Origin of the sequence: Acinetobacter tianfuensis (genome assembly GCF_003611465.1) — a bacterium.
GTDB classification, from domain to species: domain Bacteria; phylum Pseudomonadota; class Gammaproteobacteria; order Pseudomonadales; family Moraxellaceae; genus Acinetobacter; species Acinetobacter tianfuensis.
Map to the genome: position 1 here is coordinate 1 of NZ_RAXV01000018.1, position 57462 is coordinate 57462.

57 protein-coding genes and 1 pseudogene (1 of these 58 only partly in view) are annotated in these 57462 nt (G+C 42.4%); 39 read left to right on the forward strand and 19 right to left on the reverse strand.

The features are described from left to right. From D7V32_RS09165 to D7V32_RS09185, 5 genes and pseudogenes are all read left to right on the forward strand, one after another. On the forward strand, positions 1-516 hold a 516-nt coding region (locus D7V32_RS09165), incomplete at its 5' end, for a DUF2345 domain-containing protein (RefSeq protein ID WP_147394215.1). Beyond that, complete coding sequence (locus D7V32_RS09170) at positions 517-1431, forward strand: DUF4123 domain-containing protein (RefSeq protein ID WP_120402586.1); 915 nt, start codon at positions 517-519, stop codon at positions 1429-1431. Between the two features lie 55 nt (positions 1432-1486). Further along, on the forward strand, positions 1487-1942 hold the full coding sequence (locus D7V32_RS09175) for a hypothetical protein (protein ID WP_120402587.1): 456 nt from the start codon (positions 1487-1489) through the stop codon (positions 1940-1942). Further along, positions 1939-2355 (forward strand): annotated as a pseudogene (locus tag D7V32_RS09180) (hypothetical protein). The gene D7V32_RS09175 and the pseudogene D7V32_RS09180 overlap by 4 nt, the downstream one beginning before the upstream one ends. Positions 2356-2417: 62 nt before the next feature. Then, entirely contained in the window at positions 2418-4097 is a 1680-nt protein-coding gene (locus D7V32_RS09185) for a T6SS phospholipase effector Tle1-like catalytic domain-containing protein (protein ID WP_120402588.1), read from the forward strand. A gap of 195 nt (positions 4098-4292) precedes the next feature. Here D7V32_RS09185 and D7V32_RS09190 read toward each other — a convergent pair whose 3' ends face one another. Further along, positions 4293-5072, reverse strand: coding sequence for a ferredoxin--NADP reductase (locus D7V32_RS09190; protein ID WP_120402589.1), 780 nt, complete (start codon positions 5070-5072; stop codon positions 4293-4295). A gap of 106 nt (positions 5073-5178) precedes the next feature. On the opposite strand from D7V32_RS09190, the gene tsaA reads away from it, so the two are divergent. Then, positions 5179-5886 (forward strand): tRNA (N6-threonylcarbamoyladenosine(37)-N6)-methyltransferase TrmO, encoded by a 708-nt coding sequence (gene tsaA / locus D7V32_RS09195; protein ID WP_120402590.1) that lies wholly within the window; start codon positions 5179-5181, stop codon positions 5884-5886. Positions 5887-5924: 38 nt separating this feature from the next. On the opposite strand, the gene D7V32_RS09200 is transcribed toward tsaA, so the two are convergent. After that, a complete protein-coding gene (locus tag D7V32_RS09200) occupies positions 5925-6899 on the reverse strand; it encodes a hypothetical protein (protein ID WP_120402591.1) in 975 nt (324 codons plus the stop codon). A gap of 196 nt (positions 6900-7095) precedes the next feature. Here D7V32_RS09200 and D7V32_RS09205 point away from each other — a divergent pair, with 196 nt between their 5' ends. The 4 genes from D7V32_RS09205 to D7V32_RS09220 all read left to right on the forward strand — a co-directional run bounded on the left by D7V32_RS09205 (position 7096) and on the right by D7V32_RS09220 (position 11420). Next, positions 7096-8853 carry a GspE/PulE family protein gene (locus tag D7V32_RS09205; RefSeq protein ID WP_120402592.1) on the forward strand — a complete coding sequence of 586 codons (1758 nt, stop codon included), beginning with the start codon at positions 7096-7098 and terminating at the stop codon, positions 8851-8853. 91 nt (positions 8854-8944) lie between these two features. Then, entirely contained in the window at positions 8945-9325 is a 381-nt protein-coding gene (locus D7V32_RS09210; protein WP_120402652.1) for a NirD/YgiW/YdeI family stress tolerance protein, read from the forward strand. 101 nt (positions 9326-9426) lie between these two features. Then, a complete protein-coding gene (locus D7V32_RS09215; protein WP_120402593.1) occupies positions 9427-10089 on the forward strand; it encodes a response regulator transcription factor in 663 nt (220 codons plus the stop codon). Next, on the forward strand, positions 10086-11420 hold the full coding sequence (locus D7V32_RS09220) for a sensor histidine kinase (RefSeq protein WP_120402594.1): 1335 nt from the start codon (positions 10086-10088) through the stop codon (positions 11418-11420). The genes D7V32_RS09215 and D7V32_RS09220 overlap by 4 nt, the downstream gene beginning before the upstream one ends. A gap of 94 nt (positions 11421-11514) precedes the next feature. Here D7V32_RS09220 and hemP read toward each other — a convergent pair whose 3' ends face one another. Then, the gene (hemP, locus tag D7V32_RS09225) at positions 11515-11685 is read right to left on the reverse strand and encodes a hemin uptake protein HemP (protein WP_117007763.1); all 171 of its coding nucleotides are present in this window, start codon (positions 11683-11685) and stop codon (positions 11515-11517) included. Positions 11686-11829: 144 nt separating this feature from the next. Here hemP and D7V32_RS09230 point away from each other — a divergent pair, with 144 nt between their 5' ends. Further along, positions 11830-12729, forward strand: coding sequence for an NUDIX domain-containing protein (locus tag D7V32_RS09230; protein WP_120402595.1), 900 nt, complete (start codon positions 11830-11832; stop codon positions 12727-12729). A gap of 26 nt (positions 12730-12755) precedes the next feature. Here D7V32_RS09230 and D7V32_RS09235 read toward each other — a convergent pair whose 3' ends face one another. Together D7V32_RS09235 and mrcB are read right to left on the reverse strand one after the other, a co-directional pair. After that, positions 12756-13316 carry a tetratricopeptide repeat protein gene (locus D7V32_RS09235; protein WP_120402596.1) on the reverse strand — a complete coding sequence of 187 codons (561 nt, stop codon included), beginning with the start codon at positions 13314-13316 and terminating at the stop codon, positions 12756-12758. Positions 13317-13328: 12 nt separating this feature from the next. After that, positions 13329-15728, reverse strand: coding sequence for a penicillin-binding protein 1B (gene mrcB, locus D7V32_RS09240; RefSeq protein ID WP_120402597.1), 2400 nt, complete (start codon positions 15726-15728; stop codon positions 13329-13331). 151 nt (positions 15729-15879) lie between these two features. On the opposite strand from mrcB, the gene D7V32_RS09245 reads away from it, so the two are divergent. Together D7V32_RS09245 and D7V32_RS09250 are read left to right on the forward strand one after the other, a co-directional pair. Beyond that, on the forward strand, positions 15880-16818 hold the full coding sequence (locus D7V32_RS09245; RefSeq protein WP_120402598.1) for an NAD(+) kinase: 939 nt from the start codon (positions 15880-15882) through the stop codon (positions 16816-16818). A gap of 3 nt (positions 16819-16821) precedes the next feature. After that, on the forward strand, positions 16822-17091 hold the full coding sequence (locus D7V32_RS09250; RefSeq protein WP_120402599.1) for a YeaC family protein: 270 nt from the start codon (positions 16822-16824) through the stop codon (positions 17089-17091). 113 nt (positions 17092-17204) lie between these two features. On the opposite strand, the gene D7V32_RS09255 is transcribed toward D7V32_RS09250, so the two are convergent. Beyond that, the gene (locus tag D7V32_RS09255) at positions 17205-18194 is read right to left on the reverse strand and encodes a glycosyl transferase family protein (RefSeq protein WP_120402600.1); all 990 of its coding nucleotides are present in this window, start codon (positions 18192-18194) and stop codon (positions 17205-17207) included. A gap of 259 nt (positions 18195-18453) precedes the next feature. On the opposite strand from D7V32_RS09255, the gene D7V32_RS09260 reads away from it, so the two are divergent. After that, positions 18454-19596: an acyl-CoA dehydrogenase family protein gene (locus tag D7V32_RS09260; protein ID WP_120402601.1), complete on the forward strand. Its 1143-nt coding sequence runs from the start codon at positions 18454-18456 to the stop codon at positions 19594-19596. 62 nt (positions 19597-19658) lie between these two features. Here the strand turns inward: D7V32_RS09260 and D7V32_RS09265 are convergent, their stop codons facing one another. Next, positions 19659-20177 carry a DJ-1/PfpI/YhbO family deglycase/protease gene (locus D7V32_RS09265; protein WP_120402602.1) on the reverse strand — a complete coding sequence of 173 codons (519 nt, stop codon included), beginning with the start codon at positions 20175-20177 and terminating at the stop codon, positions 19659-19661. Positions 20178-20658: 481 nt separating this feature from the next. Between D7V32_RS09265 and pheA the strand changes: the two genes are divergently transcribed. The 6 genes from pheA (at position 20659) to D7V32_RS09295 (ending at position 27177) form a co-directional block, all read left to right on the forward strand. Then, positions 20659-21768 carry a prephenate dehydratase gene (gene pheA, locus D7V32_RS09270; RefSeq protein WP_120402603.1) on the forward strand — a complete coding sequence of 370 codons (1110 nt, stop codon included), beginning with the start codon at positions 20659-20661 and terminating at the stop codon, positions 21766-21768. Positions 21769-21837: 69 nt separating this feature from the next. Then, entirely contained in the window at positions 21838-22929 is a 1092-nt protein-coding gene (gene hisC / locus D7V32_RS09275) for a histidinol-phosphate transaminase (RefSeq protein ID WP_120402604.1), read from the forward strand. 3 nt (positions 22930-22932) lie between these two features. Beyond that, entirely contained in the window at positions 22933-25182 is a 2250-nt protein-coding gene (locus D7V32_RS09280) for a bifunctional prephenate dehydrogenase/3-phosphoshikimate 1-carboxyvinyltransferase (RefSeq protein ID WP_120402605.1), read from the forward strand. Between the two features lie 111 nt (positions 25183-25293). Next, positions 25294-25674, forward strand: coding sequence for a hypothetical protein (locus D7V32_RS09285; protein WP_120402606.1), 381 nt, complete (start codon positions 25294-25296; stop codon positions 25672-25674). A 27-nt stretch (positions 25675-25701) separates the two neighbouring features. Continuing rightward, complete coding sequence (locus D7V32_RS09290; RefSeq protein ID WP_120402607.1) at positions 25702-26229, forward strand: hypothetical protein; 528 nt, start codon at positions 25702-25704, stop codon at positions 26227-26229. 24 nt (positions 26230-26253) lie between these two features. Continuing rightward, the gene (locus D7V32_RS09295) at positions 26254-27177 is read left to right on the forward strand and encodes a hypothetical protein (protein WP_120402608.1); all 924 of its coding nucleotides are present in this window, start codon (positions 26254-26256) and stop codon (positions 27175-27177) included. Positions 27178-27411: 234 nt separating this feature from the next. Here the strand turns inward: D7V32_RS09295 and D7V32_RS09300 are convergent, their stop codons facing one another. Both D7V32_RS09300 and D7V32_RS09305 read right to left on the reverse strand, forming a co-directional pair. Beyond that, positions 27412-28623, reverse strand: coding sequence for a YeeE/YedE family protein (locus D7V32_RS09300; RefSeq protein WP_120402609.1), 1212 nt, complete (start codon positions 28621-28623; stop codon positions 27412-27414). 201 nt (positions 28624-28824) lie between these two features. Next, complete coding sequence (locus tag D7V32_RS09305; RefSeq protein WP_120402610.1) at positions 28825-29457, reverse strand: alpha/beta hydrolase; 633 nt, start codon at positions 29455-29457, stop codon at positions 28825-28827. A 124-nt stretch (positions 29458-29581) separates the two neighbouring features. Here D7V32_RS09305 and yaaA point away from each other — a divergent pair, with 124 nt between their 5' ends. The 5 genes from yaaA (at position 29582) to D7V32_RS09330 (ending at position 34052) form a co-directional block, all read left to right on the forward strand. Then, on the forward strand, positions 29582-30361 hold the full coding sequence (gene yaaA, locus D7V32_RS09310; RefSeq protein WP_120402653.1) for a peroxide stress protein YaaA: 780 nt from the start codon (positions 29582-29584) through the stop codon (positions 30359-30361). 289 nt (positions 30362-30650) lie between these two features. Further along, positions 30651-30851: a hypothetical protein gene (locus tag D7V32_RS09315; protein ID WP_120402611.1), complete on the forward strand. Its 201-nt coding sequence runs from the start codon at positions 30651-30653 to the stop codon at positions 30849-30851. A 399-nt stretch (positions 30852-31250) separates the two neighbouring features. Next, positions 31251-32573: an NCS2 family permease gene (locus tag D7V32_RS09320; protein WP_120402612.1), complete on the forward strand. Its 1323-nt coding sequence runs from the start codon at positions 31251-31253 to the stop codon at positions 32571-32573. Between the two features lie 68 nt (positions 32574-32641). Beyond that, a complete protein-coding gene (locus D7V32_RS09325) occupies positions 32642-33643 on the forward strand; it encodes an adenosine deaminase (protein WP_120402613.1) in 1002 nt (333 codons plus the stop codon). Between the two features lie 58 nt (positions 33644-33701). Then, positions 33702-34052, forward strand: coding sequence for a hypothetical protein (locus tag D7V32_RS09330; RefSeq protein WP_120402614.1), 351 nt, complete (start codon positions 33702-33704; stop codon positions 34050-34052). Between the two features lie 36 nt (positions 34053-34088). On the opposite strand, the gene D7V32_RS09335 is transcribed toward D7V32_RS09330, so the two are convergent. Then, positions 34089-34643: a cytochrome b gene (locus D7V32_RS09335; protein ID WP_120402615.1), complete on the reverse strand. Its 555-nt coding sequence runs from the start codon at positions 34641-34643 to the stop codon at positions 34089-34091. A gap of 206 nt (positions 34644-34849) precedes the next feature. Between D7V32_RS09335 and D7V32_RS09340 the strand changes: the two genes are divergently transcribed. Together D7V32_RS09340 and rnhB are read left to right on the forward strand one after the other, a co-directional pair. After that, positions 34850-35242 carry a hypothetical protein gene (locus D7V32_RS09340; RefSeq protein WP_120402616.1) on the forward strand — a complete coding sequence of 131 codons (393 nt, stop codon included), beginning with the start codon at positions 34850-34852 and terminating at the stop codon, positions 35240-35242. Between the two features lie 12 nt (positions 35243-35254). After that, complete coding sequence (rnhB, locus tag D7V32_RS09345) at positions 35255-35881, forward strand: ribonuclease HII (protein WP_228200193.1); 627 nt, start codon at positions 35255-35257, stop codon at positions 35879-35881. A 78-nt stretch (positions 35882-35959) separates the two neighbouring features. Here the strand turns inward: rnhB and csrA are convergent, their stop codons facing one another. From csrA to alaS, 3 genes are all read right to left on the reverse strand, one after another. Beyond that, positions 35960-36214, reverse strand: a complete 255-nt coding sequence (gene csrA, locus D7V32_RS09350; RefSeq protein ID WP_120402618.1) for a carbon storage regulator CsrA — start codon at positions 36212-36214, stop codon at positions 35960-35962. A 244-nt stretch (positions 36215-36458) separates the two neighbouring features. Then, positions 36459-37739, reverse strand: coding sequence for an aspartate kinase (locus D7V32_RS09355; RefSeq protein WP_120402619.1), 1281 nt, complete (start codon positions 37737-37739; stop codon positions 36459-36461). 67 nt (positions 37740-37806) lie between these two features. Beyond that, the gene (alaS, locus tag D7V32_RS09360; protein ID WP_171407629.1) at positions 37807-40500 is read right to left on the reverse strand and encodes an alanine--tRNA ligase; all 2694 of its coding nucleotides are present in this window, start codon (positions 40498-40500) and stop codon (positions 37807-37809) included. A gap of 443 nt (positions 40501-40943) precedes the next feature. Here alaS and D7V32_RS09365 point away from each other — a divergent pair, with 443 nt between their 5' ends. Beyond that, on the forward strand, positions 40944-41972 hold the full coding sequence (locus D7V32_RS09365) for a type I glyceraldehyde-3-phosphate dehydrogenase (RefSeq protein WP_120402621.1): 1029 nt from the start codon (positions 40944-40946) through the stop codon (positions 41970-41972). 222 nt (positions 41973-42194) lie between these two features. After that, positions 42195-42497, forward strand: a complete 303-nt coding sequence (locus tag D7V32_RS09370; RefSeq protein ID WP_120402622.1) for a hypothetical protein — start codon at positions 42195-42197, stop codon at positions 42495-42497. A 73-nt stretch (positions 42498-42570) separates the two neighbouring features. On the opposite strand, the gene D7V32_RS09375 is transcribed toward D7V32_RS09370, so the two are convergent. Further along, positions 42571-42870 carry an AzlD family protein gene (locus D7V32_RS09375; RefSeq protein ID WP_120402623.1) on the reverse strand — a complete coding sequence of 100 codons (300 nt, stop codon included), beginning with the start codon at positions 42868-42870 and terminating at the stop codon, positions 42571-42573. After that, positions 42867-43625, reverse strand: coding sequence for an AzlC family ABC transporter permease (locus D7V32_RS09380; protein ID WP_120402624.1), 759 nt, complete (start codon positions 43623-43625; stop codon positions 42867-42869). Before D7V32_RS09380 ends, D7V32_RS09375 begins: the two co-directional genes overlap by 4 nt. Positions 43626-43770: 145 nt before the next feature. On the opposite strand from D7V32_RS09380, the gene D7V32_RS09385 reads away from it, so the two are divergent. From D7V32_RS09385 to D7V32_RS09410, 6 genes are all read left to right on the forward strand, one after another. Further along, positions 43771-44226, forward strand: coding sequence for an Lrp/AsnC family transcriptional regulator (locus D7V32_RS09385; protein WP_120402625.1), 456 nt, complete (start codon positions 43771-43773; stop codon positions 44224-44226). 368 nt (positions 44227-44594) lie between these two features. Further along, positions 44595-45761 (forward strand): ATP phosphoribosyltransferase regulatory subunit, encoded by a 1167-nt coding sequence (locus D7V32_RS09390; protein ID WP_120402626.1) that lies wholly within the window; start codon positions 44595-44597, stop codon positions 45759-45761. Positions 45762-45831: 70 nt separating this feature from the next. Continuing rightward, positions 45832-47151 carry an adenylosuccinate synthase gene (locus D7V32_RS09395; RefSeq protein ID WP_120402627.1) on the forward strand — a complete coding sequence of 440 codons (1320 nt, stop codon included), beginning with the start codon at positions 45832-45834 and terminating at the stop codon, positions 47149-47151. Between the two features lie 183 nt (positions 47152-47334). Continuing rightward, positions 47335-48123, forward strand: coding sequence for a M48 family metallopeptidase (locus D7V32_RS09400; RefSeq protein WP_228200194.1), 789 nt, complete (start codon positions 47335-47337; stop codon positions 48121-48123). Between the two features lie 152 nt (positions 48124-48275). Next, a complete protein-coding gene (locus D7V32_RS09405; protein ID WP_120402629.1) occupies positions 48276-48584 on the forward strand; it encodes a hypothetical protein in 309 nt (102 codons plus the stop codon). Between the two features lie 118 nt (positions 48585-48702). Beyond that, complete coding sequence (locus D7V32_RS09410; protein ID WP_120402630.1) at positions 48703-49479, forward strand: M48 family metallopeptidase; 777 nt, start codon at positions 48703-48705, stop codon at positions 49477-49479. A gap of 124 nt (positions 49480-49603) precedes the next feature. Here D7V32_RS09410 and slyD read toward each other — a convergent pair whose 3' ends face one another. From slyD to D7V32_RS09425, 3 genes are all read right to left on the reverse strand, one after another. Beyond that, a complete protein-coding gene (slyD, locus tag D7V32_RS09415) occupies positions 49604-50086 on the reverse strand; it encodes a peptidylprolyl isomerase (RefSeq protein ID WP_120402631.1) in 483 nt (160 codons plus the stop codon). A gap of 136 nt (positions 50087-50222) precedes the next feature. After that, complete coding sequence (locus D7V32_RS09420; RefSeq protein WP_120402654.1) at positions 50223-51533, reverse strand: NAD(P)/FAD-dependent oxidoreductase; 1311 nt, start codon at positions 51531-51533, stop codon at positions 50223-50225. A 95-nt stretch (positions 51534-51628) separates the two neighbouring features. Next, positions 51629-52936 (reverse strand): D-alanyl-D-alanine carboxypeptidase family protein, encoded by a 1308-nt coding sequence (locus D7V32_RS09425; protein WP_120402632.1) that lies wholly within the window; start codon positions 52934-52936, stop codon positions 51629-51631. A gap of 177 nt (positions 52937-53113) precedes the next feature. Here D7V32_RS09425 and D7V32_RS09430 point away from each other — a divergent pair, with 177 nt between their 5' ends. After that, on the forward strand, positions 53114-54817 hold the full coding sequence (locus tag D7V32_RS09430; protein ID WP_120402633.1) for a M61 family metallopeptidase: 1704 nt from the start codon (positions 53114-53116) through the stop codon (positions 54815-54817). A 326-nt stretch (positions 54818-55143) separates the two neighbouring features. Continuing rightward, complete coding sequence (locus tag D7V32_RS09435) at positions 55144-55410, forward strand: PAAR domain-containing protein (protein WP_120402634.1); 267 nt, start codon at positions 55144-55146, stop codon at positions 55408-55410. Positions 55411-55482: 72 nt separating this feature from the next. Here the strand turns inward: D7V32_RS09435 and fabR are convergent, their stop codons facing one another. After that, positions 55483-56142 carry an HTH-type transcriptional repressor FabR gene (gene fabR / locus D7V32_RS09440; RefSeq protein WP_120402635.1) on the reverse strand — a complete coding sequence of 220 codons (660 nt, stop codon included), beginning with the start codon at positions 56140-56142 and terminating at the stop codon, positions 55483-55485. Positions 56143-56320: 178 nt separating this feature from the next. Here fabR and D7V32_RS09445 point away from each other — a divergent pair, with 178 nt between their 5' ends. Together D7V32_RS09445 and D7V32_RS09450 are read left to right on the forward strand one after the other, a co-directional pair. Then, complete coding sequence (locus tag D7V32_RS09445) at positions 56321-57388, forward strand: flavin reductase family protein (protein ID WP_120402655.1); 1068 nt, start codon at positions 56321-56323, stop codon at positions 57386-57388. Between the two features lie 15 nt (positions 57389-57403). Then, positions 57404-57462: the 5' end (the start) of a fatty acid desaturase family protein gene (locus tag D7V32_RS09450; protein ID WP_120402636.1), read on the forward strand. 1036 nt of this gene lie beyond the right edge of the window; 59 of the gene's 1095 nt are visible here — the first part of the coding sequence; the start codon lies at positions 57404-57406; its stop codon lies beyond the right edge, outside the window.

The following is a 57462-nucleotide window of genomic DNA, read 5'->3' on the forward strand; positions in this document are numbered from 1 at the left end:
CTGTCTGCACCTAACTCCATAGCAATAAGCAGCAATGAAGATGTACATCTTTCAGCAGATGGACAAATCAGTCAAAGCGCAGGTGACAGCATTAACATTAGCAGCCAAAAATCTTTGATTGCCCATGCACAAAGTAAGATCAGTCTATTTGCAGCACAAGAAGGCTTACGTGCGTATGCAGGCAAAGGCAAAGTTGAAATCCAAGCCCAAGGAGATGGGGCGGATCTGATTGCCCGAAAAGGTATTCAAATTATTTCGACGGAAGATACCGTGGAAATTAAAGCCAGTAAGAAAATAGTGCTGACCGCAGGCGGCAGTCAAATCGAAATCAGCAGTGCAGGGGTGCTGCCCACAACGGCTGGAAAGTTTGAGGTAAAGGCGGGGCAGCATATGTTTATTCCTGGTGCTCAGGTCAACATGCAATTGCCGTTTTTTCCGCAAAATGTGTGTTGGGAGTGTTTAGCACGAAGAATGAATCAACGCGGTGCATTTGTGAATAAAGGAGATGGTTTATAAATGTCATATTATATTCACGATGATATTAAAAGAATTTTTTCCACTCAAAATGATCATATTGCAGAAGGATTTTGTATATATGCTCTTGCAGATGCTGCTCAAGATAAGTTCTTTTTAAGCCAATGGGCACATTTGCCCCAGCGTAATCTGCTTACAGAAGCTGCGGGTGAAAAAGCTGCACAAATATCACCGCATTTAATACAGTTAAATAACGAAATAACCAGTTTGGAATGGATTCACATTCAAAAAAGAGTGGTATCTACACCTAAAATGACTTTGATTGTATCGCCTCTAAATTTTGAGGAAATGTATGCGCATTTAAGGCAATTTACCAATGTGAGATTCGATGGCGGTTTAGAAATGTTTTTGGCATTTTGGGACCCTATCATCTTAGCGACCTTGCTTGGACATCAAGCTGATGAGACTTTGTATATCCAAGAACAAGTATTAGATAAGGAACAAAAGCAGATTTTACTAGGGCCAATACACACGTGGTGGTACTGGGATCGGCTAGGTGAAATACAACAGATAATAGGGTTGAACCTCCAATCTTTTCAGCAAAGTTATGATTCACAAAACCCATTGTGTTTCTCTGTGGATCAGGAAGAGAAAATGGTCGAAGCGACATTTCCTGATCATTTAATTTATTACTTAAAATTGAATAATTATTTTTTGGTTGAAAACTTTACCGCTTGGGACTTGTATCAATACGTGATTTCTGAACTTAAACAAGCAAGACGTTTTCACTTGCAAGGAACACGAGATATTTTAAATTTCATTTGTTTAAAATTAGGTTATCAAGAACATTTTGAAATAGATCAGCAGCTACAAAAAGTGCTGTTAAAGGTTAAAGAAAAACAAATCACGATGGATCAAGCCATGGAGATGCTAGAGGATTCCTCCCCAGCTTTGTAATGTGGAAACATATATTTTTAGATTTAAAATATGAACTGAATAAAGAGTATAAAAAATGAGTAAATTAACAAAAATGATGTTATTACCTGTGTCTTTAACCCTAGGCTTAGCTGGGTGTATGGGCATTGGTCCGAATAAAACCTATGTGTTGACTACAACTTCATTTAACTATGCTCCAAATTATCAAGCTTATATGGTTATGATGAATGGAGAAGAAATGGGCGGGGGGTTTGGCGGAGCAACAAAGCGCTCAGGAGTGATACTTGGTCAACAGAATATTACTTGGGGTGAAGGGAATAGTGATAGAAAACATAAAGCGATTAATGTTGTGAATTTAACCAAAGAAGATTTAAAAAATAAACGATATTTAGCAGTGCATTTATATCCTGATGATAGCGTAGAAATTACCACGTCGAATGACTTGCCTGATCCAACGCAAAAAGGCTTAGATTGGATGAAACACTTAAGAGAACAGAATAAGCAATTATTAAATAAAAAGTATAAAAAATGAGTAAATTAACAAAAATGATGTTATTGCCTGTGTCTTTAACCTTAGGCTTGGCTGGGTGTATGGGTATAGGTCCAAATAAAACCTATGTGCTGACCACAACTTCATTCAACTATGATCCAAGCTATCGGCCTTATATGGTTAAAGTGAATGGATATGAGGTGGCTGGCGGATACGGCAGTGCAACAATGCGTTCTGCTGTGATACTCGGTCCACAAATCATCACCTAGGGTGAGGATAACAGTACGCGTAAACATAAAGCGATTAATGTTGTACATTTAAGCAAAGAAGATTTAAAGAATAAACGATATTTAGCGGTGCATTTATACCCAGATGATAGCGTAGAAATTACGACTTCAAATGACCTTACGGATCCGACGAAAAAAGGTATAGATTGGGAAAGTAAATTAAAATAATTATTAGGAATTTCTTGTGTCTTTAATGATCTCAGAAAAAATTAAAAAATAATAATCAAGATGTGTCTAATCAGCCACCTGTAAGCAAGCAAAGCTGTGAAGATGTAGTACATCTGTCGGTCTATTTTGATGGTACAGGTAATAATTTTAAAAATGATGAAACTGATAAAAAATGGGCAAATCCAGCTCGACTTTGGCGTAATGCTGATTTGTATAGTGATTATGCAACTAAATTAAATGGATTGGAAATGCCGTTAAGTCATGCGATTTATATATCAGGGGTTGGTACGCCTTTTAATGGTGAAATCGATCATTTAGAATCATCCGTACGCTGGATGCAAGACAATGACTTAACAGGAGGAAGTACTGGTATTGGTGGAAGTAAAAGACTGCAGTATGGTGCAGAACAGATAAATATGCATTTAAGTAAAGTTCTCAAACAAAAGATTGAAAAATTAGAGGCAGAACTGCAACAGGATGTGATGCAGCGAAAAAATGAAGTGAATACTAAAGTTATCAGCAATTTAAATCAGCATCGATTAATCAAAAAAATCAATCTTTCTGTATTTGGCTTTTCACGCGGTGCAGCTTTGGCACGTGTATTTACCAATGAAATGATTTGGAAAGCTGAAGCAGAAAATTTAGAGCTGAAATATGAAATGGAAGGCTATGCCGAAAAAATACCGCTGGAAGTCAAGTTCTTAGGCTTGTTTGATACGGTGGCTTCTTTTGGCCTGCCGGCAACTAATTTGCCCAATAAACTGACTTTCTCTGGGCGGGATATGGTGGTTGATCCTCGCGTAAAAAATTGTCTGCATTTGATTGCAGGCAATGAGCAGCGTTTTGCCTTCCCGGTAGATCTGGTCCGGAAGGATGGGGTATTGGCCAATCCTAAAAACTGGAAAGAAGTGGTTTACCCCGGCATGCACTCCGATGTCGGCGGCGGTTACGAGCCAAAGTCTCAGCATGTGAGTAATAATTTTGCCCGAATTACATTAAAACATATGACTAATGAAGCTGAATTGAGTGGTGTTAAGATTTTTTCATATGACAAGTTGGAAGAAGTGCAAAATAAGTTGTTTCTTGAGCAATTTAAAATTGAAGCAGAGACGCAAGCCTGTTGGGATGCTTTGCAAAAGGAGGCTGGAGCAAGCACTGGTAAAGTTGAAGATGATATGAAGCGCTATATGCAGATTTACTATAGTGCTTATGGAACATTACATAGACAAAAACAGGCATTGCATGCAGCTGGCAAGTCAGATGCAAATATAGCTCAATCCGTTGCGCAGAAAAATCGTGCTGAAAGCAGACGCTGGTGGGGACCTGCTGATATGGCGACTGAAGTTGAACGAGTGAAAAAGGCTAGAGCGTATACCAGTGCAGACAGTAATCAAGTAACTGGCTTTAAACAATTGTATCGAGTGTTTTACCCGCTGCAAAAGCTTTACGAATTTTATATTGGTATTGATGACTGGGAACTTGAAAGCTTTGAAAAAGAAGCAAAGGAAAACACGATCAAATTTTACTCAAATTATGTTCACGATTCAAAATATGGCTTTATTTATAATGCAGAACCTTTTAGTTATTTTAGGCAACGTACTGTATATGAACCTAAAAGGAGTTGGGTTGGTAAGCGTGTTGATAAGAGATTAGGGCCAGTACGTGAGCAAATTGCTCGTGAAAATGCTGTACCTGATGTTACGAAGCAATTAGAGACTGTACCTGATATGGCATTAAATTAAAGTGCTCTAAATATAAACTAAGTCATTGGTAAAGGAACTCATCGTATTTTTGTATATATTTCTTTTTTATGTGCAGCGCTTAGGAGAAATTCCACTTTTAGCTACTATTAACTTTAGAGGTAATTGCACTATACATCTGAGTTTAGAGCACAAAAAAAGCGCATGATGACATGCGCTTTTTTAATTTACATCAAATTATTTTTCAACGAATGCACGTTCAATCACGTAATCGCCTAGAACGCCCATTTTAGGAGATTCTTTAAGACCGTGTTGGTCTAGAAGCGCAGCAACATCATCTAGGAATGCAGGTGAACCGCAAAGCATTGCACGGTCAGTTTCAGGGTTGAAGCGCGGCAAACCAATTTTTTCAAAAAGCTGGCCAGATTCAATTGCAGTTGTTACGCGGCCTTGAGTGTGGAAGTCTTCACGCGTTACAGTTGGGTAGTAAACCAATTTTTCTTTCGCACCTAATTCGCCAAAGAATTCGTGGTTTGGAATTTCATTTTCGATCAAGTCTTGGTAAGCCAATTCAGAAATGAAACGTGTACCGTGAACCACGATGATTTTTTCAAAACGTTCATAAGTTTCTGGGTCACGAATAACTGAAAGGAATGGAGCAAGGCCAGTACCAGAAGAAAGAAGGTATAAGTTCTTACCTGGGTTTAAGTCGTCTAGAACTAAAGTGCCCGTAGGTTTTTTAGAAACCAAAATTTCGTCGCCGACTTTTACTTGCTGCAAAATAGAAGTTAAAGGACCGTCTGGCACTTTAATCGAGAAAAATTCTAGTTCTTCTTCGTAGTTTGCGCTGGCAATAGAATAAGCACGCATTAAAGGCTTACCATTTACTTCAAGGCCGATCATCACAAATTGACCGTTTTTAAAACGCAGTGCAGTGTCACGAGTCGTTTTAAAAGAGAATAAAGTGTCATTCCAATGGTGGACGTGAGTAATCTTTTCGACGTTAAAAGCAGCCATTAAAGGTCTCAATAAAATTATCAAATTAGAACAGCTTGCTATTCTAATCTAAAATCATTCTCGATAAACTGAATATATTTAATTGAACTTATCAGAAAAAGTGATTATGTTTGGCTTGAATTTACCAATTATTGGTTATATGCATTCTCCTTACCAAGAAAAATTTGGCATACCGCGTCAGCCAAATTTGGTGAAGGTTGAGTCTTATATTGAAATGGTCGGAGACTACAATACTTTATTGGCCTTTGAAGGTATTGAGGCGTTTAGTCATTTATGGCTGATTTGGCAGTTCCATGACAATAAAAACCAAGAGACTCAAAAGTTCCGTCCGCAAGTGCGTCCGCCGCGTTTAGGCGGCAATCAAAAAATAGGGGTGTTTGCTACGCGCAGCATGTACCGTCCAGCGCCTATAGGCTTGTCTGCGGTACAGCTGAAAAAAGTGGAAAAAGTCGGTAAGTCGGTACGTGTATATGTGCAGGGCAGTGATTTACTGAATGGCACGCCTATTTTGGATATTAAACCGTATATTCAATACTCAGACGCTGTGATGGATGCACGAAGCGGTTATGCGCAAGATGAGCCGATACGTAAAAAAGTGATTTGGTCTGATCAGGCGGCAATGCAGCGCGATCAGTTGGTGAAAATTCGCAGTTTAGATGTACAGACTATTTTAGAGCTGCAGGAAGTTTTATCACTTGATCCTCGGCCAGCGTATCAGACAGATGATGAGCGTGAGTACGGCATATTGTTTGGCGGTCTGAATATTAAGTTTAATGCTGCAGATTTGATGATTACGATTTTGCATATTGAATGAAACAGGCACTTTAAAAGCGTCTGTTTCATTGCGTTGGTTTATTTATAATTCGCAAAGTTTTGCTTGATTGCATTGATTGCGACATCGTTATACATTGTGCATGAATTTTGGGCTAATGTTTTCAACTCCAAAAATTGGTTTTTTTCTGCCGCGGTTGGAGCTTGATTCGCCCAAGTATCAAATTCTGTCAGGAAGGATTGAATATCATATTCAACGCCTTTTGGAGCAAGATATGCATCATAGAAACGGTTTTTATATTGAGCGATACCGGACTCAAAATTATTGTTAAGGGTATAGGCAATAGTATCTTTCATGATGTATTTTTTAGCAGCAGGATCTAGGATTAAACTATTCCACAAATTCGCTAAAACGGATTGACTATTGCTGCTAGGAGAATCGTAAAGATCTAGATATTGTTCTGAATTGCTGATTTTCGTAATTTGCAGGCATTTGGAGCCAGAAGGAAATTTAACGGTAGACATCGCGGTTAAAAAGAGCTGAGCTTGATTAGATATATCATCCATGCTGCCCGCGATATTATTTTTTAATACCCAATAGTTATACAGATCAATTTTGGAAGCAAGGCTTGCTCCTTCAAGGTTGATTAGCTGGACGGTCGTTTCAAAATTAAGGCCAGCAGCGTTGATTGATGAATAAGGGCTTAAAGTCCAAATATTATTGTTGATGCTGATGCTGCCTTGAAGCGGGCCATAAGCTGAGTGTGAAGGGCCTTGGTCATACAATCCGTTTGCAGTGACCATAAAGGATGTATCAATGTCTCCAGCAGTGTACAGCTTGCCGTTATCAACGGTTGTTGTTTCGCTGTCAAAAGACAGCTCGGCACTGTAACTGTCAAGGTTAAATGTAAACCATTGCTGAAAAGCAGCAGTTGGAGCTGATGGGTTTTCACTTGAATTGTTATTTGAATTATCGCTGGATGAGCTGCCGCCTCCGCCGCAGGCTGTTAAAGTTAAGAGAATTGCTGTGCTGATTGTGAGTAATTTGATTTTCATAATTTATCTTCTTGGATTTGATTTTTATACTTTTTTTAAAGCAAAGATATTATAAAAACGAATAGATTGGAGCTCAATGGCGAGAGTTGAGTTTCCGATGAGTGATTGTTGAACAAAACATAAAAAGCTGACCTGTAATAAGTATCTGCCTCTGAATATTTGATATAGTGGTGCAATGTTTGGGGAACATACAACAATGACTTTTAATTTTGAAATTGATACTTCATGGTGCTTAGACCAATTAGAAAAAGATGGGCGTATTACAGAGCGTGATAAGTTATTAATACAAACCACGCATCGTCAGCGTGATCAGCTGAAGTGGCATCCATTGCAGTGGATTTCAAATTTTAATCTAAAAGATAAGAGTCATCCGCAATCAACTTTGACGCTTAACCGTCTTTGCCAATGGCTGGCGGAAAAAAGTCAAATGCCTTTTTATGTCATTGATCCGCTTAAAGCCGATGTCGCTGCTTTAACGAATATCATGTCGCAAGAGTTTGCGGTGCGTAACCGTATTTTGGCGGTAGAAATACAAAATGAATGTGTGCTGATTGCATCGGATCAGCCTTTTAAATCTGAATGGATGGCAAACTTAGAGCGGACAGTGCTGCCTAGAAAAATTCAGCGAGTATTGCTCAGCCCAGACCAGCTGCAGCGCTATTTGGTTGAGTATTACCAAGTCAGCCGTGCTGTGAGCAATTCGCAAAAATCCTCCGCTTATGACCGTGACAACAAAGGTGTAGAAGCTTTACTGCAATTGGGGGATACGCAAAACCCTGATGCCAATGATCAGCACATTGTAAAATTAGTAGATTGGGTGCTGCAGTTTGCCTTTGAACAAGGCGCCAGCGATATCCATCTTGAGCCGCGTAAAGAAACCGGCAAGGTACGTTTTCGTATCGATGGTGTATTGCACACCATTTATAATATGCCAGCAAATACTTTAACGGCCGTGATTTCACGGATTAAAATTTTGGGCCGTATGAACGTGGCTGAAAAGCGTAAACCGCAAGACGGACGTTTAAAAACCCGCACACCGAGCGGGCAAGAAACAGAACTGCGTTTATCGACTTTGCCGACAGCATTTGGTGAAAAGCTGGTGATGCGTATTTTTGACCCTGAAGTACTGGTGAGGAGTTTCCAGCAGCTGGGTTTTGAGGGCCGTTTGCAAACGCAGTGGAATGAGCTGACCAGCCACAGTCATGGCATCATTCTAGTTACAGGGCCAACGGGTTCGGGTAAAACCACCACGCTGTATTCGTCTTTAAAACAGCTGGCAACAGAAGAAGTTAACGTCTGTACCATTGAAGATCCGATTGAAATGTTAGAGCCCAGCTTTAACCAAATGCAGGTCAATACGGGCATCGATCTAGGCTTTGCCGATGGTGTGCGCGCATTGATGCGTCAAGATCCTGACATTATCATGGTGGGGGAAATTCGTGACCACGATACCGCGAATATGGCGATTCAAGCTGCTTTAACAGGCCATTTGGTGCTGTCTACGCTGCATACCAATGATGCGCCGTCTAGTTTGACGCGCTTGCATGATTTGGGGGTACAGCCATTTTTAACAGCCGCGACCATTTTAGGTGTATTGGCGCAGCGTTTGGTGCGTAAGCTGTGCCCGCATTGCAAGCAGGAAACCTTTATTAATAATCAAGAGTGGAAGCATCTGACTTTTGACTACAATATTGATATGCCCGATTTTGTTTTTCATGCAGTAGGCTGTGACGAGTGCCGTAATACAGGCTATAAAGGCCGTGTCGGTATTTATGAATTTATGCAGCTGAGCCTTGAGGCTAAACAGCTGGTTGGCGCAAATGCGGACTTGACACAGCTGCGTCATCAGGCGCGTAAAGAAGGTGTAGAGCCTTTACGGATTGCCGGTGCGCGTAAAGTTATAGCCGGTATAACAACATTGGAAGAAGTGCTTCGCGTTGTGCCGCTGAATTAAAAAAACTGAATATTTTAATTCTTAAGATTCGCCTCATCTTCAGCTGTTTTAATAGCCTCATCGAATGAAGCAATTGATTAAGGTGAAGAAAATGAACGTATTGAATAAAACAGTTTTAGCAGCAGTTTTGGCAGGCGCAGCAGTGTATGCAGCCGCAAATACAGCACCGAATCATGCCGCAGCAGTCAATCATCAGGCTATTGCAGCGCCTGCAGCAGTCACAGTGAAACAGGCTTTAAATGCCAAAGATAATACTGCGGTACAATTGAAAGGTTATGTGGTCAAAGCTGTTGGTGATGAAAAATATCAATTCCGTGACAGCACAGGCACGATCAATGTAGAAATTGATGATGAGTTATGGCATGGCAAGGCCGTTTCTGCTAAGACACCTGTCACATTAATTGGTGAAGTAGATGTGGATTACAAACCTGCTAAGCGTGTAGAAATTGATGTAGATCAAGTGAAATACTAAGTTTGGCTGAAAAAAATCAAGAGATAAACCGCATGTTCGCATGCGGTTTTTTTATGGGCGCAGACATGCTAGTGTCAAGCTAAAGCAGACAGGAAAAATATATGCGTATATTGCTGGCAGAAGACGATGTTTCTCAAGCTGAAAGCATTAAGGCTTGGCTGGAAATGGATGGCTACAGCATAGATTGGGTGGCGCGAGGCGATCATGCAATTTTGGCTGTACAGCAGCATCAGTATGACTGTGTGCTTTTAGACCGGGGTTTGCCTAAGGCTGAAGGAGACGACATCTTAAAAGAACTGCGTAAAACGCAGCAGACACCCGTGATTTTTATCACGGCCAAAGACAGTATTCAAGACCGCGTAGAAGGGCTGGATTTAGGCGCAAATGATTATTTGGTCAAGCCGTTCAGCTTGGAAGAGCTTTCTGCCCGAGTAAGAGCGCATTTACGTTTAAAACAGCAAGCCAGCAGCAATATTTTAAAATTTAAAGAGTTGGAACTGGATGTACAGGCGAAGACACTGCATGTACAGCAGCAGCTGGTGAACCTTACAGCCAAAGAGTTTCAAATTTTATATAAACTCATGCAAAACCCAAATCACATTGTCAGCCGTGAAATGCTTGAAGAGTCATTGTATGCATGGGGTGATGAAGTTGAAAGCAATGCTGTTGAGGTATATGTGTATCAGCTGCGTAAAAAAATTGGTGCACATTATATTAAAACAATCCGCGGCTTAGGTTACCGTATGAATGCGGATGCCTCATGAGTCAGACCATTTCCCTGCAGCGCAAGCTGATTAAAACCTCATTATTGAGCTCTGTCGCTGCTGGGCTGTTAGCTTTAGCGCTGCTGCTGGGTTGGATGGTGGTGCAAACCATGCAAGTGCAGGATGAGCTGATGGATGAAGTGGCGGATATGCTGCTGGCGGCAAATATTCATGAGCAGTCCGATAAGCAAGTTGACCAGCTGAGTGAGTCCTTTGACTTGTCTTATCAGTTAAAAAGCGGCGGCCAGCTGCTGGCTCAGTCTGAACATGATGATCAGCATGTGGCGCAATATTTTATCCAATTGCAGTCTAAAGACAGCGGTTATAGTTTTCTGTGGCAAAACGGTCATTTATGGCGGGCTTATGTGCAGCATGAAGCAGATGAAAATATGCAGGTTTATGTATTGCAGCCAGTGTCTGAACGTTTTGAGGTTATTTTAAATAGCTTATTGAGCTATTCAGGCATTTTGCTGCTGCTGTGGTTTTTGCAATGGGGCTTTTTACACATTTTAATTAAACGTGAATTTAAAGTGATTCATCAGTTCAGTCAAAAGATTGCACAAAAACATGCAGCAGACTTGTCGCCAATTCGCGCGGAAGCAACTGAAATGTCAGAACTGCAGCCGATTCGTTTACAGCTGAATTCTTTAATGCAGCGTCTGGATCAGGCCTTAACAGCAGAACAGCGTTTTACTGCGGATGCCTCACATGAGCTGCGTTCTCCGCTATCTGCTATACAGCTGAGGCTTCAGGTTTTAAAGCGAAAATACAGCGGCCATCCGCAGCTGGCGCAGGAAATGAACAGTATTCAGCAAGATGTGACACGCGGTACAAAAGTGCTGGAAAATTTGCTTTTGCTGGCGCGGCTAGATCCTTCTAATGCTGCTGAGCTGCCAAAGGAAATGGTCGATATTCAGGCTCTTAGTTTAAAGCTGAGAAACGAATACGCATCTCAGGCAGAAGAGAAGAACATTTCTTTTGAATGTGATATTGCCGCTGGCCAGCTGTTTGCAAATAAGGAGCTGATTCAGATCTGCTTGCGTAACTTAATTGACAATGCTTTACGCTATACAGAAGCGCAAGGAAAGATTGTGATTCGCAGCTGGGCAGAGCAGCAGCAGGTTATTTGGCAAATTGAAAATACTGGGCAGGGTTTGACTGATGAAGTGATTGAACGCTTAGGAGAGCGTTTCTACCGAGTATTGGGGACACAAGTCAGAGGTAATGGCTTGGGGCTTTCGATATGTAAAAAGATTGTTCAGCTGCACCTCGGCACACTGCTTTTTGCTCAATCTGAATTAGGCGGATTAAAAGTGACAATAAAAATTTAGAGTACTTTGAATGCTGAAAGTGGCGCAATAAAAAAGCAGCATGCGCTGATTCATGCTGCTTGTTTCCACGTTTATTATTATGAGTTTATTCTATTTATTTGGTCAAAATCAGGCGGTTGTTGCGTGTTAGGCGTAAACGGTATTCTTCACCTGCATGCATGATGCGGATTTCACGTCCTAAGGCGAATAAGTTGTTAGAATGCAGCATTGGCAGTGCATGATGAGTTTCATTAGAACGTGTAAAAAGACTGAAAGGCGCGTTCATTGTTATAAGCTCCGTGGTGTATATCGAATAAATTAAATGATAATCATTATCGAATAGGCATGTCAACGGCAAATGATAATAATTTATAAAATACTCAAAGATGGTTACACTGAATTAACTTCAAGTCACAGGAAATGACTTTTTATGTCGAAACCTAATCTGCATATTTCTATCGGCCTTCTTTTTCATCAGGCTAAAGTTTTGGTGGGCTGGCGTGAAGAAAATCAGCATCAAGGCAATAAGTATGAGTTTCCAGGCGGAAAAGTAGAGGATGGCGAAACACCTGAGCAAGCCTGCCGCCGTGAAGTGCATGAGGAAGTCGGTATTTTGCTGGATCAATGGTATCCATTCGATTTTATCCGCCATGAATATGATGATGTGATCGTAAATTTGCATTTATTTCATGCCGCTGTACCTGAACAGCTGCTAGAAAAAATTCAGCTGCCTTGGCGGTGGTACAGCCGTCCTGAGTTGCTTGATTTAAATTTTCCAAAAGCAAATAAAGCAATGGTGAAACGTCTGTATTGGCATCCGCAAATTAAAATCAGTGCAGATTTAGCCATGGTGCAGCAGCTTTCAGATGCTCAGCTCATGTATTGGCGCACAGATGCAGGGCAGCAAAGCCATATGGCGCTGTCAGAAATCAATGTGGAGCAGCTGCCGCTGCTGATTATCAATGTTGAATTATGGAAACAGCTGAATACAATTCAGCAGCAAAATATTGGCGCAGTACATTTAAAGCAAGAGCAGCTTTTGCAGATGAATTGTAATGATTTACAAGTGGGGCAGCGTTATATTGCGGCTTGCCATGATGAACAGAGTGTACGTCATGCTGCGAAAATTGGCTGTGATGCCGTTCTGCTTAGCCCTGTTTTAACTACAGCTACACATCCTGATGCTGAGGCTCTAGGCTGGAAAAAGTTCGCACAGATTGCTCAGCAAGTTGACATTCCCGTATTTGCCTTGGGCGGCATGCAGCCAGATATGATGCTCGAAGCAAAAGAGCATTATGCTTATGGCTTGGCAGGAATAAGTTTTTTATAAAGATCGGGAGAACTGAAAGGGCTAGTTTATAGCCTTTTCAATTCTGTTAATGCTTGATTAATTGTGCTGTTTTTCTTTTGCTGTTGACCTGCTTTTAAGATGGTCTGCCACAGCTGTTTTTTCATCGCGCTGCTTTGCGCATAGCTGACACCGCGTTTTGCTAATGCTTCAGCATTTGCTGGCTGGTTTTTTCGATTTGCAATCATAGCTAAATATAAATAGGTCTCAGCAGATTGCGGTGCAAGGCGCTGTGCTTGAGTGGCAGCGCTTTCTGCTTCATTCAGTTTGCCGCTGGCGTAAGCTGCTTGAGTCTGCTGCATCAGTTTCTGAAAAGCAGGCAGGCTTCTGCCATCGTCCAGCTTTTGTACGGACTTTTTTTGCTCTGGGACTATAATGGCTTTACGGCCAATCTCAGGTACATCATAAGGGTGAATAACCACACCTTCAGGTGTGGTTTCAACTTTATTGGTTTGTTTGGGTTTTTCTGCTGGCTGCTCAGGTGCAGGCAGGCTTTGGCAGCCTGCCAGTGCTGCTAAGATCAGGCCAAGCAGCGTTTTGTTCGGGTGAAATGTCTGTGTCTTTCTCAAAATGAACCTGCTTTAGTTGCTGTAGGAACCGCTTGAAATGATACGGGACTGATTTGATAAATCTTGATCCATTTCATTTTCGCTTTCACGGATATAACTGTCATTTGAATTCATATCATTCTGCGGTTCAGGCAACTGCGTATTTTCCGTATCGTTTGTGTTCATTTCTGATTCATATTGTGAAGCTGCGCAAAGCGATGCGCGGGTCGGCATGACATTGCGGTTCAGCGGAATATACATTGCGCCGCTGCAGCCTGAAGCGGATAAATAGCCTGTTGAGCTGTCAATCCACTGCCATGTCACGCTGTCAGGCTGACGTAAATTGACTGGCTTTTGACGAAGCTGTTTCATGACGCTGGTCCATACAGGCAATGCGCCAGAAGAGCCTGTCAGGCCTGTGGCTTTGTTGTCATCCAAGCCGAGCCAAACAACGGTTAAATAATTGCCCGAATAGCCTGCAAACCATGAATCACGCGTGTCATTGGTCGTGCCGGATTTACCAGCTAAAGCTAGGTCTAGCGGCAGCGAGCTGTAAGCAGAACGGCCTGTGCCTGTACGCATGACTTGCTGCAGGCCATGGTTGAGCACATAAGCATCGGCGGGGTCAATGGTTGGCTGTACAGACAGGCTGTAGCGGTCAAGCAAGCGGCCATTGGCATCTACAACTGCGCGAATAGATTTCACAGGATATTTGAAGCCGCCTGTTGCAAAGTTGCCGTACAGTGTGCTGATCTCCATTGGCGACATATCCACGGCGCCTAAATAAATAGACGGATAATTTGGAATATTTGAAGTAACACCAAATTTTTTCAGATGGTTAATGAAGGTTGACATGCCGAACTCTTGGCCTAAACGTACAGCAGACAGGTTATAAGAGTTGGCCAGCGCTGTGATCATAGGCACTGCGCCATGCTCGCCGCCGCTATAGTTTTTAGGAGTCCAATTTTTTCCGTCGCTGAATACACTGATTTGGCTGTCTTCAATACTGCTTGCCCATGTATAGCGGTTAGATTCAAGCGCACTGAGATAAATTACGGGTTTGAGCAATGAACCGACTTGACGTTTGGCATCTAGGGCACGGTTAAAGCCAGTAAATTCTTGTGTAGAGCCGACAGCTGCTGCTAATTCACCATTTTCAGGGTGGGTCACAAGCACAGCGCCTTGTAAATCTTTTAGGCGTGCTGGATTGCGTTTGCTTAAGTTTGCAATAGATTCTTTAAAGGTTTTTTGTGTACGGGTTTGAGCAATCGGGTCAAGTGCAGTAAAAATACGCAAGCCTTGGTTGGTCAAATCGCTTTCTTGGTATTCGGTACGCAGCTGACGGCGCACAATATCTAAGTAATCAGGAAAACGTGCAGGGCCGAGTGTCGGTTTTGCAATGACGTTTAATGGACGTGCTGTTTCAGTGTCATATTGTTCTTGGCTCAGATAGCCCATGACCAGCATGTTTTTCAATACGATGTCACGGCGTTTTTTAGCGCCTTCAGGATTGCGCCAAGGGTTGAATAATGAGGGGCCTTGAACTAAGCCAACCAAATATGCTTGCTGTGCAATATTCAGCTCACGTAAAGGCAGGCCAAAATAAAACTGTGAAGCAAGGCCATAGCCATTAATAGAATAATTGCCGTTTTGACCTAGGTTTACTTCATTTAAATAGGCTTCCAGAATTTCATCTTTGCTGTAATGCAATTCAATTAACAGCGCCATCAGGGCTTCATTGGCTTTACGCTTAATGGTTCTTTCAGGGCTTAAATAGAAGTTTTTAACCAGCTGCTGCGTCAGTGTTGAACCGCCTTGGCGCTTGCCGCCAGTGACATTGCTGACAATAGCGCGCGCAGTACCGCGTACAGAAAGGCCATGATGATTATAGAAGTTGCGGTCTTCTGTTGCGATCAAAGCATTAATCAGCGGTTTTGGCACATTTTTCAGTTTGATCAGCACGCGGTCTTCGTTATGCTGCGGGTAAATGCCGCCAATCAGCATTGGTTCTAAACGCGCAATACCGCTAGAAGACGGTTTGGTTGCACTGACATCGCTGATGTTATTTTCATTAAATGAAATTTTAAGGACTTGCTCAGGTTCAACGCTTTCGCCAAAGTCAAAACCGCGGGTATGCACATACATTTCATTGCCTGAAGTGACATAGCTGCCTGTTTTTGCATAGCTTTCAGAGCTTTTATAACCCAGCAGCTTCAGCTCTTCGCTAAAATCCTGCTGACTGACTGGCGCATTGGCATAGATTTCTAAAGGACGAGCAAAGACTTTCGCCGGAATATCCCAGCGCTGACCTTCAAACTTTGCGCGTACGACATTGTCTAATTTAATTAAGTAGACGCTGAGCGCTACAAATATAGAAATGATGATGACGCAAAATATAAATGCAATTATGCCTATGCCGCGTTCAGACTTCATAAAACATGATAAGACCCTGATAAATTGTGCTAATCATGCGAAGCTTTTAAGTAATTTGCAATATTTAAACTGTATACGTATGCAAAATATGTGGGTAAAACATATGTAAACTAAGGCTTTAAAGTTTTTTTAAATCAAATGTGTTAATGCTATGATAAGCATGACGCGAATCGGAGCGAAGGCGCAGGTGCACATTTCACATAAGACATTCCGAAATATAGGACTCATTGGCCGTCCAGATAAATCATCTGTGGTGGAAACGTTATGTCTGATTCATGACCATTTATTAGGGTTAGGGCTGCATCCTGTATTTGATACAGAAACAGCAGCTTTAGTGCCTTATACCAATACGCAGACAGTGAGCAAGCCACTGTTAGGCGAAGTGGTTGACTTAGTTATTGTGGTTGGCGGCGATGGTTCGCTTTTGCATGCTGCGCGGGCATTGGTAAAGTATAATACGCCAGTGATTGGTGTAAACCGCGGCCGTTTAGGCTTTCTAACAGATATTAAACCGACTGAAGTGCTGTTTAAACTGGATCAAGTGCTAAAAGGCGAGTTCCAGCTGGACCGCCGTTTTTTACTGGAAATAGAAATCCGTTCCAAAGGTGAAAGCATCTATGATGCAATTGCGCTGAATGATGTGGTGCTGCATTCGGGTAAGTCCGTGCATATGATTGATTTTGATCTGAATATTGACGGCCAGTATGTGTACCGTCAGCACAGTGACGGTTTAATTGTTTCTACGCCTACTGGCTCAACAGCGTATGCACTGTCTGGCGGCGGTCCGATTCTGCATCCAAGCATGGATGCGATCGCTTTAGTGCCGATGCATCCGCATACGCTTTCATCGCGGCCCATTGTGGTTGGCGGCCAAAGTGAAATTAAAATACTGATTCGTGAAAACCGTGTGCTGCCGATGGTCAGCGCAGATGGACAGCATAGTGTTTCTTTGAATATCGGTGACAGTTTGCACATCCGTAAGCACCCATTTAAACTTACCTTATTGCATCCGCCGGGTTATGATTTTTATATGGCTTGCCGTACAAAACTCGGCTGGAACCAAGATTTTGACTCTTTTAAACAGGATTAGACCATGAATGTTGAACAAATGCTTGCCGTACTGGATCCTGAAATTGTCAGTCGCTTAAAGACTGCAGTTGAAATTGGCAAATGGCCAAATGGTGTGGCGCTTAGTGCAGAGCAGCGCCAAATCTGCATGCAGGCTGTCTATGCATGGGAAATTAAGCATCTGCCTGAAACAGAGCGCAGCGGCTATATTGACCGCGGTACAAAGGAAGAAGGCGAAGAGTGCGAAGATGATCATCATAAGCACGAAGAATTTAAGCCGATTAAATTTGTTTAATCCAAATTTTTAAGCTGCCGAATGCAGCTTCAATACTTTTTACTGCTGTACGCTTTCTGTGTATAAAAAAGCCCTTTTATTCAAGGGCTTTTTTGGTTGCTCAATGTTAAGGATCAGCGCGCAGCCCAAAGCTCCTGCGCTTTTTGCATCGCTTCAGGATAAGTTGAGCAGACCCCCATGGTGTACAGCGCAATACCCATCGTCTCAGGCACTGCAATATCGCCATAGGCATGCGGCTGGCCTTCCCATACTGCTTTAAATACAGCGAGATCAAGCTCTTCTTCTGCAGGACTGCGGTTATCGGTCAGTTTGGGAAGCTCATGTTCATACAGCTCACCATTTTTAATACCGCAAATTAAGGTTTTAGCATCTGGGTTACGCTCAAACTCACCGCCTTCGCCTTTAATGACCGCACTATTTTGATAGCCTAAGCGAAATGCAGACTGCTGATGAGAACTGCGGTAAGCAGGGTGAAAAATGGCCTGCATGGTTGCTTTGGCATTAAAAGGATTAATTAAGCGTGCCAAAGTATGAATAGGTGAACGTAAACCCATCACATTACGCAGTGAAATCAGGTCGCTTAAAATAGGCGAGATCGCATGTAAAGGCATATACGCAAAGTTACGCGCTGCCAATTGCGCTTCAACTTGATCATCATTTTCACAAATTGGAAAACCTAAATATTCTAATACCTGCTCTGTATAGAGGCGGTTAATGGTATGGCCTGACGCGCCATGCATCACCACTTTATAGCCATTTTTTGCCAGTGTAAGCGCAGCCAATAAAAACCAAGGGTAATGTTTACGTTTACCTGCATAAGAAGACCAGTCTAAGTCAACGTGCAGCGGTTTAAACTTGAGCTGATCACGCGTTGCCTGCACAAAGCCGGCCAGTTCATCTACAGATTCTTCTTTTACCCGCAGCAGCATTAAAAAAGCGCCAAGCTGCACATCCAATACTTCGTCTTTTAAAATCATTTCAAAAGCTTGATAGGCTTCTTCATAGCTGAGCGAGCGAGCGCCATTTTTGCCTTTACCGACAATGCGCACAAATTGAGCAAAAGGGTGTTCAAAGTCTTTGTAAATATTTCGTTTGGTATTCATAAGCGCAATTTCAAATTTTAGCAGAGCTTTTCTATAGTCTACTGATTACATGCGCTGTTTTCAGCCTGATTTTTGAATAAAGAGCATTTGTTTTATGCTGTGAAGCTGGCTGTTTGTATTTTGGCTGATACTGCTGCTGATTGTTGCTGCAGGTGAATAGGAAAATGTGAACGCGCAGGTTTTTCTTCATGACGCAAGCTGCAAACTGCAATAGGATGAGAAGCAATCAAAAACAACAATGTGAAAAAGGAAATGCGCCATGCTGGCTTATGATGCAGATTTAGAATTATTTAGAGACAACTTCCGCCGTTTTATGCAGGAACAAATTGCGCCGCATTATGAGCAATGGGAGCGCGAAGGCATTATGCCGCGTTCGGTATGGAATGCTTTGGGTGATAATGGTTTCCTTTGTGTAGATGTACCTGAAGAATACGGCGGCTATGGCGTACCAACACATTATTCACTCATGCTGGTAGAAGAATCTGCCCGCGCTGGTTTTAGCGCGTTATCTACAGGTATTTCCTGCCACTCTGAAATTGCTGCGCCGTATATTCTGCATATTGGTTCAGAAGAGCAAAAACAGTATTGGCTGCCGAAAATGGTCAGCGGCGAAGCGGTGGGTGCAATTGGCATGACAGAACCAGGGGCTGGTTCAGATTTGCAGGCTATGCGCAGCAGCGCAATTTTGCAGGGTGATCATTATTTGCTGAATGGCTCGAAAACCTTTATTTCAAATGGTCAGCATGCAGATTTGGTTGTATTGGCAGCGAAAACAGATCCGCAAGCGCGTGCGAAAGGTGTTTCGCTGCTGCTGGTAGACACACACTTAGAAGGCTTTAAGAAAGGCACGAACTTAGACAAGATTGGCCTGCATTCACAGGACACGTCAGAACTGTTTTATGACAACGTTAAAGTGCCTAAAGAGCAGCTGCTGGGCCAAGCGGGGCAAGGTTTTGCATACCTCATGCAAGAGCTGCCGCGTGAGCGTACTGCTATTGCGTCGACGGCTATTGGCGCAATCCGCGGAGCTATTGATTTAGCTGTGCAGTATGTTAAAGAGCGTCAAGCATTTGGTCAGGCTGTAGGCCAATTCCAAAATTCGCGTTTTGTCATTGCGCAGGCAAAAATTGATGAATTGGCAACGGCTGCATTTTATGAGCGTAATGTTGAACTGTATATGGAAGGCAAACTGGATGTAGAAACTGCTGCGGCGCTAAAAAGTTTTGCTACAGATATGCAAATGAAAGTTGCCGACAATTTACTGCAGCTGTTTGGCGGTTATGGCTACATGACGGAATATCCAATTTCACGCTTCTTTGTCGATGCGCGTATTCAGCGTATTTACGGCGGAACAAATGAAATTATGAAAGAAATTGTGGCGCGAGGCTTATTGGGCCGTTAAGCCAAGAAAATAAAAAAGAGCCAGAAGGCTCTTTTTTATGCAATTTTAGCAGCGCGTTTCATTTACTGCTTCAGCACATGCAGAGTTTCTTTAATAAATTCAGGCAAGTCATGCAGCATGCGGGAAGTGATGTATAGATTATTGTCATTGACAACAGGCGTATCAAAATACACTGCGCCTGCATTTTGCAGTTCGAGCATCATCATCTCACTGCTGGTCATGCGGCGGCCTTTTACGACTTGTGCATTAATCAGCAATTTAGCCCCATGACAGCTGCACATAATCGGCTTATACGCTCCAGCAAAATTGCGGACAAAATTGACATAGCGCGCATCATTGCGCAAAAGCTCAGGAGAGTCGCCGCCAGCAATGAGCAGCGCATCAAAATCATGGACTGAAATGCAGTCTATACTTTGGTCGATGGTGACAGCATGTGTGCGGCGTTTGCCATACACAATGTTGCCAGCCCGATGTTCAATATTTGAGATGCAATGTCTTGCAGCGCGAAATGCTTCGACTGGCTCGGTATACTCAAGGTCTTCAAAATTATGTGTGATCAGTACAGCAATTTTTTTACGCATGAGTCCGCTCCAAGAATGGCACTTTATAAGACTACGCTGAAAAGATGAAAGAAGAATCACTATTTTGTATCGTATTGGTCTTTGAGCAGTATTCGGAAGTTGCTATCTGTAAAAAGAATAAAGGGCATGCAGGCCAAATACACTATTTTTTAAAGCAGCCGATCGTTTTTATGCTGTTTTGAAAATTGCCAATGACTGCTTTTAGGCTATGTATTTCTTATCGTAAAAATGTCTATACAGATAGGTTAAATGTTTGAGATAGAGGCAAGCACAGATATAAAATTTTATTATTAAGTCTCAGAAAAACTTATATTTTTAATGCTTTTATATATTTGTTTTCTTGATTTAGGCTCTCAGTCTTGCTGATGGTTTAATCAACTGTATGTTTTTAAGGCTGAATAAATGAATGTTGTATTGCGCAACATTTGAAAGGTAACTATTGTTATACTGTTTGCAACATGATTTGAAGGGCGACATAACAATGATCAATGACGATCAAAACTCTACGGCTTCTCTAGACCTTGTTCAGATCCGTGAGGATATTGACTCGGTTGATATGCAAATTCAGCAGCTGATTAACCGCCGCGCCAAACTGGCAGAGGCTGTTGCTAAAGCTAAATTTGCAGCGGAAGAAGACCCGTTGTTTTACCGTCCTGAACGTGAAGCGCAAGTGCTTCGCAAAGTTATGGAGCGTAATGAAGGTCCATTGTCTGATGTGACTATGGCGCGATTATTCCGTGAAATTATGTCTGCCTGCTTAGCGCTTGAAGCGCCGCAAAGTATTGCGTTTTTGGGCCCTGTAGGCACATATACGCATTCAGCTGTACTGAAGCATTTTGGTCAAGACGCGGTCATTCGCCCATTGCCTACAATTGATGAGGTTTTCCGTGAAGTTGAAGCAGGCAGTGCGCATTATGGCTTAGTGCCAGTAGAAAACTCATCTGAAGGTGTGGTGAACCATACTTTAGACTGTTTTAAAGCATCACATTTAAATGTGATTGGTGAGGTTGAACTCCGTATTCATCACCAGTTCCTCATTTCTGAAAATACCCGTAAAGACAGCATCAAGCAGATTTATGCACATCAGCAAACTTTGGCGCAGTGCCGCGGCTGGTTAGATGCGCATTATCCAGGTGTTGAACGTGTAGCGCTAAGTTCAAATGCAGAAGCTGCGCGCCGTATCCGTAATGAATGGCACTCTGCAGCCATTGCTTCAGATGTGGCTGCCAATATTTACGGCCTTGAAATTTTGCACAGCAATATTGAAGACAACCCTGAAAACACCACACGCTTCTTAGTGATTGGCCGTGAAAAGATTCCGCAAAGCGGCAATGACAAAACATCTTTGCTTATTTCAGCACATGACCGTGCAGGCGCTTTGTTAGAAATTCTTGCGCCGTTTGCAAAGCATAATATTAGCTTGACCAGTATTGAAACGCGTCCTGCATTGCCTGAGAAATGGGCATATGTATTCTTTGTAGATTTGGAAGGTCACGTAGAACAAGACAATGTAAAAGCTGCGCTGGCTGAAATTCGTCCTTTAGTCAAAGAGCTTCGTGTCTTGGGCTCATACCCAATTGCCGTATTGTAAAACTTTACCGTACTGAATGCCTTCGAGGTGTTCAGTGCAATTCACACGTGTAATCATCGGAAGTGTAAAATGACGTTTGTTCCAGCCAATGAAGGCATTGAAAAGTTAAAGCCGTATCAGCCGGGTAAGCCAGTCAGCGAACTTGAGCGTGAGCTGGGTATTACTAACATTGTTAAATTAGCCTCAAATGAAAACCCATTGGGCTGTTCTGACAAGGTTAAAGAAGCCGTGGCTGCGGAGCTTGCTGAAATTGGCCGTTATCCAGACGGCGGCGGTTTTATTTTAAAAGATCAGGTTCAAACTCAATTTGGTATTGCGCATAACCGTATTACTTTGGGCAACGGTTCAAACGACCTTCTTGAAATGTTTGCGCGTGCATTTGTATCTTCAAGCGATTCTGTGGTGTACAGTCAGCATGCGTTTGCTGTATATGGCCTCGTTACTCAGGCCATTAATGCTGAAGCAGTAGAAGTACCTGCAAAGGGCTTTGCGCATGATTTAGATGCAATGGCTGCAGCGGTAAAATCAAATACCAAGCTAATCTTTATTGCCAATCCAAATAACCCGACTGGGACTTGGTTCGAAGAAGCCGAATTTGATGCGTTCATGAAAAAAGTGCCAGCACATGTGGTTGTGGTGCTGGACGAAGCTTATGTTGAGTATTTCCCAGAAAACTTCAACAGCTTAAAATTCCTAGAGCAATATCCTAATTTAATTGTCAGCCGTACTTTGTCTAAGTGCTATGGTTTGGCTGCGCTTCGCGTCGGTTTTGCTTTAGCATCTGTAGCGTTGACAGACTATCTCAACCGTATCCGTCAGCCGTTTAACGTAAACCATTTAGCAATGGTTGCTGCGGTGGCTGCGCTAAAAGATGAAGACTTCATTGAAAAGTCCCGTGTCGTCAACAAAGCGGGTATGGCTCAGTTTGAAGCAGGCTTTCAGGCCTTAGGTTTGGCTTATGTGCCTTCACGCGCCAACTTCATTTTAGTTGATGTTCAGGCAGACCCTGCACACACCTTTAATGCTTTGCTTCAAGAGGGTGTGATTGTACGCCCTGTAGGTATTGCAAATCATCTTCGCGTATCAATTGGTACAGAAGCTGAAAATGCGAAATTCTTAGCTGCCTTGGCGAAAGTGCTGGGCTTAGAGGCAAAAGCATAAATTATGACTGCGCCACTGTTTGAAAAAGTTGCTTTTATTGGGCTTGGGCTAATTGGCTCAAGTTTGGCCCGTGTCATTCTTGCTGAAAACTTAGCAAAACAAATCGTGGCATCTACGCGCTCTAAAAAAACGCTGGAAGATGCCAAAGCTCTTGGCTTAATTGAAGCTGGTTACAGTGATCCAATTGAAGCGGTAAAGGGTGCTGACCTTGTGGTATTGGCGCTGCCTGTGCGTGCAACGCAAAAAGTGCTGGAGATCATTAAGCCATATTTGGCGGATAACGTGATTTTGACAGATGTCGGCAGTACCAAAGGCAATGTCGTAGAAGCAGCCAAAGCTGTGTATGGTGAGCAATTGCCAGTGGGCTTTGTGCCGGGGCATCCAATTGCAGGCGCTGAACATACAGGCGTACATGCAGGCAAGGTCGATTTATTTGCCAACCATAAAGTAATTTTGACACCGCTGCCGAGCAGTGCAGATTGGGCTGTAGAAAAACTGATTCAGCTGTGGCAAGCAGCCAAAGCGGAAGTGATTTGCATGGATGTGGAAAAGCATGATGAAGTGCTTGCCCACACCAGCCACTTGCCGCATTTAATGGCATTTAACTTGGTCGAGCAGCTTGCTAACCGAGAAGATAATTTAGATATATTTCGTTATGCTGCAGGCGGTTTTCGCGACTTTTCGCGTATTGCCGCCAGTGATCCGCAAATGTGGCATGACATCTTTTTTGCCAATAAAAAGGCGATTTTAAACGCGGTAGACGGCTTTGAAAAACAGCTTTCTGCTTTGCGTAAATTAATTGAAGATGAAAACTCTCAAGCGCTTATGGGTGTTTTAGGGCATGCTCAAGCAGCGCGGCAGCACTTCAATCATATGCTCGCCAATAAACCTTTGATGGAGAAAAACAAAGTGACGACACAGCAATTTACTATTTTACCGGGCAAGAAAAGTTTCCAAGGTAAATTTACCGTGCCAGGCGATAAATCTGTGTCACACCGCTCGATCATGTTTGGCGCGATTGCAGAAGGCACAACGCATGTGACAGGTTTCCTTGAAGGTGAAGATGCACTGGCAACTTTACAGGCGTTCCGCGATATGGGCGTGAGTATTGAAGGCCCTAAAAATGGTGAAGTGACGATTCATGGTGTAGGCATGCAGGGCTTAAAGGTGCCTGCAGGTGCGATTTACATGGGCAACTCGGGCACATCAATGCGCTTGCTGTCAGGCATGCTGTCTGCACAGGCTTTTGATTCTGTCATGACAGGTGATGCGTCATTATCGAAACGCCCGATGGAGCGTATTGCTCAGCCTCTACGCGCGATGGGCGCACAGATTCAAACAACGGGTGAGCGCGGTACGCCACCAGTATCGATTGCTGGCAGTCAGCCTTTAAAGGGAATTCAATATGATTTGCCTATGGCTTCTGCTCAAGTGAAATCAGGCATTCTTTTAGCGGGTCTGTGGGCAGAAGGCGAGACGTCAGTGACTGAGCCAGAACCGACACGTGACCATACAGAGCGTATGCTTCGTGCCTTTGGCTATGAAGTGAAAACTGAGGGTAACCGTATTTCACTGCAAGGCGGCGGCAAGCTGGTTGGCGCAAACATCCAAGTGCCATCAGATATTTCTTCGGCTGCTTTTTTTATGGTTGGCGCTGCGATTACTGAAAATGCAGATGTGACTTTGGAAGCTGTGGGAACGAATCCAACACGTACCGGTGTTATTGAAATTTTAAAACAAATGGGTGCAGACATTACGGTTGAAAATGAGCGTATTGCAGGCGGTGAGCCAATTGCAGACATCCGTATTCGCGGTACGCGCACACTTAAAGGCATTCATATGCCAGAAGATCAAGTGCCGTTAGCAATTGATGAGTTCCCAGCGTTATTTATTGCTGCTGCCTGTGCAGAAGGTCAAACTGTATTGACTGGCGCGGCTGAGCTTCGCGTGAAAGAGTCTGACCGTATTCAAGTCATGGCAGATGGCTTAAAAATTATGGGCATAGACTGTACGCCTACAGATGACGGCATCATTATTGAAGGTAAAGGCAAATCAGGTGAATGGGGTGCTGTATTTACTGGCGGCGAAATTGAATCTCATCATGACCACCGTATTGCGATGAGTTTCTCTATGGCAGGTTTGCGTACTTCTGGTGAAATCAAAATTGTCGGCACAGAAACAGTTGCAACGAGTTTCCCAACCTTTACCGAACTGGCGAATCAAGCAGGCCTGTCTATTCAGGTTGATGAATAAAAAACCGCTAAAATTGTATATTTGTTAGACAACAGCCAAGCAAACGCTTGGCTGTTGTGTTTTTATTGCTTATGCTAAAACCATACAACAATAAAGCCTTTGGGTTCCTCAATGAAAAAATTACAATTTGCAGCCAACTGTGAACATCATCAGGCGAATCAATCTGATTCAGCCGCAGCGCAAAAGCAGGTGGCAAATCTGCTGGCAAGCAAGCTGGGGCAATATGGTTTTGAGGCATTGCCGCAGGGCAGTGACCGTGTTGCTGTGAGTGTAGATAATCATGAACTGCCGCTTTCTGTGACTTGCCAAGGGCATAATACTGAAGGGCATTTAGTATGTGAAATTACCTCTTACCCAGATGAAGAACAAGATTGGCTTGACCGTATTACAGAACAAAGTTTACTGAATCAATTGGCGCAGGCAGTGGAAAACACTTTAAAAGAAGATGCAGCCTTTAGTGAATTTAAATGGAAGAACGGTGACTCTAACTAAGCGATAAAGATAAATGAAATCAATAATATGACAACATCGAGGTTTGCTCTCTATCTCGCAATCGCACTATATATCACGTCTTTATGTTTACCTGCCGTAGATGGCGGAATTGGTATTGAGATTGTTTTTGCTGCAATTTTAGGGCATATCCTACTCATCGGTATTCCATTTAGCTTTCCTGTTTGGGCAAATTTATTATTTTATTTGGCGGTGAAGAAATACATTCAACATCAAAAACACCCCAGTGGTGAACTATTTCACGATGGCATTGTTTGGGCTGTTGTTGGTTTTATGCTGATGATTGTTGGCTTTTCATTTGCCTTGACTAAGGGGGGGCAAATTGGAGCATTGTTGTGGCTGTTGTCAGGTATTTTCCTGATATTAGCTTTTATTTTTCAAAAAATACCGATATGGCTGGCGAGTTTAATTTTACTGATTACTGTATGTATCGGTGCAGTGATGACGGTGAAAATATTTAATAACGCTATAAATGTTGCTCAGTACCAATTACGTCCGTCATTAAAGATTGCATCTACACTATTTGATAAAAAGTAAACCGATTTACCTGTGCCGAAATTAATGCAAGTGGTCCAAAATCATCAGGATAGGGCAAAAGGTACGGGACATTCACCTCCTCCGAAAGATAAAAATGCAGTTGATCTTGCAATTTTAGCAGGTCAACGTATAGAGATTCAGTTTGATGACATGGCAACAACTTCGCTGAATGACTCATCGAATATAGTCTGTAAAATGGACGCTCAGCGGCAATATTTTATCGGCTATCCAAAAATATTTTGGGAAAATGGTTATGAATGGCAGCATATTGGTAATAATTGGGAGTTTGGACTCGCTATTGGACGTGCTAAGGACAACGATACGTCGATACTTTACCGTAGTACACGATTGGGTGATCGGCATACACGTTTAGAACTGATTAACAAAAATAATCACCAAATTTTGTATACACAAGATTTACTGATTCAGCCCTTTCGGAATGGCTGTTTTTATTTGCCTAGCGCGTATTCTTCAGAAATTGAGTCAGCATTTTCATTGCTTCAGAATAATGAGCTTCCATACCGGCAACGTGCTGCTCAAATGCAGGCGCAATCGAGTTTTGCAGAAACTTTAGATACAGCTTGTCAGTGGAAATTGATCCGCCCTAATGAATATTTGTTTGAGGGGAAAAAAATTCGCATAATGACGGATAAAGCACTTCGACCACGCTTCTTATGTTCTAAGCATTATGCTGCAGTCGCTTTTATGTCAAGGATAGGTTTTACGAAAACTGGCTATATGGAGATTATGATTTTAAATCGAGAGACATTGGAGTCAGTAGGGTGCCGTAGAGAATTTGATTCAGAATTGAATGTTGAACAACGGCAGCAATATCAAAAGGGTGAGTTTCATTTGGAACGCATTCAGATCAAAGAACGATCTTCAGAAACTCAATGTCTGCCTGTGCAGTTTTATTTTTCAGATGGAACGATGCAACAAGGTGACTGATAAAACTCTTTTAAGGTGAAGTCGAGGCTTGGGGTTGTAAAATTAATGTATGTGCAGATGAAAGATGGCCATGATTTCAGAAAATTGAAACCTAAAATTTGATGAAGCAATTGGTATAAGCTGTAGAAAATACCCTAAAAAAAGATGCTTTATCCAGTGAGTTTAAGTGGAAAAATACTTAAATCTCTGGTGAATGATATAAAAAAGGCTGATGGTGAGTCATCAGCCTTTTTATTAACAGCCAGTTAATTTCTCAGGCTGAGGTTTTTCATTTGGAAAGAATATTGGGCGCAGCTTCACGCCAATACTGTTGCCAATAAACGCAAAGATCAGCCATAGCCAGCCATGTAAACTGCCTGAAGCAATGCCGCTGAAATATGCGCCAATGTTGCAGCCATAGGCTAAGCGGGCGCCATAGCCCAGCATTAAGCCGCCAACCACAGCAGCAATAACTGAACGCATTGGAATATTTAAATTGGGCGCGAATTTGCCTGCAAGGCTTGCTGCCAGTAAAGCGCCGAGCATAATGCCGAAATTCATCATGGATGTGATGTCAAACCACAGTGACTCACTTAATGCTTTGGCATTTGCTGGGTTTTGCCAGTAGTCCCAAGAAGCAACATCAATACCGGCAAAGCTTGCTGTTTTTGCGGCCCAAACCGCAAGTGCAGATGTTACGCCCCACGGGCGGCCTGCAAGCGCTAATGTTGCAAAGTTAAGCAAGCTAAGAATAATGCCGCCCCAGATTAGAGGCCAAGGGCCGCGCAGAAAACGTTTCCAGCCATGTGCTGTGCTGGCAGGTTCTGCTTCTAATGAACCGTGACGTTTTTTCTCAAAGTAAATGGTGGCTAAGGCAATTGTTGCGAAAAGAACAAAGTTTAATATGAGCGCTGGAATGACACCTAGGCTGGTGACAATAGAAATAGGCGCAAGATGCGGTAAATTAAACCACCAGTCTAAATGCGAAGTGGCAATAAGTGAGCCTAAGCAAAAGAAGACGAGTGTGATGAGCATGCGTGAGCTGCCGCCGCCTGCAGTGTAGAGCGTACCCGATGCACAGCCGCCGCCTAATTGCATGCCAATACCGAATATAAAAGCGCCAATAACGACAGATGTTGATACTGGACTGACTAAGCCTTTAACTGGGCTGCCAAATAGTTCGCCAGCACCTAAGGCTGGGAAAAATAAAAGAACAGCCAGAGCCAGCATAATCATTTGAGCGCGCAGGCCGCGTCCGCGTCTTTCTTTAATGAATACACGCCAGCTTGAAGTAAAACCAAATGAAGCATGGTATAGGGTCATACCTAAAGCGCCGCCAATTAAAAAGAGCAGGGCTTGGTTTATACCAACGATTTGATAAGCGCCAATGGTGCCAATAATAAGCAGGATAAGCGCAACATATGCTGAGCGCTGTGAGCGGTCAGCTTTTGCAGCAATAACAGACATGGGAGATGTATGACAAAAATAAAGGCGTATTCTAAATGATCTAAAAATGAAATGGCGCTCATATAAAGGGCAGAAGAGCTGATATTGATTTGAATTTTATATTATATATATGAGTAATATTAATAAGCTGATTGTATTTTTTATACCCAGCACAAGCAATATGCTGGGTATAAAAAACCCATCTGAAGATGGGTTTAATATTTAGCTTAATGACAAAAAGCGTGTCATTGCAATACGCAGCTGTTTTAAATAGCCAGTAAAGAAGTGGTTTGCCCCTGGCAATACGGTGACTAAATGGCGCTGCGGTTTAGACCACTGAATCATGTCCGATAATAAGGTAACATCATCTGCTTCACCATGAATGAAAAGAATGTCGCCTTTAATATGCGGCGTTACATAGTGGCGTACACCTGCAACAGTATTTGTAGGCAGGCCGCATAAAATTGTTTGTACTGGCTGAAGTTCGACGGGCAGCATCGCATAGCTTTTTGCCATAACGTGTGCGCCAAAACTGAAACCGCCCGCATAGAATTTTTTCCCATCATGCTGGCTTCGCGCGTATTTAATCACTTCTAAAGTATCAGCTGTTTCACCATTGCCTTCATCATGCACGCCAGCACTTTGGCCTGAACCGCGGAAACTTGGGCGATATACAGCACAGCCGCGTTCTAAAAACATCTGGGCCAATAAAGCAGGAACTTTATGCTGCGGTGTACCGCCTTGCAATGGGTGTGGGTGGGTAACTACCGCGAATCCTTTCACTTCACCTTGTGGGTAATCAACAAAAACTTCAATTTGGCCAGCCGGGCCTTGAAGGAAAATTTGTTCAGACATAGGTAAATCGATCAATAACGGGAGAATGCATTATTCTACCGATAATGCTCAGTAAAAACACAGATTGGAAATAAAATAAGTCTACTGTTATAGTTTGTTTACTTATATTTTAATCAATTATTTTATGCTTGCTCTTATTTCTCCAGCAAAAACCTTAGATTATGATTCTGTTTTACCTACAGATAATTACACTTTACCAAGACTGCTAGATCATTCACAAGAACTTATAGACGTAAGTCGTAAATTGTCTGCCTCGGACATCGCCAATTTGATGAGTGTGAGTGAAAAAATTGCAGTTTTAAATACAGCGCGTTTTCGTGACTGGCAGCCAGAGTTTAATTTATCCAATGCGCGTCAAGCTATTTTTGCATTTAAAGGTGATGTTTACACGGGGTTAGATGCTTATCACCTGAACAATAGTGATGTGGGATATGCTCAGCAGCATTTGCGTATGCTATCGGGTTTATATGGTTTACTGCGTCCATTGGATTTGATGATGCCGTACCGTCTGGAAATGGGAACTAAGCTGAAAAATACCCGCGGTCAAAACTTATATGAGTTTTGGGGGATGAATATTACGCAGCTGATTAATAACGATCTGCAGCAGGCGGGCAGTGCGCTGCTGGTGAATCTGGCTTCAGATGAATACTATAAATCTGTTAAAGAAAGTAAAATTGAGGCAGAAATTATTAAACCCGTTTTCTTAGATCAGAAAAATGGTAAATACAAAGTTATTAGCTTTTATGCGAAGAAAGCCCGGGGCTTGATGGCGCGTTATATTATTGAAAATAGAATTGAACAGGTGGAAGATCTGAAATCATTTTCAGCAGATGGTTATTATTTTGATGCAGAGAGTTCATTAAAAGGTGAGTTGACTTTTAAACGTGACGAGCAGGCTGTATAAAACAGCCGCTTTTATGTATTTCGTCAGAAAAACAGCCTTTGGGCTGTTTTTTATTTTTTACTTGGATGAAAAAACTTGTATATTTTTTTTGTTTTTAATCAATTGTTTAAGTTTTTTGAAAATGCTTTAGCCTTTTTAAAGAGGTTTTTATGATGCTTAAATAGTTACGAAAATTGTACTTAAAGTTTAAATTTTCTTGTTTAAATTGATATAAATGTGAACCAAGTCGCACTTTTGTTATTCAATTTGTTATCATAAGTAAAGTTTCATAGAAAAATAAAATTAAGTTATGAAAACCTTAGTTATTTCATTATTTCTTTTTATTGTTGGCAGCTTAGGTGTTTTTGTGTATTGCAGTGCAGAGGAAAAACGCCAGCAAGCAGTGAGCCAGCTGATAAAAGAAGAGCGCAGCTACAACCTGCATCATACATCTGCGGTACAGGCTAATTTGCCAAAGGAGCCCCAGCGTTTGATAGGGAGGGAGCTTTAGCGATTCATCATTTTTAAGATGATAGGGTTTTATAGAACTTTCAATAAAACCAATATGTTAAATTTACTAAAAATGATTAACCAGAAATTTTGGAAACATTTGAAAATCAATGTGTTATAATTTGCATCGCATAGTGTAAAAGCATAATGAATCTTTACTAGGTTGATGATTTTACAGAATTAAATGAGCTGCATAGTTAATGTGCGGCTTTTTTGTTTGCATTTTTTAAGTAAATCTATTTTTAATATTATCTTATTGAATGCATTCAAATTATTCTTCATTTTTGAAATATGTCAGTATTTATACGCTGCTGTAATTTCCACAACATTAGGCATTAAGCAAAAATATCTAATGTTGTGGAATGCTTAGGCATAAAGTTTACTTCATAGGGGCTAGGTCATGACGACTCCTAATCCGTCTTCTCAAAGTGTTCTAGAGCGTTTGTTTAAGCTGAGTGAAAATAAAACCAGCTTTAGAACAGAGGTATTAGCGGGTGTAACAACATTTCTTACAATGTGCTACATCATTATTGTCAATCCAATGATTTTGTCTGAAACAGGCATGGATCATGGGGCTGTCTTTGCGGCAACGTGTTTGGCAGCTGCAATTGGCTGTCTTGTGATGGGGTTGATTGCAAACTATCCTATCGCACTTGCACCGGGCATGGGCTTAAATGCGTACTTCACGTATTCCGTTTGTTTGGGTATGGATGTGCCTTGGCAAACAGCGCTTGCTGCGGTGTTTGTATCAGGACTGGTCTTTATTGCAATTAGCATGTTTAAGATCCGAGAGGCAATTGTCAACGCTATTCCTATGTCGCTTAAGCTGGCAATTGGCGGCGGTATTGGCTTGTTCCTCGCACTTGTTGCTTTGAAAAATGCAGGAATTATTGTCAAAAATGATGCAACTTTGGTTGGCTTGGGCGATTTAAGCCAGCCTTCTGTTATTTTTGCATTATTGGGTTTTTTACTTGTTGTTGTGATGCATCAGTTTAAAGTGCGCGGTGCAATTATCATCAGTATTTTGGCTGTAACTGCTCTTGCAACAGTATTGGGTTATAATGAATTCCAAGGTGTTGTTGGCCAAATTCCTTCAATTGCTCCAACATTCATGCAAATGAATTTTGAGGGGCTGTTTACAGCAAGCTTAATTGGTGTCATTTTTGTCTTCTTCTTGGTAGATTTATTTGACTCAACAGGAACCTTGGTTGGCGTTTCACACCGTGCGGGCTTGTTGAAGGATGGTAAATTGCCGCGCTTGAAAAAGGCATTATTTGCCGATTCTACAGCAATTGTGGCAGGTGCTGCTTTAGGTACATCTTCAACGACTCCATATATTGAGTCATCGGCGGGTGTGGCCGCTGGCGGCCGTACAGGTTTAACGGCGGTCGTGGTTGCTGTGCTGTTTATCCTATGTTTATTCTTGGCTCCGCTTGCACAATCTGTTCCAGGCTTTGCTACTGCGCCAGCACTGCTGTTTGTCGGTGTGCTGATGATTCAGGGTATTGTTCATATTGAATGGGATGATATTACGGAAGCAGTACCTGCATTTTTAACCATCGTATTTATGCCGTTCACATATTCAATTGCAGACGGTATTGCGATGGGCTTTATCAGCTATGCACTGATTAAATTGCTTACGGGCAAGGCGAAAACTGTTCCATATATGGTATGGATTATTGCTGTGCTTTGGGCACTTAAATTTGCGATGTTTGGCGGTTAATTCATTAAAATTGCATAAAGGGTGTAAACTCGGTTTACGCCCTTTTTTATTTTTTTCGAGGATTAGAAATGAATCAATTAGAGCTAATTCGCGCTCTCCCAAAAGCTGAACTTCATGTGCATATTGAGGGGACATTTGAACCTGAATTGATGTTTGCGATCGCACAGCGTAACCATATTGATATTCCGTACAAATCGGTGGAAGAAGTAAAACAAGCTTATAATTTTCATAATTTACAGTCATTTTTAGATATCTATTATGCTGGCGCTAATGTCTTGGTCTATGAGCAAGACTTTTATGATCTCGCGTGGGCCTATTTTGAAAAATGTGCAGAGGATCATGTTGTACATACAGAAATGTTTTTTGATCCGCAGACGCATACTGACCGCGGTGTCGCATTTAAAACAGTAATTGACGGTTTGCAGCGGGCTTGTGATGATGCCAAAAGCAAGCTGGGGATTAGCTCACATTTAATTATGTGTTTCTTGCGTCATTTAAGTGAGGAAGCAGCATTTGAAACCTTAGCGCAAGCTTTGCCTTATAAGGAACAGATCATAGGTGTAGGGCTTGATTCTAGCGAAGTTGGACATCCGCCATCTAAATTTGAGCGTGTCTTTGCTAAAGCGCGTGAGGCGGGTTTCTTAATTGTCGCGCATGCAGGTGAAGAAGGTCCGCCAGAATATGTATGGGAAGCTTTAGATTTACTGAAAGTAAACCGTATTGACCATGGCGTCCGCTCTGAAGAAGATGAGGCTTTGATGCAGCGTCTTATTGCTGAAAAAATGCCGTTAACGGTTTGTCCGCTGTCTAACTTAAAGTTGTGCGTAGTAGAAGATATGGCTGATCATAATATTCGCCGCCTGCTGCAGCAGGGTGTGCATGTGACTGTAAATTCAGATGATCCATCTTACTTTGGCGGCTATATGAATGATAATTTTATTGCAATTAGTGAGGCATTAGACCTAACAGCAGATGAGTTAAAACAGTTGGCAATCAATTCTTTTGAAGCGTCTTTTATTGATGATACGCAAAAAAACCATTGGAAAAATCAAATTTTAGCTTTAGCGTAATTTGCGTTAGCATCAGCGGCAAAAGGCGGCATGAGCTGCCTTTTTTTGAGAGTAAAGAATGAAATATGTGTTGAATATGGTGCTGGCATCACTGCTGTCAGCTGCTGCAATTCAGGCCAATGCGCAGCAAAGTACTGCAGTGAAAATACTGAAGCCGGTCATCGAGCGCCAGTGCGCAATTGAGTTAAATGATTCAAGAGCGTGGAAAGCATCCAGTTATTTAATGACTGAAGCCAATAAACAAGCTTTTGAAAAAGAAGTTTGCAGCTGTGTAGGTGAAAATGCCCTGAATGATGTTGGTGTGATGGAAATTGCGCAAGCAATGCTGACAGAAGAAGCCAAAAATGAGCTGGTGCGTAAGGCAGTGCTGAATAGTATTAAGAGCTGTGTATTGCAGAGTAAAAAATAAAGCGCCGCAGCGCTTTATTTTTTTGTATGTTTGTTTTTATTTTGGCTGGCGGGTCATGCTGCGCAGTACATTGTCTTTATCTATAAAGTGATGCTTTAATGCTGCGAGTACATGGCCGATGATCAACAGTGCAGCTGCCCAAGAAATGTAAATATGCAGCGGTTTCACAATTGCTAGAAGCTCTGGATTATCCTGTATTAAGCGCGGTATTTCAAATAAATACAAGACGGGTGCTGGATGGCCGGCGCTCCAGCTGAATAAACAGCCTGTAATTGGCAGAGCCAGTAAGATGAAGTAAAGGCCTAGATGACCTAAATGCGCAAGCTTTTGCATCAGTGGCGACATGCTGTCAGGCAGTTTGGGCGCTGGGTGTGTATAACGCCAAAAAAGGCGGATCACAATTAAAAAGATCAGCGTTGTTGCAATGTTCTTATGCAGGGTGATCACTTGGCCTTTAAAACTGCCGTCATTGTCATAACTGAGAAAATTGTCGCTATAGAAGCCAATAATCCATGCAGCTATAAATATAATGGCCATAATCCAATGCAGTGCTTGTGCCGTACGGGTGTAGTATTCAGTCTTGTTGTTCATTTTTTACATGCAGTAATGAAGCTGGTTTGTCATGCTAAAGCAATTTTATATGCGGAAATAGCATGCTTTTGAAACTCAGTGTTGATAAATCGGAACGCTGAGAGTTGTTTAAATGTGCATCTAAAATCAAAATAAAAAATAGCGGTTTATTCGTGTGGTGAATTTGGGCAAAATAGCGCGTCTTTGAAACAAAATAAGGAATAAAAGTGAAAAAATTGATCGCGCTTCTTGCACCTCTTTCTTTGGCTTTAACTGCATGTGTATCTACGGGTACTGCGACGGGCACAGGCGCAGCAGCAAATGCGCCAACAGCAAACAGCTTGGCTGTGGCGGCAATTAAGATTGGTGTGCAGGCAAAGTGTGTGACTGAGCTTCAAGACAATAAATACTGGACAACAGCTTCACGTGTTTTGACTGAAACTCAAAAACAAAGCTACCAAACGGAAGTATGCGGCTGTGTTGGCGATAAAGTTACGACAAGTGTAACGGCAGCTGAATTGGTTGTGGCTGCAATGGATAAAGCATCTCAAGCCAACTTGATCTCTAAAGTTGTGACAAACAGCTTAAATGCTTGCGTAGTTGAAAAGTTCAAATCATAATTTGAGCTGAATATTTTAAATGAAGCGGCCTTTGAGTCGCTTTATTTTTTTGAAGGAAAAAACATGCTGATTGCAGGTGCAGATGAAGCAGGGCGCGGACCACTTGTTGGTTCTGTTGTGGCTGCTGCAGTTATTTTAGATCCAAACAATCCAATTGAAGGTTTGAATGATTCTAAGAAGCTGACAGAAAAAAAGCGTGAAAAGCTATTTGCAGAAATTCAAGAGAAGGCTTTAGCTTGGGCAATTGCGGAATGCTCGGCTGCTGAAATTGATGAATACAATATATTGCAGGCTTCATTGCTGGCCATGAAAAAGGCTGTAGAGAAGCTTGGCATTCAGCCAGACCACTTGCTGGTTGATGGCAATAAAGTACCTCAGGGGCTTGCCATGAGCTGTGATGCGGTCGTTGGCGGTGATGCGCTGCATGCTGAGATTTCAGCGGCCAGTATTTTAGCTAAAGTGCAGCGTGACAGGGATATGCTTGTACTGGATGCGAAATACCCGCAATATGGTTTTGCGAAGCATAAGGGATATCCTACTAAAGCGCACTTTGCTGCCATTGCGGAGTATGGGGTAATTGATGAGCACCGCCGCAGTTTTGGTCCTGTACGCAAGGTGCTGGAGCAGCAGGCGCAGTAAAATGTATTTCGAATATTGATAATGCAAATAAATTTAAAGCGGCTGAAAAGCCGCTTTATATTTTCACGTACTTTAATCTTAACGATTAAAATTACTCTGTGAATGATTATCTTCTTCAAAAGAAGGTTGATAATCTTGATCGAGGTGCTGCAAATGTTCGTGCATAGCGCGTTCATGTTGAATTCTTTGGTAAATTTCTTCACGATGAACGGATACTTCTTTTGGAGCATTTACACCTATACGAACCTGATTGCCTTTAACACCAAGTACAGTCACGCTGACTTGGTCCCCAATCATCAATGTTTCTCCAACGCGTCGAGTCAGAATCAGCATGTTTATCTCCTTGCAAAACGCTAAACCTGCAATTGATCTAGAATGTGAAAGCACAACTTGAAAAGCAAAAGAAAACTTACTAAAAGGCAGTAACGATCGATGTTACAGATCTAATTTTAATAAATTTTCTAAAAATCCTCAGCGCTAATATAACAGAGCCACTATAAAAAAAACTATAGTGGCTCTGCTTTATTTGTAATGTTTTTCAAAACTTGTCTGACAATGACAATTTTTGACACATTAATTACGCACGTACGCTTGACTCACCGTGTTCACGGTCTAAGCCAAATGCTGTATGCAGTGAACGTACAGCAAGTTCTAGATAATTTTCTTCAATGATGACAGAAATTTTGATTTCTGAAGTTGAGATCATCAAGATGTTGATGCCTTCATCCGCTAGAGCAGTAAACATTTTGCTGGCAACGCCTGCGTGTGAACGCATGCCTACACCAACGATAGACACTTTTACGATGTCACCGCGAGTTGCGACTTCACGTGCGCCAATCGCTTGAGCTGTTTCTTCAAGGATCTTTTTCGCTTTCGCAAGTTCACTGCGGTTTACTGTGAAAGTGAAGTCAGTTGTACCGTCTTCTTCAACATTCTGGATAATCATATCCACTTCAATGTTGGCAGCGCCAATTGGTTTTAAAATTTTAGAAGCGATGCCTGGTTCATCAGGAACACCAAGAATAGTTAATTTAGCTTCGTCACGGTTAAATGCGATACCAGAGATAATTGGCTGTTCCATGTTGTCTTCCAATTCAGTCGTAATAAGTGTACCAACGTTCTTTTTGAACTCTTCGTCAAATGCGCCATCATTGTCGTTATCAAAGCTTGATAATACGCGCAGCGGCACTTGATATTTACCAGCAAATTCTACAGAGCGGATTTGAAGGACTTTAGAACCAAGAGAAGCCATTTCCAGCATTTCTTCAAAAGAAATACGGTCAACTTTCTTCGCTTTTGGTGCAACACGCGGGTCAGTGGTATATACGCCATCAACGTCTGTATAAATTTGGCATTCATCAGCTTTCAGCGCAGCAGCTAAAGCAACACCTGAAGTGTCTGAACCGCCGCGGCCTAAAGTTGTGGTATTGCCATTTTCATCAAAACCTTGGAAGCCGGCAACGACAATGACACGGCCAGCATCCAGATGTGAAGTCATTACGTCTGTATCAATTGACTCGATACGGGCTTTGGTGAATGAGCTGTCGGTTTTAATACCGACTTGACGGCCAGTAAGTGATTTAGCTTCTACGCCAATAGAGTTCAGCGCCATTGCTAACATTGAAATCGTAACCTGTTCACCCGTAGATACCATTTGGTCTAATTCACGTGGGTCTGGGGTTTCGGTAATGGCTTTCGCTAAAGCAAGCAGGCGGTTGGTTTCGCCACTCATTGCAGACACAACTACCACTACCTTGTGGCCGTGGTCATGCCAGCGCTTTACACGACGAGCAACATTTAAAATGCGCTCTGGAGTACCCATAGAGGTACCGCCATATTTTTGAACGATTAATGCCATAGTTGTTCCATATAAACCATGACCCTGAATGGACTGTTCAGGGTCAGTTACACAAAAAGTGAAGTTATTATTTTGCTTCAAGCCAAGCAGTTAGATCTGCCATCACTGTTGCAAACTTCTCGTTTAGTGGCGCGCCACCTTGTGCTAAGTCAGGTTTGCCACCACCTTTGCCGCCTAGCTCAGCTGCTAAGTGTTTGATGATGTCACCTGCTTTAATAGAAGCAGTAAAGTCTTTGGCTACAGATGCGATCAGGCTGACTTTGTCACCTTCAACACCTGCAAGTACAATCACTGCATTTTCTAATTTTGATTTCACGCCGTCGTGCAGGTTGCGAAGAGTTTTCGCGTCCATGTTTTGAACAGCCGTGATAAGTGTTGCACGGCCTGCAATCGTTTGAACTTGATCAAGAAGTTCCGCGGCTTGAAGGCTGGCAAGTTTTTGGTTCAATTGTTCGATTTGTTTCGCTAGGCTTGATGCTGTATCGACTAAAGCTTCAACTTTTTCTAAAGTTTGATCTTTTTGCGCTTTTAGCAAACCGTTAATTGTATTGATGTCACGATCCGCTTTTTGCGCAGCTTCAATAGCTTTAGTGCCGGTCACTGCTTCGATACGGCGTACACCTGCTGCGACACCGCCTTCAGAAGTAATTTTGAACAGGCCGATGTCACCTGTACGTTTTACGTGAATACCGCCGCATAGTTCGATTGAGAAGTTTTTCTCTTCAATAATTGAACCCATTGAAAGTACACGAACTTCTTCACCGTATTTCTCGCCGAACAGCATCATCGCGCCTTTTGCTTTCGCAGATTCGATGTCTAGAAGCTCAGTAGAAACAGCAGTGTTGGCAATCACTTCAGCGTTTACAAGACGTTCAATTTCTTGAAGCTGTTCAAATGACACAGGCTGGTCATTCGCAAAGTCAAAACGTAAAATGTCAGATGCAACCAATGAACCTTTTTGCTGTACGTGCTCGCCCAAAATTTGACGTAACGCAGCATGTAGAAGGTGAGTTGCAGAGTGGTTGCGTGCAGTTGCCGCGCGGATATCTGCTTTTACTGTCGCTTCAACATTTTGAGTGACTTTTAGGTTGCCCATCGTCACGATGCCTTGGTGTACAAATGCGCCGCCAGATTTTTTCGTATCTTGAACTTCGAAGATACCAGTATCATTTTTGAAGATACCAGTATCACCGATTTGACCGCCGCTTTCTGCATAGAAAGGCGTTTGGTTTAATACGATTAAAGCTTCATCGCCTTCAACGGCTTCATCAACTTGCTCGCCATCTTTGTAGATTGCGATGATTTGGCCTTCGCCTGCAGTTGCGTCATAACCGTCAAACTGAGTTTCGCCTTCAACTTTTACAACAGCGTTGTAGTCAATTGCGAATTTACCTGCATCGCGCGCGCGTTGACGCTGAGCAGCCATTTCAACTTCAAAGCCAGCTTCATCAATGGTTAAATCGCGTTCACGTGCGATGTCAGCAGTTAAGTCGGTTGGGAAGCCGTAAGTGTCGTAAAGTTTGAAAACAACTTCGCCTAGAATCACAGAACCTTTAAGCTGCGCCAATTCGCCTTCAAGCAATTTCAAACCTTGCTCTAAAGTTTTTGCGAACTGTTCTTCTTCTTTCAGAAGTTGTGCTTCGATACGCGCTTTTTGTGCTTCAAGTTCAGGATAAGCTGCACCCATCACTTCAATGAGTGGCTGAAGTGTCTTGTAGAAGAATGAGCCTGTAGCGCCCAGCTTGTTGCCATGACGTACTGCACGGCGGATAATACGGCGCAATACATAGCCGCGGCCTTCGTTCGAAGGATTTACACCGTCAGCGATTAAGAAAGAACATGAGCGTGCATGGTCAGCAACTACTTTAAGTGAAGCAGGGTATTGAACCGGTGTGCCTTTTTCAGCAGCTTCTGCTTCTAAAGCAGATGTGTCTAAGCCGATCACTTCTGCTGCACCTTTCAGTACGTGCTGGAATAGATCGATTTCGTAGTTTGAGTTTACGTGCTGCAGAACAGCAGAAATACGTTCTAAGCCCATACCTGTATCAACAGATGGAGCTGGAAGAGGGTGCAGCACGCCGTCAGCAGTACGGTTGAACTGCATGAATACGTTGTTCCAGATTTCAATGAAACGGTCGCCATCTTCTTCAGGTGTGCCCGGTAAGCCGCCCCAAATATGGTCGCCATGGTCAAAGAAAATTTCAGAACATGGGCCGCAAGGACCTGTATCGCCCATTGCCCAGAAGTTATCTGATGCGTATTGACCGCCTTTGTTGTCGCCAATACGGATAATGCGGGATTCGTCTAGGCCAATTTCTTTGTTCCAGATGTCGAATGCTTCGTCATCAGTATGGTAAACAGTGGCATATAATTTATCTTTTGGCAGGCCTAACCATTTTTCATTGGTTAGGAAATCCCACGCAAATTTAATTGCATCACGCTTGAAGTAGTCGCCAAACGAGAAGTTGCCCAGCATTTCGAAGAAAGTATGGTGACGCGCTGTATAACCGACATTGTCTAAGTCGTTATGTTTGCCGCCTGCACGCACACATTTTTGTGATGATACTGCACGTACATAATCACGTTTTTCTAGACCTAAGAAACAGTCTTTGAACTGGTTCATGCCAGCGTTGGTAAATAATAATGTTGGGTCGTTGGCCGGAACCAGAGAACTCGACGCGACACGTGTATGCCCTTGCGATTCAAAATAGCTTAAAAAAGCTTCGCGAATTTCAGCGGATGTCATAAAACGAGTACTCACAACCAAGTCACTCCATAAATCTCGTATTTGGCTAATAGCATGTCAAGCAAGTCCCATATTTATAAAGCTGGCTTGAAATACTGGCTTAAAATTTTAAAACGACAAATTATAACGGAAAAAGCTACTGCGACCAATGATTTTAATTGAACTGTATGATTTTTTATGGAAATGCCAAATGCGGCGGTAAAATTCTAAATGCGCAGAAAATAGCTATTTTTGACTATTAGCAGAGTGTATTATTTTTCTTTCATAATTTATGTTTAAAAATTAAGGCGCTTGAAAACCTATCTGTAAAGATGTTTTAGGTGTATATGGCTGTTTTATAATGAATAAAATTGAATATTCGCTGAATAAGCCATACACGAATTAATGATAACGGTTTAAAGCCGAAATCTATTAACATATAGAGGCTTTAGTTATCGTTTTCATTTAAAGGATGGGTCATGCAGCGAGTTGCAATTAATGGGTTCGGGCGAATTGGGCGTAATGTGCTGCGTGCATGGTTTGAAAACCCGAAAGACTTCCATTTTGAAATTATTGCAATTAATGATGTTGCGGATGTAGACACGCTGATCCATCTTTTTAAATACGATACCGCGCATGGCCGTTTTGCTGGACACGTTGAACTGCAAGAGATTGACGGCAGACACTATTTGAATATTCAGCATCATGACGCTAGGCTTCAGGTAGAAGTGCTGCGCAGTCCTGTTCCTGCACAGTTGCCGTGGAAAGCGCTAAATATTGATGTTGTGCTGGAATGTACAGGGTTATTCCGTTCACGTGAAGCGGCAACGCAGCATATTTTGGCGGGCGCGAAACGGGTGATTATTGGCGCTGCGCCTTTTGATACAGTAGATGCCGCTATTGTTTATGGTATCAATCACACCGATGTTAAAGCTGCAGACCAGATCATTTCCAGCGTATCTTGTACGACTCAGGCGCTGGTGCCGCTGGTGAAAATTATAGATGATGCTTTTGGCATAGATACGGCGATGATGACTGAGATTCATGCTGTAACTGCGGATCAATCCGTTTTGGACCATGCGCACCGTGATTTGCGCAGAGCGCGCGCTTCTGGTCAAAATATTATTCCAACCACGTCTTCAGCATTGGGCGCTTTAAAGCAAGTGATGCCAAAAATGGCTGGCCGTATAGATGGTTACTCTATTCGTGTACCGACCATTAATGTGGCAGCAATTGATCTGACTTTTGTTTCGCAGTCTGATATCAGTACACAATCTATCAATCATATTTTGAAGAGAGCAGCAGAGCATCAATTTGCAGAGATTATGCAAGTGACAGATGAGCCGCTGGTTTCCAGTGATTTTAATCACTCACCTTATTCTTTAATTGTGGATCTAACTCAAACGATGGCTGTAGGCAAACAGGCAAAAGTCTTTGCGTGGTATGACAATGAATGGGGGTATGCAAACCGTCTGCTGGACTTGTGTGAGTCGTTTACGGCTGCATAAATGGGCTGTAAGCTGTAATTAAAAGAAAATAATGCCTGACGTTTTTGGGTTGGGTAGTGTTGTTTTAAAAGCGCGGCAGCGTGATTTTTGCAGAAAATACAACTGGCAGGATCGTAGTCTGCCATTTACTTCTAAATGTACTTATTCTTTAGATAAATCAGCTTATTTCTTTTTATTTTGGTTAAGATAAGCAGATATGGAATATAAATAAGAGAAATTCAAATGATTTTACTGTGGGGATTTGTATTTTTACTGGCTTTAGCTGTGATCTTTCTGATTTGGATGCAGTTTAAGTCACAGGATGAAGAAGGCGCTGCCCATTTTGAGCAGGCTCAGCTGGAGCAAAAAGTCTTAAATTTGGAAGAAAACCTGAAAAAAACATTAGAAATTATGCAGGATCTGGCAAAAAAAATGCATACTCAGCAAGAAGTGCTGGATCAAACTACGCATAAACTGCAGCAGGTTGAGCTGCAAAATGCAGAACTGGTGACATTAATGACGAAGATTGTTACCCCTAAGGACTAACATAGCTGTTTGCAGCATAAAGAAGCCCAGTATTTGACTGGGCTTCTTTATATCTGGCGCATTTTATAAAAAGCTATATAAATGCATAGCGCAGCAATGCTGCTGAAAGCATGCTGATTGCGACCGTAGGCAGTAAAGAAAAATGCGCCGCGGCAATCACTGTAATGATCATGGCAATAATATTGGCTGGATGATCCTGCACGAAATAGGGTGCAATAATGGAAATGAGCACACATCCTGGGGTGGCTTCAAGGATTTGGCGGTGTTTGCTGCTGAGGGTTTTATGTTTCAGCAGCATATAGCCTAAAACACGGGTCAAATAAGTCGTGAGAGCAATAAATAAAATCGCGATAACGGTTTGAGCATGAATCAAGACTGATCTCCAGCAAAGAAGAACGCAGATGCAATGCCGCTGACTGCTCCGATAGGCACATGCCAGCCAGCTGGCAAATATAAATATGCTAAAGCAGCGGCAATTAAACTGACCAGCCAAGGTCTTGCAGCGTGTATACCTTTCCACATGCCGCGCAGCAAGATAAGAAATACGGCTGGAAAGGCCATATCAAAGCCAAAACGCTGAATATCACCTAAAAAGGGTCCGATAACAGCACCAAGCGTGGTGAAGCTGATCCACATGAGATATAGCGCAAAGCAAATACCTGCATAAAACATCATGCTGAATGCCTGCTGCAGCTGCAGACGCTGTTTATTTTTCTCTGCATCAGCCAGTCCTAAAGCCCAGCTTTCATCACACATAAAAAAGAGTGCGGTATACACTTGTTTATTTGGCAAGTGTTTCAGGTAGGGCACAAGACTGGCCCCCATCAGCAAATGGCGGCTGTTGACTAAAAATGTCAGAAACATCAGTATGAGTATGTTGGGCGGGCTGGTCCACATTTCTAGAATGGCAAATTCAGAGCCGCCTGCAAAGTTTAGGCCAGTGAGAAGGGACAGTTCTAAAACGCTGAAACCTTTTTGAGCGGCTTGTGCGCCTAAGACTAAGGCAAAAGGAATAATGCCAATTAAAATAGGCAGTGAAGCTTTCAGCCCGCGTAAGAATTCTGTGCGGCCATAGCTGCCGGTCGTGTTTTGAATATTATTTGCTGAAGTGTTTTGAAAGCCCAACATGATATTTGTCTGCATAGATACGCAATGGCAGATATTTTATGATTCATTCAATGAAATAGGTGATTGAATTTGGCTTATTATTTTGCAGCTGCGCAATTTTATTGCTAACTTAAGCTCAATAAAGAAATATAAATGCGGCAGGGTTATGGATCAGTTAGATAAGCGTATTTTGCAGGCGCTGCAGCAAAATGGAAAACTGCAGAATAATGAGCTGGCTCAGCAGGTTGGGCTTTCTGCATCACCGTGCCTGCGGAGGGTCAAACAATTAGAAGATGAGGGCTACATAGAAAAATATGTTGCGCTGCTGAACCCGCAAAAAATGAATTTAGGCCTGACCGTTTTTGCGCGTATTTGGTTAAAAGGGCAAGATGCTGAAACGGTAAATGCTTTTGTTGATGCCATTCGAAAGATGCCAGAAGTCGTAGAATGTCAGCTGATGGCAGGGGATTGTGATTTCTTTTTAAGAATTGTAGTGGCTGATTTAGACGCTTATAGGCGTTTTCAAATTGAACGTTTAAATAAAATCAGCAGCATACAAAATGTAAAAACAGAAATACCGCTGCAGAAAGTAAAGCAAACGACTGAATTGCCTTTATATTAGACTTGGCTGCAGTTTCTTATGTTCGATGAGTCTTAGCCTGTAAAGCAGCTCATTGATAAGATGAACATAGGTAAGTGTGTGTGGGAGACCTGATTTTTCATGCCTTGATTGCGGTCATGACCTGAGTTGTTTTTAGATTTTAAGTCTATAAGCCGATCTTGGCCTATTTTGAAAAATGGGACAGAAATAAGAGCAGATAGCGCGTGATGGATTTAAATGAGTTTAATTTTGGCTTTAAAAAATATATGATTCAAAGCAAAAGTCTAATGCACAGCTAAGTTGATCGTGATAGACTAGGAGAAATCGGGTGTGCTCCCGATTTTTTTATGCGGATTACTTCCGCGCTGACAAGAATTTAGGTTTACAACATGCCCATTTCAGAGACATGGTTATTACCTGATGGTGTAGCTGATGTATTACCAGAACAAGCGCAAGTAATTGAAACGTTGCGCCGTGACGCCTTGGATTTCCTCGCATCTCGAGGTTATCAGCTGGTGTACACGCCATTCATTGAATACATTGAATCTCTATCTTCTCTTTCAGAATCGAATCAAGATTTAGACTTAGCCACTTTTAAGGTAATCGACCAGCTTTCTGGCCGTTTGCTTGGTGTGCGTGCCGATATGACACCGCAAGTGGCTCGTATTGATGCGCATGTACATCCAGTAGAAGGCGTGGCCCGTTATTGCTACGCAGGTACTGTTTTACATACTAAACCGCAGGGTTTTAATACCACTCGCGCGCCGTTGCAGTTAGGTGCAGAATTATTTGGTTCAGACAGCCTTGATGCTGATGTAGAAATGCTGGATGTCATGCTGAGCTTGATTAAAACTTCAGGCCATCCTGACAGCATCCACTTAGATTTAGGCCATGTTGGCTTATTCCGCAGCTTGGTTAAGCATGCGGGCTTAAGTAAAAGTGTTGAACGCCAACTGTCTGATTTATATCAGCGCAAAGCTTTGCCTGAACTTGCCGAGTTCACGCAAGAACTGAACTTCGGTGCAGATTTTTATGCATTAGGCCGTTATGCTAGTGATTTAGATGCGCTGCAAGCAAACCTGAGCGCTGAAATTTTTGCAGATGCAGCTTTCAAGCAGGCATTTGATTCAGTGAAAGCGACACAGTCTGAAATTCAGGCGCGCTGGCCAAATCTGCACATCGGTATTGATATCGTAGAACTTCGTTCGTATCACTACCATACAGGTTTAATGTATGCGGTATATGCGCCAAACCGCGCAGCGCCATTAGCTCAGGGCGGCCGTTATGACGGTGTGGGCCAACACTTTGGCCGTGCACGTCCTGCGACAGGTTTCTCTTGCGATTTGTATGCGTTATGCGCTGGAAAATTCAAGAAAATTGAACAAATTGCTGCGCCTAAGGGTACAGATAAAGCATTGCTGGATGCGATTGCTGCACTGCGTGCGCAAGGTTCAAATGTTATTCAGCTGCTTGGCAGCGATGATTTAACTTCTGTTCCGCATGCAACTCACCAGCTGGTGAATGCTGCTGGTGAATGGAAAGTCGAAAAGCTTTAATCGCAAAGCTGAATGTTCATGTCATTCAGCATTGTATTCAATTTTAACAGCATGATGTAATGAGGCTATTATGGGCAAGAATGTTGTGGTACTTGGTACCCAATGGGGCGACGAAGGTAAAGGCAAGATCGTCGACCTGCTCACAGATCAAGCGACTGCGGTAGTACGTTATCAAGGCGGACACAACGCAGGTCATACTCTCGTGGTTGGTGGTAAGAAAACTGTATTACACCTCATTCCATCTGGCATTTTACGTGAAAACGTATTGTGCTTAATTGGCAATGGTGTTGTGCTTTCACCAGATGCGCTTATTAAAGAGATGGGTATTCTTGAAAAAGAAGGCGTGCCAGTTAAAGAGCGTTTACGTATTTCGCCAAACTGTCCGTTAATCCTTCCGAATCACATTGCGCTTGACCAAGCACGCGAGAAAAAACGCGGCAATGCTAAAATTGGTACGACTGGCCGCGGTATTGGCCCTGCGTACGAAGACAAAGTTGCGCGCCGTGCAGTACGTGTAGCTGATTTGGTTCGCGGCGGTGATCATCTTAAAGCGCAATTACAAGAGCTTCTTGAATACCATAACTTCCAATTGACTCAATTCTACGGCGTAGAAGCGGTTAAATTGGAAGATGTTCTTTCGCTTTGCGACCAATGGCGTGAAGTTGTTGCTCCATTAGTAATGGATGTAACAGGTGAGCTTCATAAGTACCGTAAAGCTGGCGAAAACATCATGTTTGAAGGCGCGCAAGGTTCACTTCTTGACGTTGACCACGGTACATATCCGTATGTGACTTCTTCAAACACGACTGCTGGCGGCGTAAGTTCTGGTTCAGGTCTTGGTCCGTTGCACCTTGACTATGTGCTGGGTATTACGAAAGCGTACACAACACGTGTAGGCGCAGGCCCATTCCCAACTGAGCTGGTATATGATGCCGCTGCTGATGTGGGTGACGCGATTGGTAAACACCTAGGTACAGTTGGTTCGGAATTTGGCGCGTCTACTGGCCGTCAACGCCGCTGCGGCTGGTTTGATGCTGAAATCCTTCGCCGTTCTGTAGAAGTAAACTCACTTTCTGGTATTTGCTTAACTAAACTTGACGTTCTTGACGGTTTAGACGAAGTAAAAATCTGTGTAGGCTATGAAGCTGCGGATTCAGGCTGTGTAGGTTCTTCTGATGCGCTTGCATTTGAAACTTTAAAACCAATCTACGAATCTATGCCAGGCTGGTCTGAGTCTACTTTCGGCGCGAAATCACTTGATCAATTGCCGCAAGCTGCAATTAACTATGTGAAACGTCTTGAGCAATTGATTGAATGTCCAATCGACATCATTTCAACTGGCCCTGACCGTGAAGAAACAATCGTTCTTCGCCATCCATTTGATGCGTAAGCAATACGTTCTAAAAAAGCTCCTTCGGGAGCTTTTTTATTGGCCTGTCATTAATATTTTAAATAAAAGCCTGATTATATTTTGATTTTTAGAAAAAATTAAATCATAATGCGCGCTCATAATTAAGCCAGCCTAGATGCTGGTATGAAAATATATAAAAATTAGAGTTTGGTATATAGAATGATGAATAAAAAATTAGTATTGGCATTTGGCGCTGCTGCGATTTTATCTGGCTGTACGGCAGTAGCTGAACTGACAGGCAATGATTCTGCAACATTAAATATGAACGCTGCACAAGATTATCAAGAACTTGTAGATGATGCGAAATCGCAAAAAGCTTTAGATACATCTTCGGCAACTTATAAGCGCATCAATGCGGTTTTTCTGAAAATGAAACCTTTTGCAGATCAAGCAAATAAAACAGGTCAGCCATTTGACTGGAAGTTAAGCGTTTTACGTTCGGATGAATTAAATGCTTTTGTCATGCCTGGCGGCAAAGTTGTGTTTTTTACCGGTATTGTAAATACTTTAAAACTGACAGATGCTGAAATTGCGGCAATCATGGGGCATGAAATGACGCATGCGCTAGAGGAACATAGCAAGCGCGGGGCAGGGGCAAATACTATTACTGATATGGCTGTTAAATTGGGTAAAAGCTATGGCGGCGATAAGTTAGGAAACTATGGCGCAAGTGCATTAGATATTGCGGGTAAATATGGAGTAGGGCTGCCTTATTCACGCAGTCTTGAATCTGCAGCTGACCGCGGTGGTTTAATGTTAATGGCGCAAGCAGGTTATAACCCTGAAGCGGCTACAAGTGTTTGGCAAAAAATGAATAAAATTGACAGCACTGGCAATAGCGGTGTACAGAAATTTACTTCTACACACCCATCAAATAATGATCGTATTGTGAATTTAAATAAAAATATGGTTGAAGCTCAAAAAGTTTATACTGCTGCTGTTAAAAAATAATTTTATGAAACAGTAGAATGCAAAGAAAAAGCCCGATTTAATCGGGCTTTTTTTATTCATGTGACCGACTAAAGTTATGTATGAATAAGCTGTTCAATCAGTTTGAGCTTGTTAGAATGTTGTCATAATTTGAATGAACAGTATGATCAGCTATGCATAATAATATTTCAGCGACCATGTTTTATTCGCTGCTGTTTGCAATGGGCGGCGCGCCTACAATCGCAATGATGATGATTAAATCACAGCAGGTAAATCCAGATGTGCTGTATCAGATTTTTATTGGACTGACGATTATGATTGCTTGTGTGCTGGTCCCAGTGATGCTGCTGCAGAATGCATATCTATTTTTTAAGCGTAAGGATGAGCGCCTTGAACAAAAAATTATTCCGCTCAGAAAATTTTATTTGCTGCTGAATGCAGGCTGTTTAGTATTTTGGCTGTACATTCAGTTTTCGGGCTAACAATATTTACATAAATTAAATGATTTTGTTGTTTAAGTTTATTTAACCTCCTAAATCTAAAGAATATACTGTGGCATATTTAATACAGCGTTAATGATTTTCCGGAGTAGCTTAAAAAATGAATAAAAATATACTATTGGGCCTTTGCGCTGCCAGCGCAATGACGCTTTCAGGCTGCACAACAATTGCAGATATAGCAGGTGCAGATACAGCGACTTTAAATGCAACAGCAACACAAGGTTTTAATAAGACCGTACAGGAAGCAAACAGCAATAAAACTTTAGATACCAGCTCTACGACTTATAAGCGTGTTTATGCTGTATTTAATAAATTAAAGCCTTATGCAGATCAAATGAACCAGACCAGCTCTCGTTTTGACTGGCAGCTTGCTGTATTAAAGTCGGATCAGGTGAATGCTTATGTAGCGCCGGGCGGCAAAGTTGTGTTTTATACAGGTATTGTCAATAAATTGAATCTGACGGATGCTGAAATTGCAGCCATCATGGGTCATGAGATGGTGCATGCATTAGAAGAACATTCTAAGCAAAAAATTGGCGCGCAGGCATTGACTGATATTGCCTTAGGCGTAGGTTTAAGTGCAGCGGGTGTTGGTCAAATGGGTACAGCAGCAGCGCAGTTAGGCAGCCAAATAGGTGTAGGCTTGCCATATTCCCGCAGTTTAGAAAGCCGTGCGGATCAGGGCGGTTTAATGCTGATGGCGCGTGCAGGATATAATCCTCAGGCTGCAATTACGCTTTGGGAAAAAATGGGCAAAATGTCAGGTTCTGGCAATGGCGCAACGTTCTTATCAACGCATCCGTCAAATACACAGCGTATTGAGGCAATGCGTAAAAACTTGCCTGCAGCGCAGCAGATTTATAATCAGCGCCGCTAATCGTGCGGCATAAAAAAAGCAGAGCCTAGGCCCTGCTTTTTTTTATGCTTATTTATTGTTAAACAGCACTATAAAAAAAAGGCAAAGTAAAAACTTTGCCTTTATCACTTGAGATCAAGAGATCTTAGTGGTGGTGACCGCCTGCGCCGTGTACGTGACCGTGGTCAAGCTCTTCTTGAGATGCTTCACGGATTTCAACGATTTCAACTTCGAAAGTTAAATCTTGGCCAGCTAGCGGGAAGTTAGCATCTACAACAACGTTGTCGCCTTCAACAGCTTTAACTGTAACGATTTGAACGCCGTCATCAGTTTGTGCTTGGAATTGCATGCCTGCTTGAATGTTATCAACGCCTTGGAACATTTGAGCAGGAACTTCTTGAACTAGTTCAGGGTTGTATTCGCCATAACCTTCAGCAGCAGGAACAGTTACTGTGAATTTTTCACCAACAGTTTTGCCTAGTAATGCATTTTCAAGGCCAGGGATGATGTTGCCTGCACCGTGCAAATATGCAAGTGGTTCACCTTGAGATTGGTCAAGAGTTTCACCTTCTGCATTAGTCAATGTGTAGTGGAATGAAACCACAAGGTTATTTGCAATAGCAGTCATGTTATTGATCCGTTCAATTTTTTAAGGGGTACATCATAAATTGAAAATGCAATTTTGTAGACCGATATTGTCAAAAAAATGCATTTTTTCATTTCTTCTGATGCTTTTTTCATTAATGGGGGCCATTTTGAATATTTCAATGCAATTTTATTTTTGGTGTAATTTTTCGTGTAACAAAATCTTTAGCTGTCAGCAGGCCTGCATGCGTGTAGCCGTAAATAGCTGCTTGGTGCATACGGTACAGCGATACGTACATGGATTTTGCAACAAAGCCCTGCACATTCACTTGGCCTAAAAGTTCACCGACTGCTTTATTTTTACTTAAGGAGACGAGTGAGCCCTTATCTGAAAATTCAAACATTGGCAGCTGTTTGCCTTTAATTCGGGCTTTCAGAGCTTCTGCAAGGAAAGCTGCCTGCTGGCTGGCAACTTGAGCTCTAGGGCCAAGTACAGGCTCATCTGCACGCGGCTGACAGTGGGCACAGTCGCCAAATGCAAAAATATTTGGATCTGATTTGGTCTGCAAAGTAGCATAAACGTCTAAGCGGCCCATACGGTCTTGGTTAAAGCCCTTAAGATTTGCAATGACCTCTGGCGCTTTAATGCCAGCAGCCCAGACTTTTATGGCTGCTGGAATACTGCTGCCGTCATTAAAGTAAATGCGTTCAGCATCGACTTTTTCTACGCGCTTGCCAGTGAGCACATCAATTTTCATGTGTGTCAGCTGCTTGTGCGCATGTTCAGCAATTTGTTCTGGCAAGGCTGGCAAAATACGCTCTGAACCTTCAATCAGTGTAATACTGACTTTTTTAGGGTGGATTTTATTGAGGCCATATTTATAAAAATTGATTTTGGCTTGTACCAGTTCTGCAGATAATTCGACACCAGTCGCGCCTGCGCCAATGATTGCAATATTCAGTTCGTGTTCTGCTGTTTGGTTTTGCGCATCTAAATATAAATGCAGCAGATCTTGCTGGAAAACTTCTGCTTGCTGCAGGCTGTCCAAATAGTGGCAGTATTCTTGTACGCCTGCTGTACCGAAGTCATTGGAGACCGATCCTACAGCTAAAACCAGCGTATCGTAATCGAGTAAAAGCGTTTGGCCTTCTGTGCCGTATTTTCCAGTTTGAACAGTGTGCAGCTGAACTTGTTTTGCCGCTGGCAGTACATCCACTAATTTTCCAAGCACGAATTCATAATGATGCTTAGCAGCATGAGCGTAGTAATTGGTCGCTTCGTCATTTGCATTCATGGTGCCGGCTGCAATTTCATGCAGCAGCGGTTTCCAGACATGATTGAGTTTTAAGTCTACAAGGGTGATTTGCGCTTTTTTAGTTTTGCCTAAAGTGCTGCCGAGCATTGTTGCCAGCTCTAAACCGCCGGCACCGCCGCCAACGATAATAATTTTGTGTAATGCTGAATGTTCTGTATTTAACGTCTGCGGCATTGCATGACCCATTTATTTTTATAACAAAAAGGAAGATAGCATATTGCATGCCATCTTCCGTTTTTGTTTGTATCTGCTGAGTGCGGCAGCTGTTTTTATTTAACTGGGTAGGTTTTTAGTTCGGCATCAGCAGAAAATAAGCCAAAAACACTTTTAATCCACATAAATAGTCGTTCAAAAATATTGGCTTCTTCAATGTTGACTTCATCTTCAATGTCAAAGCTGCGGATGAGCTGATCATTTTGATAAACATCAATAGTTGCAAGCTTAATCACTTGTGAAAGCGGCGCAGTGAGCAGCTTTTCATTGATTTTTACGTCTAGGCTGGTTTCTGTGTGCTGCAGCGGTTCAATGCTTTGCATCAAGCCGTTTCCTGTGTCCAGCATCATGCGCTGGTGCAATGGATCAAAAGCATTTAAGTCAAATTGAAAAGCTGGATCTGCCAGTGAGGCGGTAATCATTTGCGGCTGCTGAGTTTCGACTTTAAACATTTTTAAAGTGGATTTAACGACAGGCAGTTCTGCAATGAGCTGTTTGTCTTTTAGGACTTGTTCATTGCGGGTATATACATAACCGATATTCATTAGTTTATGTGCAATTTCAGCGCGTTTGAGAGCGCTTTTAGTGCCTAGCACAACGACGACTAAGCGGCGGTCCGGTTCATTGTAGCGGCCTGTAGGGCGGTTTGCTGTTAAGGCGAGATTGTAGCCGGCTGCTTTGGTAAAGCCAGTTTTCATCCCGTCTACGCTTGGGTCTTGTTTCAGCAGTACATTGGTTGCGCGGTGGAAGTGTTTATTGTAGCTAAAGCTTTGCTGTTTTGAATAATTTAAATAGTCTGGTGTTTCTTTGACTATTGCAGCGGCTAAGCGGGCAAGATCTGAGGCTGAAGAGTAGTGCTCTGGCATGGTAATACCCGGCGGATTTTCAAAATGAGTATCGTTCATACCGAGCGCTTTAGCTTCCAGATTCATACGTGCAACAAAATTTGGCACGCTGCCTGAAATTTTTTCAGCCAAACTGACTGCTGCATCATTGGCAGACATGATGACCAAGCCTGCAATGAGCTGATCAATTGAAATCTGTTCGCCTTCTTTTAAGTACATTTGAGACTCATCCCATTGTACTAATTTCACTACCGGTGTTGCTGTCAGAATTTCGTCTTTACGCAGTTTTCCAGCTTGGATTTCCTTCAGCGCAATATAAGCAACCATCATTTTTGTGAGGGATGCAGGAGCGCGGCGTACATGACTGTTATGTTCTGCAATAACTTGACCAGACTGAGGGTCTAAAATAGTCCAAGCCTCTGCCTCTACTGTTTCTGGCTTAATATCCAGCAGGGCAGCATTCACCATCGTGGAGCACAAAGCAATAAGTGCTGCGATCAGATATATCACGCGTTTCAATGAAGTTCCTTAGCCTTTCCTTAGGCAAATAAGCGATAAAAATTTTAGGCATGCTATGCCTTTTTTGAAGTGCTGGCTAGTGTTAATTGCAGACAAATAACACAGTTCGGCACTGTATGATTAAAAAAATGTTAAGCTAGCAATCAAGTTATCTATTTTAATTTTGTATTGCCCATTATGCTGCATTATCAAATCGAATTTGACGATTATCGTCAGCACCTCCTGCATGTCACAGTCCGCTTTTTAGCTGATCCAACACAAGTGCTTTCACTGCCGACTTGGATTCCGGGAAGCTATTTAATTCGTGAGTTTTCTAAGCATATCGAATCGGTGCGTGCCTATGATGAAGAAGGCCGTCTGCTGCAAATCCAGAAATTTGAAAAAAATAAATGGCGTTTATTCAACACAGATCATGAGCTGATTACGGTTGAATATGATGTCTATGCTTATGACTTATCTGTACGCGGCGCTTATGTAGATGAAAATCGTTTATATGTAAATCCAGCCTGTGCTTGTTTAGGTCTGGAAGGCCAAGAGCATAAAGCTGTTGAGGTGGAAATTTTCCTGCCGGATGAGTTAAAGCATTTCCAAATTGCGACTGGTTTAAAAACCCGCAGTTTAGTGAAGGGCCGTTTTACTTTAGAAGCGGCCAATTATGCTGAATTGATTGATGCGCCTTTTGAGCTTGCCGATCAGACCCGTTTTAGTTTTGAAGCAAATGGCATTGCGCATGAGTTTGTTGTTTCAGGCAAACATGCGATGAATGCAGCCCGCATGCAGCAGGACATTGAAAAAATTTGCAGTACAGAAATTTCAATGTTCGGTTCTGCGCCTTTTAAAGACTATACCTTTATGACCATTGCAACGGGCAATAGCTATGGCGGTTTAGAGCATCCAAACAGTACAAGTCTAATCACGCCGCGCGATGACTTGCCAAAGGCGGATGAACCCGCTGAACCTTCAGAAGAATATCAGCGCTTCTTAGGGCTGTGCAGTCATGAATATTTTCATTCATGGTTAGTGAAATTCATCCGTCCTGAAAACTTCGTAAATTATAATTTGAATAAAGAAGGCTACACCTCTTTATTATGGATTTTTGAAGGTTTCACATCATATTATGATGATTTGATTTTGCTGCGCAGCGGTGTCATTTCTCAAAGTTCATATATCAAACTGCTTAAAGCGCAAATTGACCGTTATTTACAAAATCCGGGCCGTTTTATTCAGTCTGTATCTGAGTCTAGTTTTGATGCATGGGTGAAATTCTACCGTCAGGATGAAAATTCAAATAATGCAGGTACGAGCTACTACAATAAAGGCTGTTTAGTCGCGCTGTGTTTAGACTTAGGTTTGCGTTTGCGCGGTTCAAGTTTAGATGCGCTGATGCGTAAGCTGTATGAAAATGCGCAAAATGGCATGCAAGTGCATGAGCGTACAATCGTAGAGCTTTGTAATGAACTGACTGGCGATAACTGGATTGAGCAAATTAACCATCTGATTAACACCACAGATGAGCTCCCATTAGACCAGCTGTTCCCTGAGTTTGGCTTAAGCTACACGCTGAAAAATGATCAGTCATTGCCATTTGGTTTAAAGCTTGCTGATAAGCCTGAAGGTGTTGCTGTCGTTTCTGCTCGCCGTGATAGTCTAGGTGTTCAAGCAGGCCTTTCAGCAAATGATGTGATTGTTGCGATTGATGGTTTAAAAGCGACGGCTAAACTGATTGAAAAATATGCGAAGCAAGAAGGTGTTTTCATTGTTCATGCTTTCCGCCGTGATGAGCTGATGACATTTGAAGTTCAGGCTGGCGGTTCAGACTTAACCGAAGTTGAGCTAAAAGTTGAAGATCAGGCTAAAGCTGAAAAGTGGCTGAATGCTTAATTTGCATAAGTTATAAAAGACGACGTAAAACCGATGCTTAGGCGTCGGTTTTTTATGTAAGAAATATTAGATGCACTTGATAGAAATCATAAAAAATTGGGGCAGCAATATGTGCAGAAGAGCTTATTGGGTTAAATGAGCTATTAATTTTTGCTGGTTTTTATGATGAAGGAAATGATTTTCGTCAAATCAAATGATATTTTACTTTAAGCTAAATTTTTGATAAAAACGCAGCTGTAAATGTTAGCCTAAGCTTTAAGAGGCGTCTAGAGCAATGCGAAAGCCTGTGTTAAAATGCGCCAAAAAATAAATAAGGAAAAATAACAATGTCTAAAGCTTTAATTACTCTTGGTGCGAAAACGACGCATGGCGGTATTGTTGCTGAAGTTGAGAGTTCATTTTTGATTAATGGCATAGCCGTACATTTAAATGGCATGAAGCACTTTTGTCCTAAATGTAAGGCGGTTGTTGCTGCAATTGCAACGGATATGAGCACCACAGTGAAAGGCCGGGCCATTATCCGCGCTGGAGATCAAACAACTTGCGGAGCATCTTTTCTGCCGCAGCAGCAGTTGGCAGTTTCTGCAAAGTAAATTATTTTTCACTCCCGAACAAAATATGCTTGATGTTTTAAGCGGTAATTCGGTCAGGGAGTGAGGGAAGGCTCAGCGGATCTTAGCTTCATCCAAGTGACGCGCACCTTCCAAAATCATGCGAATCATCAGCATAGTTTGTTCAGCAACTTCTGTACGCTCAGCTGCAGGCATATCAATCACTTTAGCGCCCATATTAAACACCAGCTGCGTAATGGCTTTGGCTGCAATTTCTGGGTGAGCTAATTTGCTGTTATTCAGTTTTTCCAGTAAGACAAGGTCTTCTTTAAGTTCCTGCTGAAAAAAGTTTAGCTGACGCTCAACGGCTTGTTTGTAGGAAATTGAACCCGTATAGCCCTCACGAAGCAGCAGGCTTAGGTTGCCTGTGTCGGCATTCAGCTGTTCAATAAACACTTCTACAGAGCTGCGGATAATGCTGTTTTGTTTAGATGCTTTCAGACGCGCTTCATGCAAAATTTGACGCAAAACAACACCAGCACGGTCAATGAGTTCAATTGCCAATTCATCAATATCTTTAAAATGACGGTAAAAGCTGTTTGGCGCAATGCCAGCTTCACGTGCAACTTCACGCAAGCTCAAAGAGGCAATACTTTTTTGCGGGCCAATCAGATTTAACGCGGCCTGAAATAATTCTTCTTTTGTAATTGTGGCTTTACGGCCTACAGTGCGCACTGAGCTAACTGTTTCAAGGGGAGTTTGTTCTTGGAGCATAGAGCCTATATTCGCTTTCAATTCAGACCTTAGAGCCATCATGTTAGATGTATAGAAACGATAACACATTATCAGAAAGGCTTATAGTGTTTGGTGAGGAATGATTTAAGCACGAGTGTATATACAAATATATATACATGTGTATAATAAATACAAACTCTATGAGATGTATATGACCATGCATGTGCTGACTAAAGTAAAACAGCCCTTCAATTTCTTCACTGAAAGTGTGATTGACCTTGATGCTGTCAATTTTTGGCTGCAGAAAATCAACCCGCTTTGGTCAAGCAATAAAGCATTGGGCAAAATTGTTCAAAAGGATATTGCTGCTGATGATATGGTCAGCGTGATGATTCAGATCAACCGTAATTTTAAATTTGGACAGGCAGGGCAGCATCATCCAGTTTTTGTTGCAGTGAACGGCATCCGCTATGAACGTACATATAGTTTGACCCGTTTAAATGCGCAGCATGTCTTGCTGACAGTGAAAAAAGTGAATGCGGGCATTGTCAGCACATGGTTTTCAGAACAGGCTGAAGTAGGACAGTTGGTTGAGTTTGGTCTGCCGTATGGTGAAATGACCGTGCCCAAAACCGCTTCGCCTCTTGTACTTTTGGCAGCGGGCAGCGGTATTACGCCAATGCTGAGCCTGATTAAAGAAATGAGTAAAACACAGCAATTAAAAGAACAGCCTGTGAAGCTCATGTATTGGGTGAAAAATAAGAGCGATGCTGCTTTTCTAGCGCGCTTTGAAAACATCGCATCGCATTATGCAAACTTCAGTTTTCACGTATTTTATACCCAAGCTTTGCCAGCGGACGCACGTGTGAATGCGTCACATGCGGCCTTGGTCACAGATCTTGCAAACAGTATTGTTTATGCATGCGGTCCGTCAGGTTTTACAGCCGCTGCAGAAGAGCATTTTGCTGCTGCTCAAAATGTGCAGACAGAAGCATTCAGTATGAGCGCATTGGTTAATGATGATATTGGCTTTGTTAATGTGACTTTGCTGCAAACCAATAAAGTTGTCTCTATTCCTAAAGGTGTCCCAATTTTAGCGGCGCTGGAACAGCAGAATATTAAGCCTAAGCATGGCTGCCGTATGGGGATATGCAACAAATGCGCATGCAATAAAGCAGAAGGCGCAACAAAAAATTTAGTCAATGGCGCACAAAATACAGAGCGGGGCAACTTGCTGAAACTCTGTGTGAGCTCGGCTCAGACTGATCTTGTGATTGATTTATAAGGTAGGACCATTTTTATGAATATGCCTGTAAAAATTGAATATTTTAAGAACCCGAAAAACAGTGAATTAACACA

Excerpts from the sequence above, each read along its gene's own strand:
- mrcB (WP_120402597.1), bottom strand. The coding sequence starts at position 15,728 with ATGAAGTCTGAACGCGGCATAGGCATAATTGCATTTATATTTTGCGTC.
- D7V32_RS09430 (WP_120402633.1), top strand. The coding sequence starts at position 53,114 with ATGCTGCATTATCAAATCGAATTTGACGATTATCGTCAGCACCTCCTG.
- D7V32_RS09435 (WP_120402634.1), top strand. The coding sequence starts at position 55,144 with ATGTCTAAAGCTTTAATTACTCTTGGTGCGAAAACGACGCATGGCGGT.
- D7V32_RS09405 (WP_120402629.1), top strand. The coding sequence starts at position 48,276 with ATGCATAATAATATTTCAGCGACCATGTTTTATTCGCTGCTGTTTGCA.
- hemP (WP_117007763.1), bottom strand. The coding sequence starts at position 11,685 with ATGAACGCGCCTTTCAGTCTTTTTACACGTTCTAATGAAACTCATCAT.
- D7V32_RS09335 (WP_120402615.1), bottom strand. The coding sequence starts at position 34,643 with ATGAACAACAAGACTGAATACTACACCCGTACGGCACAAGCACTGCAT.
- D7V32_RS09220 (WP_120402594.1), top strand. The coding sequence starts at position 10,086 with ATGAGTCAGACCATTTCCCTGCAGCGCAAGCTGATTAAAACCTCATTA.
- D7V32_RS09260 (WP_120402601.1), top strand. The coding sequence starts at position 18,454 with ATGCTGGCTTATGATGCAGATTTAGAATTATTTAGAGACAACTTCCGC.
- D7V32_RS09265 (WP_120402602.1), bottom strand. The coding sequence starts at position 20,177 with ATGCGTAAAAAAATTGCTGTACTGATCACACATAATTTTGAAGACCTT.
- D7V32_RS09320 (WP_120402612.1), top strand. The coding sequence starts at position 31,251 with ATGACGACTCCTAATCCGTCTTCTCAAAGTGTTCTAGAGCGTTTGTTT.
- D7V32_RS09295 (WP_120402608.1), top strand. The coding sequence starts at position 26,254 with ATGCAAGTGGTCCAAAATCATCAGGATAGGGCAAAAGGTACGGGACAT.
- hisC (WP_120402604.1), top strand. The coding sequence starts at position 21,838 with ATGACGTTTGTTCCAGCCAATGAAGGCATTGAAAAGTTAAAGCCGTAT.
- D7V32_RS09210 (WP_120402652.1), top strand. The coding sequence starts at position 8,945 with ATGAACGTATTGAATAAAACAGTTTTAGCAGCAGTTTTGGCAGGCGCA.
- D7V32_RS09365 (WP_120402621.1), top strand. The coding sequence starts at position 40,944 with ATGCAGCGAGTTGCAATTAATGGGTTCGGGCGAATTGGGCGTAATGTG.
- D7V32_RS09380 (WP_120402624.1), bottom strand. The coding sequence starts at position 43,625 with ATGTTGGGCTTTCAAAACACTTCAGCAAATAATATTCAAAACACGACC.
- D7V32_RS09395 (WP_120402627.1), top strand. The coding sequence starts at position 45,832 with ATGGGCAAGAATGTTGTGGTACTTGGTACCCAATGGGGCGACGAAGGT.
- tsaA (WP_120402590.1), top strand. The coding sequence starts at position 5,179 with ATGTTTGGCTTGAATTTACCAATTATTGGTTATATGCATTCTCCTTAC.
- D7V32_RS09280 (WP_120402605.1), top strand. The coding sequence starts at position 22,933 with ATGACTGCGCCACTGTTTGAAAAAGTTGCTTTTATTGGGCTTGGGCTA.
- yaaA (WP_120402653.1), top strand. The coding sequence starts at position 29,582 with ATGCTTGCTCTTATTTCTCCAGCAAAAACCTTAGATTATGATTCTGTT.
- D7V32_RS09330 (WP_120402614.1), top strand. The coding sequence starts at position 33,702 with ATGAAATATGTGTTGAATATGGTGCTGGCATCACTGCTGTCAGCTGCT.
- D7V32_RS09250 (WP_120402599.1), top strand. The coding sequence starts at position 16,822 with ATGAATGTTGAACAAATGCTTGCCGTACTGGATCCTGAAATTGTCAGT.
- D7V32_RS09200 (WP_120402591.1), bottom strand. The coding sequence starts at position 6,899 with ATGAAAATCAAATTACTCACAATCAGCACAGCAATTCTCTTAACTTTA.
- D7V32_RS09370 (WP_120402622.1), top strand. The coding sequence starts at position 42,195 with ATGATTTTACTGTGGGGATTTGTATTTTTACTGGCTTTAGCTGTGATC.
- D7V32_RS09355 (WP_120402619.1), bottom strand. The coding sequence starts at position 37,739 with ATGGCATTAATCGTTCAAAAATATGGCGGTACCTCTATGGGTACTCCA.
- D7V32_RS09175 (WP_120402587.1), top strand. The coding sequence starts at position 1,487 with ATGAGTAAATTAACAAAAATGATGTTATTACCTGTGTCTTTAACCCTA.
- D7V32_RS09410 (WP_120402630.1), top strand. The coding sequence starts at position 48,703 with ATGAATAAAAATATACTATTGGGCCTTTGCGCTGCCAGCGCAATGACG.
- D7V32_RS09325 (WP_120402613.1), top strand. The coding sequence starts at position 32,642 with ATGAATCAATTAGAGCTAATTCGCGCTCTCCCAAAAGCTGAACTTCAT.
- fabR (WP_120402635.1), bottom strand. The coding sequence starts at position 56,142 with ATGCTCCAAGAACAAACTCCCCTTGAAACAGTTAGCTCAGTGCGCACT.
- D7V32_RS09230 (WP_120402595.1), top strand. The coding sequence starts at position 11,830 with ATGTCGAAACCTAATCTGCATATTTCTATCGGCCTTCTTTTTCATCAG.
- D7V32_RS09400 (WP_228200194.1), top strand. The coding sequence starts at position 47,335 with ATGAATAAAAAATTAGTATTGGCATTTGGCGCTGCTGCGATTTTATCT.
- D7V32_RS09305 (WP_120402610.1), bottom strand. The coding sequence starts at position 29,457 with ATGTCTGAACAAATTTTCCTTCAAGGCCCGGCTGGCCAAATTGAAGTT.
- D7V32_RS09290 (WP_120402607.1), top strand. The coding sequence starts at position 25,702 with ATGACAACATCGAGGTTTGCTCTCTATCTCGCAATCGCACTATATATC.
- slyD (WP_120402631.1), bottom strand. The coding sequence starts at position 50,086 with ATGACTGCTATTGCAAATAACCTTGTGGTTTCATTCCACTACACATTG.
- D7V32_RS09215 (WP_120402593.1), top strand. The coding sequence starts at position 9,427 with ATGCGTATATTGCTGGCAGAAGACGATGTTTCTCAAGCTGAAAGCATT.
- pheA (WP_120402603.1), top strand. The coding sequence starts at position 20,659 with ATGATCAATGACGATCAAAACTCTACGGCTTCTCTAGACCTTGTTCAG.
- D7V32_RS09205 (WP_120402592.1), top strand. The coding sequence starts at position 7,096 with ATGACTTTTAATTTTGAAATTGATACTTCATGGTGCTTAGACCAATTA.
- D7V32_RS09420 (WP_120402654.1), bottom strand. The coding sequence starts at position 51,533 with ATGCCGCAGACGTTAAATACAGAACATTCAGCATTACACAAAATTATT.
- D7V32_RS09445 (WP_120402655.1), top strand. The coding sequence starts at position 56,321 with ATGCATGTGCTGACTAAAGTAAAACAGCCCTTCAATTTCTTCACTGAA.
- D7V32_RS09385 (WP_120402625.1), top strand. The coding sequence starts at position 43,771 with ATGGATCAGTTAGATAAGCGTATTTTGCAGGCGCTGCAGCAAAATGGA.
- D7V32_RS09190 (WP_120402589.1), bottom strand. The coding sequence starts at position 5,072 with ATGGCTGCTTTTAACGTCGAAAAGATTACTCACGTCCACCATTGGAAT.
- csrA (WP_120402618.1), bottom strand. The coding sequence starts at position 36,214 with ATGCTGATTCTGACTCGACGCGTTGGAGAAACATTGATGATTGGGGAC.
- D7V32_RS09315 (WP_120402611.1), top strand. The coding sequence starts at position 30,651 with ATGAAAACCTTAGTTATTTCATTATTTCTTTTTATTGTTGGCAGCTTA.
- D7V32_RS09170 (WP_120402586.1), top strand. The coding sequence starts at position 517 with ATGTCATATTATATTCACGATGATATTAAAAGAATTTTTTCCACTCAA.
- D7V32_RS09255 (WP_120402600.1), bottom strand. The coding sequence starts at position 18,194 with ATGAATACCAAACGAAATATTTACAAAGACTTTGAACACCCTTTTGCT.
- D7V32_RS09285 (WP_120402606.1), top strand. The coding sequence starts at position 25,294 with ATGAAAAAATTACAATTTGCAGCCAACTGTGAACATCATCAGGCGAAT.
- D7V32_RS09300 (WP_120402609.1), bottom strand. The coding sequence starts at position 28,623 with ATGTCTGTTATTGCTGCAAAAGCTGACCGCTCACAGCGCTCAGCATAT.
- D7V32_RS09390 (WP_120402626.1), top strand. The coding sequence starts at position 44,595 with ATGCCCATTTCAGAGACATGGTTATTACCTGATGGTGTAGCTGATGTA.
- D7V32_RS09245 (WP_120402598.1), top strand. The coding sequence starts at position 15,880 with ATGATAAGCATGACGCGAATCGGAGCGAAGGCGCAGGTGCACATTTCA.